This is a genomic window from uncultured Nocardioides sp. (assembly GCF_947488025.1).
In the GTDB taxonomy this organism is placed as follows: Bacteria; Actinomycetota; Actinomycetes; order Propionibacteriales; family Nocardioidaceae; genus Nocardioides.
Window position 1 is genome coordinate 1 of the sequence record NZ_CANKYS010000004.1, and the last position, 57,671, is coordinate 57,671.

Annotated in this window: 48 protein-coding genes (1 of these 48 running past the window's edge); 24 read left to right on the forward strand and 24 right to left on the reverse strand. The window is 73.1% G+C overall.

Translation table 11 applies throughout. The features are described 5' to 3' along the window. Nucleotides 1–248: 248 nt before the first annotated feature. On the reverse strand, nt 249–1,106 hold the full coding sequence (locus Q1B24_RS08770; protein WP_299926448.1) for a hypothetical protein: 858 nt from the start codon (nt 1,104–1,106) through the stop codon (nt 249–251). A gap of 168 nt (nt 1,107–1,274) precedes the next feature. On the opposite strand from Q1B24_RS08770, the gene Q1B24_RS08775 reads away from it, so the two are divergent. The 4 genes from Q1B24_RS08775 (at nt 1,275) to Q1B24_RS08790 (ending at nt 5,370) form a co-directional block, all read left to right on the forward strand. Beyond that, a complete protein-coding gene (locus Q1B24_RS08775) occupies nt 1,275–2,027 on the forward strand; it encodes a methyltransferase domain-containing protein (RefSeq protein WP_299926451.1) in 753 nt (250 codons plus the stop codon). A 50-nt stretch (nt 2,028–2,077) separates the two neighbouring features. After that, nucleotides 2,078–3,511 (forward strand): hypothetical protein, encoded by a 1,434-nt coding sequence (locus Q1B24_RS08780; RefSeq protein ID WP_299926454.1) that lies wholly within the window; start codon nt 2,078–2,080, stop codon nt 3,509–3,511. A 36-nt stretch (nt 3,512–3,547) separates the two neighbouring features. Continuing rightward, nucleotides 3,548–4,249 (forward strand): class I SAM-dependent methyltransferase, encoded by a 702-nt coding sequence (locus Q1B24_RS08785; protein WP_299926457.1) that lies wholly within the window; start codon nt 3,548–3,550, stop codon nt 4,247–4,249. Nucleotides 4,250–4,338: 89 nt separating this feature from the next. Continuing rightward, nucleotides 4,339–5,370, forward strand: coding sequence for a glycosyltransferase family 2 protein (locus tag Q1B24_RS08790; protein WP_299926460.1), 1,032 nt, complete (start codon nt 4,339–4,341; stop codon nt 5,368–5,370). A 45-nt stretch (nt 5,371–5,415) separates the two neighbouring features. On the opposite strand, the gene Q1B24_RS08795 is transcribed toward Q1B24_RS08790, so the two are convergent. The 3 genes from Q1B24_RS08795 to Q1B24_RS08805 all read right to left on the reverse strand — a co-directional run bounded on the left by Q1B24_RS08795 (nt 5,416) and on the right by Q1B24_RS08805 (nt 9,013). After that, entirely contained in the window at nt 5,416–7,593 is a 2,178-nt protein-coding gene (locus Q1B24_RS08795; protein ID WP_299926463.1) for a UvrD-helicase domain-containing protein, read from the reverse strand. A 127-nt stretch (nt 7,594–7,720) separates the two neighbouring features. Continuing rightward, nucleotides 7,721–8,149, reverse strand: coding sequence for a hypothetical protein (locus Q1B24_RS08800; protein WP_299926466.1), 429 nt, complete (start codon nt 8,147–8,149; stop codon nt 7,721–7,723). 93 nt (nt 8,150–8,242) lie between these two features. Beyond that, nucleotides 8,243–9,013, reverse strand: a complete 771-nt coding sequence (locus Q1B24_RS08805; RefSeq protein ID WP_299926469.1) for an enoyl-CoA hydratase-related protein — start codon at nt 9,011–9,013, stop codon at nt 8,243–8,245. A 108-nt stretch (nt 9,014–9,121) separates the two neighbouring features. On the opposite strand from Q1B24_RS08805, the gene Q1B24_RS08810 reads away from it, so the two are divergent. Together Q1B24_RS08810 and Q1B24_RS08815 are read left to right on the forward strand one after the other, a co-directional pair. Then, nucleotides 9,122–11,089, forward strand: a complete 1,968-nt coding sequence (locus Q1B24_RS08810) for a glycosyltransferase family 4 protein (protein ID WP_299926472.1) — start codon at nt 9,122–9,124, stop codon at nt 11,087–11,089. Continuing rightward, nucleotides 11,086–13,731: a glycosyltransferase gene (locus tag Q1B24_RS08815; RefSeq protein WP_299926475.1), complete on the forward strand. Its 2,646-nt coding sequence runs from the start codon at nt 11,086–11,088 to the stop codon at nt 13,729–13,731. The genes Q1B24_RS08810 and Q1B24_RS08815 overlap by 4 nt, the downstream gene beginning before the upstream one ends. Here the strand turns inward: Q1B24_RS08815 and Q1B24_RS08820 are convergent. After that, nucleotides 13,719–15,842: an acyltransferase family protein gene (locus Q1B24_RS08820; RefSeq protein WP_299926477.1), complete on the reverse strand. Its 2,124-nt coding sequence runs from the start codon at nt 15,840–15,842 to the stop codon at nt 13,719–13,721. The two genes, Q1B24_RS08815 and Q1B24_RS08820, sit on opposite strands and share 13 nt — an antisense overlap. A gap of 107 nt (nt 15,843–15,949) precedes the next feature. Here Q1B24_RS08820 and Q1B24_RS08825 point away from each other — a divergent pair, with 107 nt between their 5' ends. The 12 genes from Q1B24_RS08825 (at nt 15,950) to Q1B24_RS08880 (ending at nt 28,361) form a co-directional block, all read left to right on the forward strand. Continuing rightward, nucleotides 15,950–17,491: a molybdopterin-dependent oxidoreductase gene (locus tag Q1B24_RS08825; RefSeq protein WP_299926480.1), complete on the forward strand. Its 1,542-nt coding sequence runs from the start codon at nt 15,950–15,952 to the stop codon at nt 17,489–17,491. Between the two features lie 241 nt (nt 17,492–17,732). Beyond that, on the forward strand, nt 17,733–18,395 hold the full coding sequence (locus Q1B24_RS08830; protein ID WP_299926483.1) for a fasciclin domain-containing protein: 663 nt from the start codon (nt 17,733–17,735) through the stop codon (nt 18,393–18,395). A gap of 35 nt (nt 18,396–18,430) precedes the next feature. Beyond that, a complete protein-coding gene (sigK, locus tag Q1B24_RS08835; RefSeq protein ID WP_299926486.1) occupies nt 18,431–19,051 on the forward strand; it encodes an ECF RNA polymerase sigma factor SigK in 621 nt (206 codons plus the stop codon). Continuing rightward, complete coding sequence (locus Q1B24_RS08840; RefSeq protein WP_299926489.1) at nt 19,048–19,782, forward strand: anti-sigma factor; 735 nt, start codon at nt 19,048–19,050, stop codon at nt 19,780–19,782. Before sigK ends, Q1B24_RS08840 begins: the two co-directional genes overlap by 4 nt. Further along, complete coding sequence (locus Q1B24_RS08845) at nt 19,779–21,863, forward strand: FAD-dependent oxidoreductase (protein ID WP_299926492.1); 2,085 nt, start codon at nt 19,779–19,781, stop codon at nt 21,861–21,863. Before Q1B24_RS08840 ends, Q1B24_RS08845 begins: the two co-directional genes overlap by 4 nt. Further along, nucleotides 21,860–23,209 (forward strand): cyclopropane-fatty-acyl-phospholipid synthase family protein, encoded by a 1,350-nt coding sequence (locus Q1B24_RS08850; RefSeq protein ID WP_299926495.1) that lies wholly within the window; start codon nt 21,860–21,862, stop codon nt 23,207–23,209. The genes Q1B24_RS08845 and Q1B24_RS08850 overlap by 4 nt, the downstream gene beginning before the upstream one ends. Before the next feature lie 7 nt (nt 23,210–23,216). Further along, nucleotides 23,217–24,536, forward strand: coding sequence for a cyclopropane-fatty-acyl-phospholipid synthase family protein (locus Q1B24_RS08855; RefSeq protein WP_299926498.1), 1,320 nt, complete (start codon nt 23,217–23,219; stop codon nt 24,534–24,536). Continuing rightward, complete coding sequence (locus tag Q1B24_RS08860) at nt 24,530–25,306, forward strand: DUF1295 domain-containing protein (protein ID WP_299926501.1); 777 nt, start codon at nt 24,530–24,532, stop codon at nt 25,304–25,306. Before Q1B24_RS08855 ends, Q1B24_RS08860 begins: the two co-directional genes overlap by 7 nt. A 79-nt stretch (nt 25,307–25,385) precedes the next feature. Next, on the forward strand, nt 25,386–25,937 hold the full coding sequence (locus tag Q1B24_RS08865; RefSeq protein ID WP_299926504.1) for an RNA polymerase sigma factor: 552 nt from the start codon (nt 25,386–25,388) through the stop codon (nt 25,935–25,937). A 34-nt stretch (nt 25,938–25,971) separates the two neighbouring features. Next, nucleotides 25,972–27,084, forward strand: coding sequence for a hypothetical protein (locus Q1B24_RS08870; RefSeq protein ID WP_299926507.1), 1,113 nt, complete (start codon nt 25,972–25,974; stop codon nt 27,082–27,084). A gap of 235 nt (nt 27,085–27,319) precedes the next feature. Further along, the gene (locus Q1B24_RS08875) at nt 27,320–27,799 is read left to right on the forward strand and encodes a cupin domain-containing protein (protein ID WP_299926510.1); all 480 of its coding nucleotides are present in this window, start codon (nt 27,320–27,322) and stop codon (nt 27,797–27,799) included. Between the two features lie 10 nt (nt 27,800–27,809). Further along, nucleotides 27,810–28,361, forward strand: a complete 552-nt coding sequence (locus Q1B24_RS08880; protein WP_299926513.1) for a methyltransferase domain-containing protein — start codon at nt 27,810–27,812, stop codon at nt 28,359–28,361. On the opposite strand, the gene Q1B24_RS08885 is transcribed toward Q1B24_RS08880, so the two are convergent. The 3 genes from Q1B24_RS08885 to Q1B24_RS08895 form a co-directional block, all read right to left on the reverse strand. Then, nucleotides 28,337–29,473: a heparan-alpha-glucosaminide N-acetyltransferase domain-containing protein gene (locus Q1B24_RS08885; protein ID WP_299926516.1), complete on the reverse strand. Its 1,137-nt coding sequence runs from the start codon at nt 29,471–29,473 to the stop codon at nt 28,337–28,339. The genes Q1B24_RS08880 and Q1B24_RS08885 overlap by 25 nt on opposite strands. Nucleotides 29,474–29,524: 51 nt before the next feature. Then, a complete protein-coding gene (locus tag Q1B24_RS08890; protein ID WP_299926519.1) occupies nt 29,525–29,905 on the reverse strand; it encodes an MmcQ/YjbR family DNA-binding protein in 381 nt (126 codons plus the stop codon). A gap of 102 nt (nt 29,906–30,007) precedes the next feature. Next, entirely contained in the window at nt 30,008–30,697 is a 690-nt protein-coding gene (locus Q1B24_RS08895) for a helix-turn-helix domain-containing protein (RefSeq protein WP_299926522.1), read from the reverse strand. 317 nt (nt 30,698–31,014) lie between these two features. Between Q1B24_RS08895 and Q1B24_RS08900 the strand changes: the two genes are divergently transcribed. Beyond that, entirely contained in the window at nt 31,015–32,199 is a 1,185-nt protein-coding gene (locus Q1B24_RS08900) for an FAD-binding oxidoreductase (RefSeq protein WP_299926525.1), read from the forward strand. 81 nt (nt 32,200–32,280) lie between these two features. On the opposite strand, the gene Q1B24_RS08905 is transcribed toward Q1B24_RS08900, so the two are convergent. The 10 genes from Q1B24_RS08905 to Q1B24_RS08950 form a co-directional block, all read right to left on the reverse strand. Continuing rightward, a complete protein-coding gene (locus Q1B24_RS08905; protein ID WP_299926528.1) occupies nt 32,281–33,441 on the reverse strand; it encodes an acyl-CoA dehydrogenase family protein in 1,161 nt (386 codons plus the stop codon). Continuing rightward, nucleotides 33,438–35,441: a biotin carboxylase N-terminal domain-containing protein gene (locus Q1B24_RS08910; protein WP_299926531.1), complete on the reverse strand. Its 2,004-nt coding sequence runs from the start codon at nt 35,439–35,441 to the stop codon at nt 33,438–33,440. The genes Q1B24_RS08905 and Q1B24_RS08910 overlap by 4 nt, the downstream gene beginning before the upstream one ends. 118 nt (nt 35,442–35,559) lie before the next feature. Next, a complete protein-coding gene (locus tag Q1B24_RS08915; protein WP_299926534.1) occupies nt 35,560–37,206 on the reverse strand; it encodes an acyl-CoA carboxylase subunit beta in 1,647 nt (548 codons plus the stop codon). Next, on the reverse strand, nt 37,203–37,673 hold the full coding sequence (locus tag Q1B24_RS08920; RefSeq protein WP_299926537.1) for an SRPBCC family protein: 471 nt from the start codon (nt 37,671–37,673) through the stop codon (nt 37,203–37,205). Before Q1B24_RS08920 ends, Q1B24_RS08915 begins: the two co-directional genes overlap by 4 nt. 22 nt (nt 37,674–37,695) lie before the next feature. After that, nucleotides 37,696–38,877: an acyl-CoA dehydrogenase family protein gene (locus Q1B24_RS08925; RefSeq protein ID WP_299926540.1), complete on the reverse strand. Its 1,182-nt coding sequence runs from the start codon at nt 38,875–38,877 to the stop codon at nt 37,696–37,698. Beyond that, on the reverse strand, nt 38,874–40,598 hold the full coding sequence (locus Q1B24_RS08930) for an acyclic terpene utilization AtuA family protein (RefSeq protein WP_299926543.1): 1,725 nt from the start codon (nt 40,596–40,598) through the stop codon (nt 38,874–38,876). Before Q1B24_RS08930 ends, Q1B24_RS08925 begins: the two co-directional genes overlap by 4 nt. Continuing rightward, nucleotides 40,595–41,374 (reverse strand): TIGR03084 family metal-binding protein, encoded by a 780-nt coding sequence (locus tag Q1B24_RS08935; protein ID WP_299926545.1) that lies wholly within the window; start codon nt 41,372–41,374, stop codon nt 40,595–40,597. Before Q1B24_RS08935 ends, Q1B24_RS08930 begins: the two co-directional genes overlap by 4 nt. Then, complete coding sequence (locus tag Q1B24_RS08940) at nt 41,371–42,030, reverse strand: TetR/AcrR family transcriptional regulator (protein WP_366916454.1); 660 nt, start codon at nt 42,028–42,030, stop codon at nt 41,371–41,373. Before Q1B24_RS08940 ends, Q1B24_RS08935 begins: the two co-directional genes overlap by 4 nt. A gap of 46 nt (nt 42,031–42,076) precedes the next feature. Then, nucleotides 42,077–43,687, reverse strand: coding sequence for a hypothetical protein (locus Q1B24_RS08945; RefSeq protein WP_299926548.1), 1,611 nt, complete (start codon nt 43,685–43,687; stop codon nt 42,077–42,079). Between the two features lie 11 nt (nt 43,688–43,698). Next, nucleotides 43,699–45,300, reverse strand: coding sequence for a BTAD domain-containing putative transcriptional regulator (locus Q1B24_RS08950; RefSeq protein WP_299926551.1), 1,602 nt, complete (start codon nt 45,298–45,300; stop codon nt 43,699–43,701). Nucleotides 45,301–45,552: 252 nt separating this feature from the next. On the opposite strand from Q1B24_RS08950, the gene Q1B24_RS08955 reads away from it, so the two are divergent. From Q1B24_RS08955 to Q1B24_RS08970, 4 genes are all read left to right on the forward strand, one after another. After that, entirely contained in the window at nt 45,553–45,750 is a 198-nt protein-coding gene (locus tag Q1B24_RS08955; protein ID WP_299926553.1) for a hypothetical protein, read from the forward strand. Between the two features lie 103 nt (nt 45,751–45,853). Continuing rightward, nucleotides 45,854–46,072: a hypothetical protein gene (locus tag Q1B24_RS08960; protein WP_299926556.1), complete on the forward strand. Its 219-nt coding sequence runs from the start codon at nt 45,854–45,856 to the stop codon at nt 46,070–46,072. A 93-nt stretch (nt 46,073–46,165) separates the two neighbouring features. Further along, complete coding sequence (locus Q1B24_RS08965) at nt 46,166–48,445, forward strand: MinD/ParA family protein (RefSeq protein WP_299926559.1); 2,280 nt, start codon at nt 46,166–46,168, stop codon at nt 48,443–48,445. After that, on the forward strand, nt 48,442–49,137 hold the full coding sequence (locus Q1B24_RS08970) for a hypothetical protein (RefSeq protein ID WP_299926562.1): 696 nt from the start codon (nt 48,442–48,444) through the stop codon (nt 49,135–49,137). The genes Q1B24_RS08965 and Q1B24_RS08970 overlap by 4 nt, the downstream gene beginning before the upstream one ends. A 64-nt stretch (nt 49,138–49,201) precedes the next feature. On the opposite strand, the gene Q1B24_RS08975 is transcribed toward Q1B24_RS08970, so the two are convergent. The 3 genes from Q1B24_RS08975 to Q1B24_RS08985 are packed head-to-tail and all read right to left on the reverse strand — an operon-like array spanning nt 49,202 to nt 53,195. Further along, a complete protein-coding gene (locus Q1B24_RS08975) occupies nt 49,202–51,844 on the reverse strand; it encodes an ABC transporter permease (protein WP_299926565.1) in 2,643 nt (880 codons plus the stop codon). Then, complete coding sequence (locus Q1B24_RS08980; protein ID WP_299926568.1) at nt 51,841–52,563, reverse strand: ABC transporter ATP-binding protein; 723 nt, start codon at nt 52,561–52,563, stop codon at nt 51,841–51,843. The genes Q1B24_RS08975 and Q1B24_RS08980 overlap by 4 nt, the downstream gene beginning before the upstream one ends. Then, complete coding sequence (locus Q1B24_RS08985) at nt 52,560–53,195, reverse strand: PadR family transcriptional regulator (protein ID WP_299926571.1); 636 nt, start codon at nt 53,193–53,195, stop codon at nt 52,560–52,562. Before Q1B24_RS08985 ends, Q1B24_RS08980 begins: the two co-directional genes overlap by 4 nt. A gap of 152 nt (nt 53,196–53,347) precedes the next feature. On the opposite strand from Q1B24_RS08985, the gene Q1B24_RS08990 reads away from it, so the two are divergent. Continuing rightward, a complete protein-coding gene (locus Q1B24_RS08990) occupies nt 53,348–53,854 on the forward strand; it encodes a DUF4282 domain-containing protein (protein ID WP_299926574.1) in 507 nt (168 codons plus the stop codon). A 126-nt stretch (nt 53,855–53,980) separates the two neighbouring features. On the opposite strand, the gene Q1B24_RS08995 is transcribed toward Q1B24_RS08990, so the two are convergent. The 3 genes from Q1B24_RS08995 to Q1B24_RS09005 all read right to left on the reverse strand — a co-directional run. Next, nucleotides 53,981–55,531 carry a hypothetical protein gene (locus tag Q1B24_RS08995; protein ID WP_299926576.1) on the reverse strand — a complete coding sequence of 517 codons (1,551 nt, stop codon included), beginning with the start codon at nt 55,529–55,531 and terminating at the stop codon, nt 53,981–53,983. Next, nucleotides 55,515–56,213, reverse strand: a complete 699-nt coding sequence (locus Q1B24_RS09000; protein WP_299926580.1) for an ABC transporter ATP-binding protein — start codon at nt 56,211–56,213, stop codon at nt 55,515–55,517. Before Q1B24_RS09000 ends, Q1B24_RS08995 begins: the two co-directional genes overlap by 17 nt. A 187-nt stretch (nt 56,214–56,400) precedes the next feature. Continuing rightward, nucleotides 56,401–57,671: the 3' portion of a 3-hydroxyacyl-CoA dehydrogenase NAD-binding domain-containing protein gene (locus Q1B24_RS09005; protein WP_299926583.1), read on the reverse strand. It continues 949 nt past the right edge of the window; only the last 1,271 of its 2,220 coding nucleotides appear in the window; the start codon falls outside the window, past its right edge — the gene reads right to left on this strand; its stop codon occupies nt 56,401–56,403.

A 57,671-nucleotide genomic window follows, 5' to 3' on the forward strand; every position in this document is an offset into this window, starting at 1 on the left:
GCGCCGGATGACCGCCCACGCCCCGTACCCCTGGACCTGCTCCAGGAGGTCGCGGACGGCGGGGGGCTGGTTCATGGGCGAAGCCTTGCGCCGGATGACCGCCCACGCCCCGTACCCCTGGACCTGCTCCAGGAGGTCGCGGACGGCGGGGGGCTGGTTCATGGTCGAAACCCTACGGGCGGCTGCACCGGGACCGATCGGGCGTCTCAGTCCCGGCCCCGGGGTGCCCAACACCGCCGCGGACGAGGCTAGGGGTGGTCGACCTCGACCGTCACCCAGTCGACGAGCATGGTGGTGCGGGAGCCGCCGGGCACAGCGTGCTCCGGCTGGACGGGCTTGTTGGACAGTCGGAGGTGGAACGGCACCGCGTTGCCGGGCACACGGCGCACATCGGGTGTCGAGGTGATCTCGTAGGCGTTGCTGCCCTGGACGTCGCTCGCCGTGTAGCGCGTGACGTCACCGCCGATCGTGAACTCCGCCGCGTAGGCCCACCAGGTGTGCCACGGCTCGACCCCGGAGGAGAAGAAGGGGGTCACCGGGAAGAGCTCCGGCGCCCGACCGGTGGCCGCGCACGCGTTGACGGCGGTCTCCGGGGTGTCGTCGTAGCAGATGTGCGACCCGAGCTGCGCCCCCGCGGGCTTGAGGGGACCGTAGCTCTCGATGACGTCGATCTCGCGCGGATCGATGCCGTTGGGGTGCTGGACCCAGAATGCGGCGTAGCTGATGCCGGTGTCGGGCATGAGGATGCTGGCCGTGACGCGCACCTTTGCCCCGGCCGGGAGCGTCCAGCCGGCATTGGTGCGGATCTGGGAGAACCGGTCCACGCTGAGCCGGCCCTGCCCGTCGTGGAACGCGGCGTCCTGGCCGAACATCGTGTGCCACTGTGCGGGCACCGATCCCGCGGGGCCGTCGAAGTCGTCGCGGAAGACGGTCTCCCAGCCCGAGACCGGAGTGGCCTCGGGCGTGGCTTCCGGAGCCGACTCAGGGGTCGGGTCCAAGGCGTCGATGACCCGCGGGCCCCCGCCGAACCCGGCAGGCGCGTCGGCGACGACGATCAGCAGGAGCGCCGTCACGGCCGTGCCGAGGGCGCGAGCGAGCAGGGACATCACCCTCCTGGAAACGTGTGAGCTGGTGGGACCGCGACCTGAGCGGTCAAGGCTACGTGCCACCACCGACCGTCGGGATCTCCCGTCTCGACCGAGCAGGTGGTCGACCTCCTCCAGTCGCAATGCTGTTCAGAAGCGCGGCCAGCTGCTGTGGAACACTTGCCGACCATGGAGGACTTGGGGGACGGTCCGCTGGGACCCAGTCGAAGGTCGACCCACCGACCGCGCGCGGAGCAGTTCGTCGACGACTACTACGAGCGTCACTACGCCTCGGTGCACGGTGCGGGTTGTCTGGGCGGCGCCGCGTCGGTCATGCACAAGCGGCTCGAGCACGGCCGCGGACACCGCGACTTTCCGCTCACCCTGGAGGTCGGTGCCGGCCGGTTCGAGCACTACCCGTTCGTCACGCACGCTCGCAAGCGCTACATCGCCACTGACATCCGGGTACCGACGGAGAACCCCGTCTACCAGTCCGTGCTCGCGGGGAGCGGTCCCGCCGATCTGGAGTTCCGCCGGTCCGACGCGATGAGCCTCGACCTCGACGACGAGTCAGTGGACCGCGTGGTCGCAACGTGCCTGCTCATCCACCTCCCCGACCCCTTCGGCGCCATCCACGAGTGGCAGCGCGTGTGTCGCCCCGACGGCGTGATCGACATGCTCGTCCCCTGCGACCCCGGGCTCCTCGCGCGCGCCTTCCGCCGCGGTGTCTCGCAGCGGGTGGCCCGCAAGCACGGGGTGCCGGCGAAGGACTACGTCCTCGTCAACGCCATCGAGCACCTCAACCCCTTCAACCGCGTCCTAACGCTCGTGCGCGCCGCCGTGGAGCCTCGGCGACGCCTCACCGTCGACTACTTCCCGTTCGCGAAGGTCCCGTCGTGGAACATGAACGCGTTCGCGATCATGAGGATCGATCCGTCGTGACGAGCCGGCGTGCGAACCGGTCCGCCCTCCCGGACCAAGCACGCAGCTGGGTGACAGCGTCCCTCCTGACGTTCGCGGCGACCCTGGCCCTCACCCTCGTCATCTACTGGTCGGCGATCTTCGGCACCTACGGCAGGTCCGACGACTACATCTACGTCCACGACGTCCGCACCGACACGCTCGACTCGGGGCTGGGGGCGGTGTGGTTCAACGCCGGGCGCCCCGTACCCGCGTTCCTGTACCAGTGGGTGCTTCCCCGGGCCGAAGAAGTGGCTGACCTCGTCCTGCTCAGGCTCGTGTCGGCGCTCGTGGTGGCGGCCGGCGCCGCGCTGTGCGGCGTCCTCGCCATGGCCGTCGTCGGAAGCAGCGGATGGCTTGCACGCGTGCTTGCCGTCGGCGTCGCTGGTGTGGCCGTCACGACGACCGCCGCACCGTCCGCCGTCACCTGGGGCGTGATGGCGGGCCAGATGCCAGCCTTCGGCACAGCTGTCGCGGCAGGCATGTGCGCGACGTGGGGGCGTACGCCGTGGCGCTGGGCGGTCGTGGCCGCGCTGGTGCTCCTGTCGGCCTTCAGCTACCAGCACTTCGCCCCGATCGCCTTCTTCTCCAGCGCCTTGGGGACGGCGGCTCTCTGGGCTCGGCGCGAGGGGGCGCGCCTACGCGACCCCGTCCTGGTGGGGCTGATGGTCGTGGGGGCCATCGCCCTCAACCTGGTCTTCGTGACGTGGCGCAGCGGCGACGCCCTGGACCGCATCTCCGGCCCGACGGCCAGCGAGCGCTTCGCGTGGTTCACCGAGGAGTTCCTGCCGCGCACGGTCGACCTCTCCGTGCCATGGTCACCGACAACGGCCTATCAATCCGCCGCCGTCGTCATCGTGCTCCTCCTCCTCGCGCTCGTGCGGGGGCCGCGCCATCTCGCGCTGCCCGCGGTGGTCGTCGTCTGCTGGCTGTGCGCGGCTCTCGTCATCGTCCCCGGCGAGCTCTGGGCCAGCTACCGCCTCATCGCCGCGGCACAGCTCGTCCTGTGGGTAGGGGCCGGCTGCTGCGCCGCGGTTGGCATCAATGCCGCCTGGGAGCGGCGGGCCGTCCTGGGAGCACCCCTGCTCGTGGCCGCAGGTGTCGCGGTGGCGTCCGCCGGTGTGGCGTCCCACCATCGCGCCGTCGACTACTTCGCCGCACCCAACGAGGTCGACTGGGAGACCGCCCGGTGCGCCATGCGGCAGGCCGAGCCGGTGGCGGCAGGGACGCCCCTTCGGCAGAGCTACTTCGAGGACTCGACCAGCCCGCTCCTCAGCTATGACGAGTACGGCATCATCGGGACGTCCACTCCCTTCGCCATCCAGTACGAGGCTTGGCTGGCCCTCGACTCCGTGGACGGACCCGGCCAGCCCGGCCTCGACGCCACCGGGCTGCCGATCGTCCCGCCGACCGATGAACCCGGCGACGCCCTCGTGTTCACGCCGGACGCATGCGCCCGTGGCTAGGGTTCGGACTGATCAAGCCGCACGAGAGTGAGGATCATGGACGAGCTGTCGCCTGAGCTCCGCGCATTCATTGCGGAGTCACCAGTGGCCCGTGAGCCACACGTCGCATTCCTGCGCTCCGCCATCGCCGACCTGCCAGCTGGCTCGACCGTGCTGGACGTCGGCGCCGGGGAAGCCCCCTACCGCGAGCTGTTCGCCGCCCACGACTACCGCACCACCGACTGGAACGGCTCCTTCTACACGCCCGTGACGCCCGTGGACCACGTCGCTCCAGCGCACGACCTGCCGCTGGCAGACGGTTCCGTCGACGCGGTCGTGTGCACCCAGGTGCTCGAGCACCTCGCCGAGCCCGTGGCCGCACTCCACGAGTTCCGCCGCGTGCTCCGGCCCGCTGGATCCCTGGTCGTCACGGTCCCCCTGACCTGGTATCTCCACGAGGTCCCGCACGACTACTACCGCTACACCCCCTACGGATTGCGCCACGTGCTGGAGAAGGCCGGTTTCGAGGCGGTCGACATCGAGCCGATGAACGACTCCCCGAGCACCATTGCCGCGCTGCTGCACCATTTGCGATGGCTCCTGGGGAGTGCCGACGACGGTCGCGACGAGCGACGGATCGCTGCGGGAGACCTCATGGCCGAAGCGGCCAGGATGGTCCAGTCGATCGGTTGGCTCGACACCCAGTGGCTCCTGCCCGTGAGCTACGCCGCGACGGCGAGAGCCCCAGGAGGGGACTAGGACAGGCCTCCGACCGGCGACACGCCACGCCCACCGACCCCCTGCCGAGCCCACCCGGACGAGAAATCGGCCTGTGAGAGACTCCCGGGATGCAGGAGGCGACCACGACCTCGGGGCGGCCTAGCCCACATGCACCATCCAGGGCAGAGGGCGGGAAGGCGGACCGGGTCCCGGTCCACGTGCTGCTTCCTTGCTTCAACGAGGAGCAGTCGGTGCTGCCGATGGTCGAGGCGCTCGCTCAGGTCTTCGTCGACGAGACGCGCTGGGACGTCGTGGCTGTGTTCATCGACGACGGCAGCAACGACGGCACTTGGCGCGAGATCTCCCGGGCCAAGGAGTTCGACCTGCCGATCACGGTCGGGGGCATCCGCCTCGACCACAACCAGGGCAAGGCCGCGGCACAGGCCGTCGGGATCCGCGAGATGGGTCCGACCGACGGCGTGGTGATCCTGATGGACGCCGACGGCCAGCACGACCCGTCGTCGCTTCCGAAGATCCTGGCGGACTGCATGAAGACGGGTGTGCCCCAGATCGCCCGCCGCACTGGCTACCGCCGGAGCCGAACCACCACGGTAGGGACGGTCGGCCTCGGTGTGATCGCCGGGCTCACAGGAGTCCGGTTCGACCCGTCGCTCGGGGAGTACCTGGCGCTCCCCTCGCACACAGCGCGCAGGCTCGCCCGCAACCCACAGCTCGGCATCGTGCCCATCGTGCCACTGGTGCAGGGCATCTCGACGCGCTTGCAGACGTTCCCCTCACCGGTCCTCGACCGTGCCGACGGATCAGCGTCGACACGGTGGACGCGCTCGCAGCTCTGGCACAAGGCACTCCTGCTGCTCCTCGCCAACCCGTGGGGGCTGCTGCCGCGCATGGCCGTCGTCATAGCCGTGACCGTGGCGGCGCTCGGCTCCTACGGCATGGCCGTCGGCATCGCCTCGATCGTCCACGGCACGTTCCTGGGCGTGGGGTCCGTGCTGGTCGCCATGGTGATCATCTTCGGGGTCCTTGCCATGCTCCAGCTGGTCACGTTGGGACTGGTGGTGGTCCTCTTCCGGACCATCTCCCAGACTGCCGCGTCAGGCGGCACCGAGGTCGAGGTGCTCGACTGGCGCGACACCTGAAGGGACGCCGGCCCGGAGCCAGCGACCCGGCGGCAGCCGCCTGGCTCAGCCGACGGTAGTCAGCAGCTGCGTCGCGCGGGTGAGCACCACGTAGAGCGTCGCCCGGCCGGTGGCCGACTCGTCCTCGATCTCCTGAGGGGAGACGACCACGATCCCGTCGAACTCCAGGCCCTTGGTGTCGAGGCCGGTCAGTACGACGACCCGGTCCTCGCCGCTCGGCGTGACGCGCGAGTCCACAGCCGCGCGGGCGTTGGGCGCCGCGTCGGCCAGCTCGGGCCACGACGCCAGCCAGGCGTTGACCTCCGAGCGCCGGGCGACCGGCACGACGATGCCCACGGTGCCCTCGACGCGGTCGGCGGTCGTCGTCACCGCCTGCCGCACAGCGGCCTCGAGGTCGTCGACGGGTCCGACGACCTGCGGCTCCTCACCGGTGCGGCGTACGGCGTCGGGCAGGTCGGCGTCGAGCCCCACCCGGCGGGCGTAGTCGGCGGCGAACGCGTAGATCTCGGCCGAGTTGCGGTAGTTGGTGGAGAGGTGGAACTCGTGGAGCTCCTTGCCCTCCAGCGCCTCGGCGCGCGCGGCGGCGGCCTCGGGGGCGTCGGGCCAGGACGACTGGGCGGGATCCCCGACGATCGTCCAGCTCGCGGTGCGACCGCGGCGACCGACCATCCGCCACTGCATCGGGGTGAGGTCCTGCGCCTCGTCGATGAGGACGTGGGCGTAGCCGTCGTCCTCGATGCGGTGCGTGGGCGCCGACCAGGCCAGGCCGCCGGGGGCGTACTCCCGCTCGGAGATCGTGGTCAGCTCCTGCAGGTCGACCCCGCCCTCGAGCAGGCCCGTCTCGTCGAGGTCGCGCTCGTCGTCGCTGCGCTGCGGCACGTCGCCGATGGCGTAGCGCAGCTCGTCGACGAGCGGCACGTCCTCGATGGACAGGTCGTCGGCCGCCCACGACTTCGCGAGCAGCAGCTGCTCCTCGCGACTGATCACTCCCTCGCCGACGCGGGCGAGGAAGTCGGGGTCCCGCAGCCACCTGAAGACGGTCTGCGCGTCGAGCGGCGGCCACCAGGCGGAGGCGAACTCCACGAAGCCGGCGTGGCCGAGCATGTCGTCGTCAAAGGCCTCACGACCCCGCTCCTTGCCCCGCTCGCCGGCGACCTGGCGCCACATGGCGTCGAGCAGCGTCTTGGCCACCCGCGGCAGCTGGCGGTTGCGGCGGCCCTGCGACATGAGCTGGCGGCGCAGCCGCCCGAGCAGGCCGGGGTCGAGCACGATGGTCTCGTCGCGCCAGTAGATGCGGAAGCTGGTCGGTGCGCCGGGCGCGTGCTGGCGCGCGGTGCGGCGCAGCAGCTCGGCCATCCGGGTCGCGCCCTTGACGTCGGCGACGGCCGGCTCGTCGTGACGGGTGGCGCGGATGCCGCCGACGACCTCGCCGAGCGAGCGCAGCGCGACAGCGGTCTCGCCGAGGCTCGGCAGGACCCGCTCGATGTAGCGCATGAACACGCCGCTGGGGCCGACGACGAGCACGCCACCGCCCTCGTAGCGGCGGCGGTCGGAGTAGAGGAGGAAGGCCGCGCGGTGCAGCGCGACGACCGTCTTGCCTGTGCCGGGTCCGCCCGAGATCGACACCACGCCCTTGCCGGGCGCGCGGATCGCCTGGTCCTGCTCGGCCTGGATCGTGGCCACGATCGAGTGCATCGAGCGGTCGCGGGCGCGGGAGAGCTGCGCCATCAGGGCGCCCTCGCCGACGATCGGGAGGTCGGTCTCGGCCTCCTGGTCGAGCAGCTCGTCCTCCACGCCGATCACGGTGCGGTGCAGCGAGCGCAGCACGCGGCGTCGTACGACACCGGACGGGGTGGCGGCCGTGGCCTGGTAGAACACCCCGGCCGCCGGGGCGCGCCAGTCGATGAGCAGCACGTCACGGTCGGCGTTGCGCACGCCGATGCGCCCGATGTAGCGCGGCTGGGCGTCGATCGCCGGGTCGAGGTCGAGCCGGCCGAACACCAGCCCCTCGTGGGCGGCGTCGAGCTGGGCGATGCGCTTGGCGGCCTGGAAGACCATCGCGTCGCGCTCGACGAGGCCGCCCTCGTGCTCCAGCTTGCCGCGGTTGCGTCCCTCGGTCGCCAGCGCCCGTGCGTTCACCATGGACGCCTCGAGCTGCACGTAGACCTCGTCGACGTACTGCTGCTCCGCCGCGATCTCCCGCGCCTCGAGCTCCTCGCTCAACTCTTGCTCCTCATCCCCCGATGACCACTGTCCAACGGTCCCGGACAGACGGACAAGCGTACCGGCGAGCACCGACGACCACCGACTTCTCGCGGATCATGGACCGAGGGACCGTCACGTCAGCACCTCACGCCAGCAGCAGCACGGCGCCCAGCAGGCACACCACCGCGCCGACCGTGCGGATCAGGTCCACGCGCCCGAGGGCGCCGAGCAGCTCGGGGCGCTCCGCCGCCGCCACGGTCGCCAGCCGGCCGTGCATGGGAGCGGCGAGCACGGCGGTCGTGACCACCGACAGCGCCCCACCCGCCAGCGCGAGCCACGTGCCTCCCGCGTCCGGCTCGCTCGTGGCCGCCCAGGCCAGCGCGACGACCAGGGGCACGTAGAGCGCGCCCACCAGCGGCGCGATGCGTCGCGAGTGCCGCTCGTGCGCCCCGGCCCACGCGTCGTCCCCGACCTCGCGGAGGGCGGGGTACACCACGGCGGCGACGGTCAGCTGGAAGCCGAGGTGCGCGGCCGCGACGAGCAGCAGCCAGGTGGTGGGAGCGGTGGGGGTCACGGGAACCTCCCGGGGACGTCCATGGCGGCCTCCTGCGACGCGGGGTCTTCCTCACTTCTCCGCGCCGCGGCCGCCGTCGGATGCAGTCGCGCGCTACTTCTTGCGGGAGAGGAAGGCGGTCATCGCCTCGCGCGCCTCGTCGGAGGCGAACAACCGGGTGCTGGTCTCGGCCATCTCCTCGCCGAGCGCGTCGATCCGCGCCACCAGGTCACGGTTGAGGATGCGCTTGGACTCACGGAGCCCCTGGGCCGCCCCCGTCGCGAGGCTGGCGCACAGCGCGGCGACCTCGGCGTCGAGGTCGTCGGCGGGGACCGCCTTGGTCACCAGGCCGTACGCCGCTGCCTCGGCGCCGGTGAACACCTCACCGCCGAGCGTGGTGAGGGCCGCGGCCCGCGGGTTCATCCGGTGGTGGACGGTGAGGCTGATGATCGCCGCAGCCAGCCCGAGCTTGACCTCGGTGAGCGCGAAGGTGGCGTCGTCGGCGCTGACGGCGATGTCGGCCGCCGCGACGATGCCGATGCCGCCGGCGCGGACCGCGCCGAGGTTCTTGGTGACGACGGGCTTGTCGAGGGTGGCGATGAGCCGCTGCAGCTCCACGATGCGGCGGGTGCCGGCCGCCATGCCGTCGGTCGACGCCTCGGTGAGGTCGGCGCCGGAGCAGAAGACCTTGCCGGAGCTCTCGACCAGCACCACCCGCACGTCGCGGTCGGCGCCGGCCCGCTCGAGGTGGGCGTACAGCTCGGTCACCAGCTGTCGGCTCAGGGCGTTGCGGTTGGCCGGGCTGTCGAGGGTGATCGTGGCCACGGCGTCGGCCACGGCGTAGTGCACCAGCTCTGCGGGGGCGTGGTCGGTCGGCGCGGTCATGGCGTGCATCCTGCCGCACGACCCGCCGCGGGCCGCGACACGACGGGAGCACCCGACGCGTGCTGCAACAATGCGCAACGTGTCGACCGCGCAGAGAGCCCCGCAACGATGACCAGCGACCCCGCTCCCGGGGGCGGACCGGGGCCCAACCTGCGCCGCGGACTGCGCGGCTCCCTCGACCTCCCGATCGCGACCATCGAGCGCCCGGAGCGTGCCGTGGTGGGCGGGTGGGTCTTCCACCAGCGCTCGGAGGTCGCCCTGGTGGTGATCCTCGCCGACGGGCGGATCGTCGGGACGGCGAAGTGCGACCTCGAGCGCGAGGACGTCGCCACCGCCCACGACAGCGCTCCACTCAGGTCTGGCTGGTCCGCCGTGGTGGACCTCGGCAGGGTTGGCGACGAGGTGACGATCTCGGCACACGCCTTGGTCCGCAGGCCCACGCGGAAGGGTGAGGACCAAGGATCGGTCCTTCTTCCGTTCGACGAGCGCACGGTGGACGTCGCCCAGGGCGGGATCGTCCGCGGCGAGGTCACCCTGCCCGACGAGGTCGAGCCCGGCACGCTCCGAGTAACGGGAACTGTCGACGTGCTGCCCGCGCTGGCACGGGTCGAGGTGCAGCTCGACGACAACACCCCTGAGCGGGCCCGACACAGCCTGCCGAGCACCGCGGACCCGGACGCGCCGGCCGAGGAGCGAGCGCGCGGCTTCGCGGCCATGCTCGAGGTCCCGGCGGGTCAGCCCGAGGTGACGCTCCGGGTCACTGCCGTGGCGACCGACGGGACGGAGGTCGAGCTGTCCACCTCCCGGATCCCGGTCGCTCAGCACGTCGACTCCGATCGGAGCGAGCGCCTCCGCGACCTGAATCACGAGCGGCTGGCCAGCCACCTCGACGCCCTCCGGGGCGCGTTCCCGCCTGGACGCCGCGTTCTCGTCGCCGCGCACGACCTCGGCATCGGTGGCGCCCAGAACTACCTCGACGACGTCATGCGGGGACTGCACGAGCGCGGCGTGGAGATGTGCGTGGTGGCGGGCAGTGCCGGACCGCTGCTCGACCACGTCGAGACGACCTACGGCGCTCCCGTCCTCGTGGTCGGGCCGCCGCCGGAGACACCCGAGCTGCTCGAGACCCGCATCCGGCTCATCGCGGGTTTCGCCCTCGAGCACGGCGCCGCCGCCTGCCTGGCCAACACGCTCGTGAGCTACCCGGCCGTCCTCGCCGCCGCACGCCTCGGCATCCCCTCCGCATGGGCCCTCCACGAGAGCTTCGCGCCGGCCGTGTTCTGGCACGAGTACCTCAACCGCCCGGCTCACCCGGCCGTCCTCGCCGCCACGCGCGAGGCGCTCGCGAGCAGCGACGAGGTGCTCTTCGTCGCCGAGTCCACCCGGCAGCTCTACGCCGACCTCGTCCCCACTGCGGCCGCGGCACTCGTTCCCTACGGCCTCGACATCGCCGCGACCGATGCGCTGCTCGCGGCATCGCCGCGCGACCGCACGCGTGCAGATCTCGGCATCCCCCTCGACCGCCGCGTGCTGTTGTGCGTCGGATCGGTGGAGCCGCGCAAGGGTCAGCTCGCCCTCGCGCGCGCCTTCCGTCGGCTCGGGGCCGTCGCGGACCACGCCTCGCTCTACATGGTGGGAGCGACCGACACCGCCTACGCCCAGGCCGTCCGTGACTACGTTCGCGACGCCGGCCTCGAGCACGTCCACGTGATCGACTCCGACCCCGACGTGATGCGGTGGTATGCCGCAGCGGACGTGCTGGTGTCGGCTGCCGACGTCGAGTCGATGCCCCGCACCATGCTGGAGGCGATGCTCGCCGGTCGTCCCGTCGCCGCCGTGTCGGTCTTCGGCGTTCCGGAGCTCGTCGAGGACGGCGTCAGCGGGTGGCTGTGCGAGCCCGGCGACCTGGCCGCACTGACCGAGCTGGTGCGCCAAGCCGCGACCGTCGGAGCCAGCCAGCTGTCGTTGATGGGCACCGCCGCCCGGGCCCGCGTCGAGGAGCACCACTCGTCAGCCGGGTTCGTGGAGCACGTCGCGGCCCGGCTTCAGGGCTGGCTGGAGGCACCCGCGACGTGAACGACGCTGACCTGACCGTCATCCTCAACGCCCACCGCGAGGGGGCACTGGCACATCCCACGCTCCGCGCCCTGCACCGGGCGGTGGCCCACGCCGCCGCTGCCGGCCTGCACGTCGAGGTGCTGGCCGTCCTGGACAACGGCGACGACCCCACCCGGGCGATCCTCGACGAGGCAATCGGTCCGGAGGGTTACATCTCCGCGGTGGCGAGCACCGCCGTCCTCGAGGTGTCGGTGGCCGACCTGGGGCTGGCTCGCAACCTGGGCGTCGCCCGGGCCACTGCGCCGTTCATCACCGTGCTCGACGCCGACAACCTCCCCTCGGAGAACTGGCTGCTGGCGGGGCACCGCACGGCCGTGGCCCACGATGGTCCGTGCGTGGTGCACCCCGCGACACTCGTCATCTTCGAGGGACGTACGGCCGTGTGGCCGCAGTGGTCCACCGACGACGAGGCCTTCCGGGCCGAGAACTTCTTCGACCAGAACTACTGGGACGCGTGCTGCCTGGCGGCGCGCCAGGTCTTCGAGGAGCACCCCTACGCGCCCACCGGCCGCGACAGCGGCTTCGGTCCGGAGGACTGGCACTGGAACACGCTGGTGGTGCACGCGGGCGTCCCCCACCTCGCGGCGAAGGACACCGCGCTGTTCTACCGAGCCAAGCTGACGGGGTCGCTCATGGGCGCCCACCGCGCCGGAGGGAGCCTGATCCACCAGACCCCCCTGCTCACCGACCCGGACCTGGCCCGCTCCTTCCTGTCCGTGGGGGGCAGAGGCGGGCGCACGGTGCGGCGAATCCCGCTGCTGCGCAGACTCGCCCGCGAAGCGGTCGACGGCAGCCGACGGACCGACCCTCGACCGCCGGCCGCGCTCAGCCGACGCGGAGAGGCGTTGGCGCGGGTGCGCCCCGGCTTCGTCGAGCCGGCGCACTACCGCTACCTCTACGACCTCGGCGAGCTCTCCGACGCTGAGGCCATCGATCACTTCCGCTCGCACGCCGCGGAGCGGCCGCGCGGCTGGCTGACGGCCGAGGAGCTGGAGGCACTCCGACCCAAGCGCTTCCGCGCCGACCACTACCGGGCCCTCCACGCCGATGTCGTCGAGCTCCGCGAACGGTCCGCGGTCCGTCTGCACTGGCTGGACGAGGGACGCCGGGAGGGACGCCGGGCCCGGCTGACCCCCGACGAGCTGGCTGCGCTCGCCGAGCTCGACCTCGACGCCTACCGCGACCGGCACGCGGACCTCACCCACCACGATGACCAGCACCTGGTCCAGCACTACCTCGAGTGGGGAATCGATGAGGAACGACGTGCCACCTTCGACATCATTGAGCACACGTGGAACACGCCGGTCCATGTCGACGACGTGTTGGCGAACGAGTGGAGGGCGATGCACCGCCTCGAGCCGTGGATCCCCGTGCCAACGGACGAGGTGCTACGCGACTTCCACTACGTCGGACCACCCGCCGACGGTAGCCTCACCGCCGGCAGCTCGGCCTGGTGGCACGCGGTCGCCGCGCTCGAGGGGACCCGGCCCGACGTGGCCTTCTTCGCCCCTTGGGTCCGGCTCGGCGGCGGCGACCTCCTGCTCGCCCACTACGCGCGCGCCGTCCGGCAGCTGCGGCCCGACGCCGAGGTGGTCGTGGTCACCACCCATGGCCCGTCGGACCGGCTCGACCTGATCGACCCGTCCGTACGCGTGGTCGACCTCCCGTCGTACGAGGGCTACGGCACCCTCACGCCAGCGCAGCGTTGCCGCCTCGTCGCGATGCTCGTGACGCAGCTCCGCCCAGGCACCGTGCATGCGTTCAACTCACCCGAGGCCTTCGACGCCGTCCAGGTCTACAAGCGGTCCCTGGGCGCGCACAGCGCACTCTTCCTGTCGACGTTCACCATCGAGCTCGGGCCCGAGGGCGGCCTCAACAGCCACCTGCTGAGACGTCCGTCCGACTACCTCGACGCGGTGGACCGGGTGATCGTCGACAGCCGGGCGCTGGTCGACCAGTTCCACGAGATCTACCGGATGGACCCGGGCAAGTTCTTGCCACTGCGCCAGCCCGTGCACCTGCCGCCGCGCCGAGAGCGACCGGCCCGCGAGTCCGGCAGCCCGCTGCGCGTGCTGTGGGCCGCCCGCTTCGACCGGCAGAAGCGCCTTGACCTGCTGGCCGACGTAGCCGAGGCGGCGGCGGCCGCCGGCCTCGCCGTCGACTGGACCGTCTACGGCGAGCCGGTCACCGCGTCGCCTGCCGAGACCGCACGCTCCATCGCGCGCCTGGAAGCGCTCGGGGCGAGGTTCCATGCGGCCTACCGGTCGGTGGACGACCTGCCGCTGGTGGACATCGACCTCTTCCTCATGACGTCGGAGACCGAGGGCGTTCCCAACACGATGCTCGAGATGATGGCGCGAGAGGTGCCGTTCATGGGCCCGCTGGTCGGCGGGGTGCCCGAGGTGCTCGACGATCGGGTGGGCTGGCCGATCACGTCCTTCGATGACGTGGACGCCTACGTCGCTGCACTCCGACACGTGATCGCCTCGCCCGAGGAGGCGCGCCGACGGGCCGAGGCCGCGCGTGCGATCCTCGCCGAGGACTTCTCCTGGGAGGCGTTCCTCCGTCGGCTCGAGGACGTCCCCGGCTACCTGCCCTGACCGTCGCGGAGACCGGGCATCGTCGCGAGTCTCTCGGCGACCAGCGGTGCCAGGGTGCGAGCGAAGTACTGCAGCAGGTGGTTCTGGTCGCCGTAGACCGGGATGCCACCGACCACGGCGTGGCATCGTCGTCGGTCGCACATCACGTCGGTGAGGTCCACCAGGGTGACGCCGCGCTGCCCGCGCGCTGCCTTGACGAGCGGATCGGGCGTCAGCACATCCTGAGTCGGTGCTGTGCAGGGGTCCCGCGTCGTGGTGACAGCGAGGCAGTCCGGGAGTGACCCGAGTCCGAGCGCCGGCGGGTCTGCGATCACGACGACCTGCTTGCCGGCATCGACCCACCGCGCCCACAGGGCACGCAGGTGCCGGACCACGCCGCCGGCGGCGTCGCTGGCGTAGTCGCGCGAGATGCCGGACATCACGATGACGTCGAGGTCGGGATCGTCAGCCAACGCGGTGCCGACGACGTCGCCCCACTCGTTGCAGCTCGCGACCATCGGCTCACTGGCCCACGAGGCACGGAGATCGCCGCCCGCAGGGAGGCACGAGGACTTCACCTGCATCGTGACGTTCCAGCCACGCTCGCGGGCGATGACGTCGAGGGGCGCCGCCCAATGACCCGCGTGCGAGTCGCCGACGAGCGCGAGCCGGTGGCCGGCGTCCTCCGGCGGCACCCCGAACTGGCACGGCGCGGGTTCGGGGTCCTCGGGCTCGACCTGGCAGGTGGCGCCCCAGGCGGGGTAGTAGGGCGAGTTGACGATGGTCAGCAGCGACGCGTTGGCGATGGCGGGCGCGTGGGAGTCCGGGCACGTCGCCGATGCAGCGGCCGCTCCGACGCAGGGGCCTCCTGAGTCGACGAGCGCCTCCATCTGCTCCTGCACGGTCGCCAAGTCCTTCGCGATCGTCGTGGGCACGTACGCCGCGGCTCCGGCCACAGCGGCCATCGCCACGCCGGCCGCGACGAGGGACACAGCCGAGGAGCGCGCGACGAGCACCTTGGCCCGGCGCGCCGGATCCTCGACGAAGCGAGTGCTGAGGTGCGCCACCGCAAGGGTCGCGGCGAAGATCCCGACGGCCATCGCGGGCGTCATCGGCCTCTGGAGCGCGTAGGGCGCGAACACGATGAGGGGCCAGTGCCAGAGGTAGACCGAGTAGGAGATGTCCCCGATCCAGACAGGCGCGCGCAGCGCCGACGGAACGGCCTCACCCGCGGACGCACGGCCCGACCAGATCACCAGTGCGCACCCGGCGACGGGCAGGAGCGTGAGGGGGCCTGGGACGCCCGAGTCCTCGCCGAAGAGCCACACGCTGCCGGCCATGACGATCCAGCCGGGGACGGCCAGGAGCCGGCCGCGCCGACCCGGCGCAGGCGCCGTCGCGGCCAGCGCGGCGAGGGTGCCGCCTGCCGCGAACTCCCAGACGCGTCCCGGGGTCATGAAGTAGGCAGCGTCGGGGTGGGCGCCCACCGACCAGGCGGCGAAGCAGAGTGACGCGACGCCGAGGGCGGCGAGCACGATCGCGAGCGTACGTCGGCGTACGTGTCGGGAAGCGCCCAGCGACGCCGTGCGGGTGCGACGCGAGACCAGCCACCAGATGCCGAAGACGAGCAGCGGCCAGACGAGGTAGAACTGCTCCTCCACCGAGAGCGACCAGAAGTGGGTGACCGGCGAAGCGGTCTGCGCGGAGGTGAAGTAGTCCTGCGCCGAGGCGGCGAGCTCCCAGTTCTGGAAGTAGAGGGCGCTGGCCAGGATCTCGTCCATCACCTGGGTCCAGCGAGTCTGCGGGAGCCATACGACGGTGGCTGCGGCGCAGGCGGCCAGCACCAGCAGCGACGCCGGGAGGAGGCGACGGGCCCGTCGCGCCCAGAACCTGCCGAGCCGCACGCGGCCCTCCCGCTCGAGCTCTGACACGAGGTGGGAGGTGATCAGGAAGCCGGAGATCACGAAGAAGACGTCGACACCGAGGTAACCGCCGGTGAGCCGGTTCGGGGCCAGGTGGTTGACCACGACGGCCAGCACAGCGAAGGCGCGCAGAAGCTGGATGTCGGTGCGGACACCGGAGCGCCGTTCGTGGGTGGGATCGCGCCGATCGACGACTTCCGGTCCTAACACGTGCACAGGCTAGGGGCGGCGACGGACCGACCGCGAAACGTCAGTCATGGAGAGCACCCTCTCGCACCAAGGCCCATCCGCCTGCCCGGTCGCTCCGAACACGACCCATGCACTCCCTCGACCAGCGATCCCGGCCGCGCGCCCTGCGCCACGCGGCGTACGGCGTGCTCGCCACCGTCGTCGGTCTCGCAGCGGCCCACCTCGTCGCGGCGCTGACCGTCCCGGCGGCCTCACCCGTGCTCGCCGTCGGCTCGACGGTCATCGACCTGACGCCGACCCCGCTCAAGGCGTGGGCGATCCGCGAGTTCGGCAGCGCCGACAAGCTCATCCTCGTCGGTTCGGTGACCGTCGTCGTGCTGCTGCTGGCCGCGGTTGCCGGCGTGGTCACCGCGCGCCGGGAGACGCCGGGACTGCTCATCATCGTGGGCCTCGCCGGCGTCGCCGGCGTGCTCGCCGTCCTGCGCCCGGGCTCCGGGCCGCTGGACCTCCTTCCTGCCCTGGTCGCCGCCGCTGTCGGTGCCACCGCGCTGTGGTGGCTGCACCGCATCGACGGCCAGGGCACTGCGGACCCGTCGCCGGGGGTCGACGGTCCGTCACGACGCGGGGTCGTGCTGGCCTCCGGCGCACTCGCTGCGGCTGCAGTGGCCATGGGGGGCCTCGGTCGCTGGGTGACGTCCTACCGCCTCGGCGGGACCGACGTGGCCCTGCCGGTCGCCACCGACCCCGCGTCGTCCTTCCCCACCGGCCTGGAGGAGACGTACGACGGCATCACGCCGCTGCGGACGCCGACCGCGGACTTCTACCGCGTCGACACCCGCCTGACGCTCCCGACGGTCGACGTGGACTCGTGGACCCTGACCATCGACGGCGACGTCGAGAAGGAGGTCACGCTGACCTTCGACGACCTCGCCGCGATGGACACCGTGGAGCGCGACATCACGCTCACGTGCGTCTCCAACGAGGTCGGCGGCCCCTACGTCGGCGGCGCCCGCTGGCTCGGCGTACCCCTCGCCGCCGTGCTCGAGCGCGCCGGCATCGACGCCACGAAGGCCGACCAGATCCTGTCCACGGACGTGGACGGGATGACGATCTCGACGCCTCTCGACGTGGCGCTCGACGGTCGCGACGCGATGATCGCGATCGGGATGAACGGCGGACCGCTGCCGCGTGCCAACGGCTTCCCGGCCCGCATGGTCGTGCCCGGTCTCTACGGCTTCGTCAGCGCGTGCAAGTGGATCACCCGGATGACCCTGACGACGTACGACGCCGAGCAGGCGTACTGGACCGAGCGCGACTGGGCCGTCGACGCCCCCATCAAGCTCTCGAGCCGCATCGACACCCCCAAGCCGCTGTCGGAGACCGACGCGGGGAAGGTCGTCATCGGCGGCATCGCCTGGGCCCAGGGTGTGGGCATCGAGAAGGTCGACGTACGCGTCGACGGCGGCGCCTGGCAGCCCGCCGAGCTCGGCCCGCAGGTCACCGACGACTACTGGCGCCAGTGGTACTACGAGTGGGACGCCGAGCCCGGCCGGCACCTGATCGCCTGTCGCGCCACCAACAAGGACGGCGACGTGCAGACCGACGTCCGGATGCGGCCCTTCCCCGAGGGGTCGAGCGGGCTGCAGGAGATCTCGGTCCTCATCTCCTGAGCGCCCGCCAGCTCCGCCACCCTCCGCACCGCTCCCCCCCGATCGCCGGGCGGTGAGTGACGCAGGTTCCGCGCCTCCGGAACCTGCGTCACTCACCGCCCGGCGCTCGCACGCCGAGACGTGTCTAAGGATTGTCCAAAGTTTTTTGAAGAATCACCCATCCGCCCGCCACGCGGCCCCGAACACCTCCCGACAGCGGGCCCACGGGCCCACCGATTGGCTCCAACCGAAAGGCAGTGCCATGAACACCAAGCTCCGCACCCGCTCCATGGGCCTCGCCGCCCTCGCCCTGACCGCGTCGATGGGCCTGGCCGCCTGTGGCAACGAGAGCGACACCGAGAACGCCGCCGAGTCCACCACGTCCGAGGCCCCCATGGAGTCCGAGACCTCGGAGTCCGAGGAGCCCATGGAGTCCGAGGAGCCGATGGCCGCCGACGCTCCGTTCGGCCCCGGCTGCGCCGGCGTCCCCACCTCCGGTGAGGGTTCCGTCGAGGGCATGGCCGACGACCCGGTCGCCACCGCCGCCTCGAACAACCCGCTCCTCAAGACGCTGGTCGCCGCGGTCACCGAGGCCGACCTGGTCGACACGCTCAACTCGGCCGAGAACCTCACCGTGTTCGCGCCGACCGACGACGCGTTCGCCGCGATCCCGAAGAAGGACCTCAACGCCCTCCTCGCCGACAAGGAGATGCTGACCACCGTGCTCACGCACCACGTGGTCGGTGAGCGCCTCAGCCCGGAGGACGTCGCGGGCGAGCACGAGACCCTGGCCGGTGACATGCTCACCGTCGAGGGCGAGGGTGAGGACTTCACCATCGGCGACGCCAGCGTCGTCTGCGGCAACGTGCAGACCGCCAACGCCACCGTGTACGTCGTCGACCAGGTCCTGATGCCGGAGATGTGAGCGTCTCCTGACGATCACTAGGCAAGGATGACGACGTGGACCACGTGAGGCCCGTACCGGACGGGGCGCCCCAGGGCGCCCCGTCCGGGGGCGACGAGAAGAGAAGCGAAGCAGCCCGCCTCGCCGACCTGCTCCGGCAGGCGGCACTGGGCGACGAGGCCGCCTTCGCTGCGTTCTACGACGCGACGTCGGCCCGGGCGTACGGCCTGGCCCTCCGCGTGGTCCGCAACCCGGCGCACGCCGAGGAGGTCACCCAAGAGGCCTACCTCGACGCCTGGCACTCCAGCACGAGGTACGACGCCGCGCGCGGCAGCGCCGCCGGTTGGCTGATGACGATCGTGCACCGCAAGGCCGTCGACCGGGTCCGCTCGGTCGAGGCCGCCACGGCTCGCGACGAGACGTGGAACCGGGAGGCAGCACCGACCGACCACGACCAGACCGCGGAGGCCGTCCACGCCTCGCTCGACGCCGCTCGGGTGCGCGGCGCGGTCGCCACACTGACCGACGTGCAGCGCCAGGCCGTCGAGCTCACCTACTTCGGCGGCTACACGCACACCGAGGTCGCCACCTTGCTGGACGTCCCACTGGGGACGGCCAAGACCCGAATACGCGACGGACTGATCCGCCTGCGGGACCTGATGGGAGTTGCCTCATGAGCGAGATGGATGTCCACAAGCTCACAGGCGCCTACGCGATGGACGCGCTCGACGAGCTCGAGCGCGCCCGGTTCGAGCAGCACCTCGCCCAGTGCGAGGACTGCCGCGCCGAGGTCGCAGAGCTGCGCGAGACCGCGGCCCTGCTCGCCGAGACCACTGCCGTCACGCCTCCGGCGTCGCTGCGCGACTCGGTCCTCGCCGGCATCTCCCAGGTCCGCCCGCTCGCTCCGGAGGTGCCCGCCTCCCCCACGCACGCCGCTCGCCCGGCAGCTCGGGGGCGGGGTTGGGTGCCCTTTCTGGTCGCGGCGGCACTCGCGCTCATCGTCGGGGTCGGCGCCCTGGTGACGCAGCCGTGGGCCCCGTCCGACGACGCCGAGCGCCTGACCGCGGCCGAGCAGGTCCTGCAGGCTCCTGACGCCGAGGAGGTGTCCGTCGACCTCGGCGAGGCCGGCCGCGCGACCGTCGTCCGCTCGAAGGCCCAGGACCGTGCGGTCATCACCACCGAGGACATGGTCTCGGCGCCGTCGGGCAAGGACTACGAGCTGTGGTTCATCGAGGGTGACGAGTTCGTCTCCGCAGGGCTGATGCCGGACGCCGCCGACCAGACGGTCGTCCTCGACGGCTCCGCCGCAGCGGCCGCGGCCGTCGGCATCACCGTCGAACCCGACGGTGGCTCCGAGCAGCCCACGAGCGACCCGATCGCCGTCTTCGACCTGACCGAGTCGACGTGACCCCTGACGTGCCACGCCGGATCGCCGTCGTCGGCTCCGGCGTGGCGGGGCTCACCGCTGCCTGGATCGCGTCGCGCACCGCGCACGTGACCCTCTACGAGGCCGACGACCGGCTCGGCGGCCACGCCGACACCCACCGGGTGACCACCCCCGACGGGGAGCTCGCCATCGACACCGGCTTCATCGTGCACAACCGCCGGACCTACCCCACGCTGCTGCGCCTCTTCGGCGAGCTCGGCGTGGCCACCCAGCCGTCGGAGATGTCGCTGTCGGTCAGCGACGCCGGCACGGGCGTGGAGTACGCCGGCGCGCTCGGGCCGCGCGGCCTCTTCGCCCAGCGCTCGTCCCTCCGCTCGCGCGAGCACTGGCGGATGCTGCTGGAGATCCCGCGCTTCCACCGCCGCGCGAAGGCCCTCCTCGCCGACGGCGCGGCGAGCAACTCCGCCGGTACGCGGGGTAGTTCGGGACGATCTGGGGGCAAATCGGCCGATTCGGCCACCATTTCGTCCCTAGATACCCCGACGAGCGGGGAGGACCAGACGCTGCGCGACTTCCTGCGCGAGGGCGGCTTCTCCGCCGGCTTCGTCCGGCACTTCATGGAGCCGCTGGTCGCGGCCGTCTGGTCGTGCGACCCGGCGACCTCGCTCGACTACCCCGCCCGCTACCTCTTCACCTTCCTCGAGCACCACGGGATGCTCGGCGTCTTCGACTCGCCGGAGTGGCGCACCGTCACGGGCGGCTCGGCGACGTACGTCGCTGCGGTCGCCGCCGGCCTGCAGGAGGTGCGCCTGGAGACCAAGGTGACGTCGGTGCGCGAGCTCGCGGACGGCGTCGAGGTCACCGACGGCAGCGGCGCGACCACCCGCGTCGACGCGGTCGTCGTCGCCACCCACCCGGCCCACGCCCTCGGCATGCTCGAGTCGCCGACCGACCTCCAGCGCGAGGTCCTGTCGGCCCTGCCCTACAGCAGCAACACCGCGCTCCTCCACACCGACGCCTCCCTCCTTCCCGACGCACCGGGGGCTCGCGCCAGCTGGAACTTCCACCGCCCGGCGGGCGGTTCCGGGGGCGTCACGGTCACCTACGACCTCACCCGGCTCCAGCGCCTGCCCACCGACACCCACTACCTGGTCACCCTGGGCGGCGAGGACCTCGTCGACCCGGCGAGCGTGATCGACCGGATGGAGTACGAGCACCCGCTCTACACGCCGGAGTCCGTCGCGGCCTCGCGCCGGCTGCCCGAGATCGACACCGCGCGGATCGCCTTCGCCGGGGCCTACCACGGCTGGGGGTTCCACGAGGACGGCGCGCGCTCTGGCCTCGCCGCGGCGACCCACCTCGGCCTCCCCTGGGTGCGGCCCGCGCGTGCGCTGCCCCGGCCGGGCCGCTTCGAGACCACCATCCGCCACACCCGGCGTACCCCGTGGCGGCGCAGCTTCGAGCACCGCTCCACCTTCTGGCTGGTCGACCTCGACGACCTGCCCGACCACGGCGTGCTGGCGCGGTTCGAGGCGCGTGACCACCTCGGCTCGCCCGAGCGCAGCCTGCGGCACAACGTCGAGTCGTTCCTCGCCGACAACGGCGTCTCGCTGGGCGACGGCGCGCGTCCCGGCACGATCCTGATGGCCGCGCACCCGCGCTCGCTCGGGCACTGCTTCAACCCGATCAGCGTCTTCTGGTGCTTCGACGACCAGGGGCGCCAGGCGGGCGTCGTCGTCGAGGTGCACAACACCTACGGCGACCGCCACGCCTACCTCGTCCACCCCGACGAGCAGGGGCGGGCCCGCACCGACAAGGCGATGTACGTCTCGCCCTTCCACGGCGTCGACGGCTGGTACGACGTCGCCGTCCCGATCCCGACCGACCGCCTCGACATCGCGGTCACGCTGCGCGGCCACGACGGCGGCGCGGCGTCGTTCAGCGCCGGTCTCACCGGCACCCGCAGCGACGTACCCCTGCGCCGGACCCTCGGCGCCACGCTGCGCGGCAGCGCACTGATCCGTGCGCACGGCATCTGGCTGTGGACCCGCCGGCTGCCGATCCGTCCCCGACCGACCCACCGACAGGAGGGCGTCCGATGACCCTCGAGAAGAACCGTCCCGACGACACCCGCACCCAGGGCATGCCTGCCCTCGAGCAGCTCCCGTCCGGACCCCGCACCGCTGTCTCGGCCGCCGTCGCGCGCCGCCTCTTCCGCGCCGCCGTCGCCCGTCTCGACGTGACGGTGGTGGAGGAGCCGACCGGACGCACCTACGGGCAGGGCGGGCCCGTCATGCGCCTGCACCGGCCCGAGGAGTTCTACGCCCGCGTGGGCCGCGACGGCCTCATCGGCTTCGGCGAGGCCTACCTCACCGGCGCCTGGGACGCCGACGACCTGGCCGGCTTCCTCACGGTGCCGGCGGCCCGGATGGCCACCCTGGTCCCGGAGCCGCTGCAGCGGCTCCGCGCCCTCGTCATGCCCCGGCTGCCCCACCACCAGCGCAGCACCGAGGCCAACAGCCAGGCCAACATCTCGCACCACTACGACCTGTCCAACGACCTCTTCGCGCTCTTCCTCGACGAGACGCTGAGCTATTCGTCCGCGCTCTTCGACACCTCCTTCGTCCCCGCCGGGAAGGGCCCCGGATCCGTCGGTGACCACCTGGTCGCCACTCCACCAGAGCCCACCGACACCGCCGACCCGACGCAGCACCACCCCGACCTCGCCGACGCCCAGGGCCGCAAGATCGAGCGCCTGCTCGACGAGGCCGGCGTGGGCGCGGGCACCCGGGTGCTCGAGATCGGCACCGGCTGGGGCGAGCTCGCCATCCGTGCCGCCCGCCGCGGCGCGACCGTCCACTCGATCACGCTGTCGGTGGAGCAGCTCGAGCTCGCCGAGAAGCGCATCGCCGCCGCCGGCTGCACCGACCGCGTCCACGTCGAGCTGATGGACTACCGCGCGCTCGCCGCCACCGGGGCGACGTACGACGCCGTGGTGTCGGTGGAGATGATCGAGGCCGTCGGCCACGAGTTCTGGGGCACCTACTTCAGCACCATCGACCGCGTGCTCGCACCCGGCGGCCGGGTCGCCATCCAGGCGATCACCATGCCGCACGACCGGATGCTCGCCACGCGTGACGGCCACACCTGGATCAACAAGTACATCTTCCCCGGCGGCTTCCTGCCCAGCGTCGAGGTCATCGACCAGGTCACTCGCTCCGAGACCTCGCTCCGCCTGACCGGCCAGCTCGCGATGGGCAGCCACTACGCCGAGACGCTCCGCCGCTGGGACCGTCGGTTCCTCGGTCAGCGCGAGGCCGTGCTGTCGCTCGGCTTCGACGACATGTTCATGCGGGCGTGGCACTTCTACCTCGCCTACTCGCAGGCCGGTTTCGCCAGTGGCTACCTCGACGTCTCGCAGCTCACGTTCACCCGAGAGGACCGGTGACGACTCCGTGACCCAGACCGCGCCGCCCGCCGACGCCACGCTCACCTCCGCCGGGGTCGCCGACCGCCTCGCCGCGGCCGTACGACCCTTCATCGGCGGCGACCTGCCGGTGCGCCTGCAGGCGTGGGACGGCTCCGTCGCCGGCCCCGCCGGCGCACCCCTGGTGTTGCTCCGCTCCCCCGACGCGCTGCGCCGACTGCTGTGGCACCCGGGCGAGCTCGGAGCAGCCCAGGCCTACGTCACCGGTGAGCTCGACGTGCCCGAGCAGGACGGCTGGGACCTCGGCTCCGCCCTCACCCACGCCTTCGCGGTGGGCGCCGAGCGCGGGCTGTCCGGCGTACGCCTCTCCCCGCGCGCCATGGTCGACGCGGTCCGCACCGCCGCCGGCCTCGGCGCGCTGGGCAGGCCCCCGGCCGCGCCCGCGTCGCAGGCCCGCATCAGGGGTCGCCTCCACAGCCTGGCCCGGGACCGGTCGTCGATCAGCCACCACTACGACCTCTCCAACGAGTTCTACTCGTTGATCCTCGAGCCGCAGATGGCCTACAGCTGCGGCTACCACGCGACGCCCGACACCCCGCTCGAGGAGGCGCAGCGCGCCAAGCTCGACCTGGTCTGCACCAAGCTCGGGCTGGAGCGAGGCATGCGGATGCTCGACGTCGGCTGCGGGTGGGGCTCGCTGTCGCTCCACGCTGCCGAGCACTTCGGCGCGCAGGTCACCGGCGTGACGATCTCGGCCGAGCAGAAGAAGCTCATCGACGCCCGGATCGCCGAGCGGGGGCTGGGCGACCGTGTCGAGATCCGGCTCCAGGACTACCGCCAGGTCCCCGAGCGCGACCACTTCGACGCCGTCGGCTCGCTCGAGATGGGCGAGCACGTCGGCGCGACCAACTACCCGACCTACGTCGAGGTGCTGCGCCGCGCGGTGAAGCCGGGCGGGCGGGTGCTGGTCCAGCAGATGTCGCGCCAGGGCGCCGGCGGCGGCAAGCACCCCGGGGGTGGGCCCTTCATCGAGTCGTTCATCGCGCCCGACATGACCATGCGGCCGGTCGGCGAGACCGTCGACCTCATCGAGTCCGGCGGGCTCGAGGTGCGTGACGTCCACGCGATGCGCGAGCACTACGTCCACACGGTCAACGGCTGGATCGACAACTTCGAGGCCAACCTCCCGCGGCTGACCGAGCTCGTGGGCGAGGAGGTCGTCCGCGTCTGGCGGCTCTACCTCGTCGGCGGCGCGCTCGCCTTCCGCGACGGCAGGATGGGCGTCGACCAGATCCTGTCCGTCCGTCCCGGTGCGGCCCACACCCTGCCGGCGGTCCGTACGTGGTGAGTGCCGCGCTGGTCGCGCTGCTCGCCGCCGCCGTCGTCATGGGGGCGACGGCGGCGGTGAGCCGTCGGGTCGACCGGGTCGCGGTGATCGACGTGGCCTGGGGACTGGCCTTCGTCGCGATCGCACTGGTTCTGGCCGTGCTGTGGCCCGACGCCCACTCGTGGCTCCTCGCCGCGCTGGTCGTCGGGTGGGGCGGTCGCCTGGCGTGGCACATCGGTCGCCGCTCGCGCGGCCACGGCGAGGACCCCCGCTACGAGAAGATGCTCGGTGGGCCCGGCTGGTCCGCAGGCGCCGGTCGCGTGCTCACTAAAGTGTTCCTGACCCAGGCCGTCGTCGCCTTCCTCATCTCCGCCCCGCTCCAGGTCGCGGCGGCGTACGACGTCCGCTGGTGGCCCGTCGTGGGGGTCGGCGTCGTGGTCTGGGCGGTGGGCGTGTTCTTCGAGGTCGTCGGCGACGCCCAGCTCGAGGCCTACAAGGCGAAGCCGCGGGAGTCGCGGCCGAAGATCCTCGACACCGGCCTGTGGGGCTGGACCCGGCACCCGAACTACTTCGGCGACGCCTGCGTGTGGTGGGGCCTCTGGATCGCCGGGGCGCTGGCCCTGGGCTGGCTGCCGGGCCTCCTCACCGTGTGGGCGCCCGCCGCGATGACCTACTTCGTGCGCAACGTCACCGGGGCCAAGCTCCTCGAGCGGACGATGTCGCAGCGCGAGGGATGGGACGCGTACGCCGCCCGCGTGCCGCTGTTCGTCCCGCGTCCGCCCCGCGGTTGAGGCGCGCTCGGCGATCCCGGAGCACCCGGCTGGGGGGTTCTGCACGTCCGCCGGCCGCCCTCGGGTGACAATGCGCCATGTGGGTGAGCAGGAGGGGCTCGACTGCGCCGTCGAGGCGATGCAGGCGGGAGACGAGGCGGCGTTCCGCGTCGTCTACCGCCACGTCCAGCCACCCCTCCTGCGCTACCTGACCGTCCTCGTCGGTCCCGCCGAGGCCGAGGACGTCGCCAGCGAGGCGTGGGCGCAGGCCTTCCGCGACCTCGACCGGTTCAGTGGCGACGCCGACGGCTTCCGCGGCTGGATCACGACCATCGGCCGCAACCGGGCCCTCGACCACATCCGCCACGCCCGGCGCCGTCCGGTCGCCGACGAGCCGGTGGACGACCTCGTGGACCTGCCCGACGACATCGACCTCGAGGCCGACGCCATCGGCCGGATCAACTCCGAGGCCGTCGTCCGGCTGATCGGCACCCTGCCCCGCGACCAGGCCGAGGCCATCATGCTGCGCACGGTGCTCGGCTTCGACGCCCCGACCGCAGCCCGCATCCTCGGCAAGCGCCCGGGCGCCGTGCGGGCCGCGGCCCACCGCGGCCTCAAGCAGCTGGCCAAGCGAATCTCCGAGGAGCCGTAACACCTGTGGACGCCGTGACGCTGAAGGGAGTGAGATGAGCACCCCGGACCCCCGCCTCTCCCGCCGCGATGCCGAGCGCCTGCTCGACGCTCCGGCGGAGCACGACGACGTCCTCGGCTGGGCCCTCACCGGCGCCAGCGCGCCGGCACGCCCCGAGGAGCTCCGCGGGGAGGACGCGGCGGTCGCCGCCTTCCAGGCAGCACGCCTCTCACCGCCCCCGTCGTCCCGCGCCGGCTACGTCTCGCCCGCGAGACTCGGCGGCCGGGCGGCCACCCGGGCCGTCATCGCGACCGGTGCGGTCGTCGCGCTGACGTCGGGCGGCTTCGCCCTCGCCAGCTCCACCGGCCTGCCGGGCATCCCCGGTCTGCCGGACCTGCCCACCCTCCCGGGCCAGGCGGCCGACCGGGCGACCGAGTCCGTCGCCGAGGCGCCGCGGGGCGCTGCCGGATCGGCCACCTCGGGTGGCGACGCGACCACTGGCGGGCCGTCGGAGTCCGCCGCCGGCACCGGCTCGTCCGGTCCCTCCGGCTCGACGAGCCCGTCCGGCTCGACCGGCTCGACCAGCCCGTCCGCCACGTCCCCGTCCTCCGACACCCCTGCCGGGACCCCCACCCAGACCCAGTCGCCGACCCAGACGCCGCGCCCCGACCTCGAGGGCCTCTGCCGGGCGTTCCAGGCCACCGACCGCTCCGACGCCGGCAGCTCCCTCGGCAGCGCCGCGTTCCTCGCCCTCGCGGCTGAGGCCGGCGGCGCCGACCGGGTCGCGACCTACTGCGTCGACCTCATCGGCCCGCCGAAGGAGACCGGCAGGTCCACCGACCAGCCGACCCCCTCGCCGGGGAAGCCCACCGACCAGCCGACCCCCTCGCCGGGCAAGCCCACCGACCAGCCCTCGAACGGCAACCAGGGCAACAGCTCGAACCAGGGCAACGGCCAGGGCAACGGCTCCGGCTCGAACCAGGGCAACGGCAACCAGGGCGCCTCGAACAGCCCCGGCACCGCCAACGGCAACGGCAACGGCAACGGCAACGGCGCGAACCCGCCGAGCCCGGCCGTTCCCTCCGGCCCACCCACTCCCACCAGCTCCGCCGACCCCGGGACCTCGGAACATCCCGGCAAGGGAGGCGGACACCAGACACCCGGGTGACCGGGCGGCGGCCGCGTTCCGCAGGACCGGACCTCGCACCCCGTACGTCGACCTCCCGCCGGCGTACGGGATCCCCCCAGAAGCGCGAGATCCACGTCCTACCAACGCACAGACAACGGCATGGCCCTCCCCCGGGGCCATGCCGTTGTCGCGTCCCGGCCCGCCCTCGCCCACCTCGTGCCGGACCTCCGCTGTCACCGGCAGGGGCTAGGTTCCTCAGCAGGGAGGGTCACCGATGAGCTATCCACCACCGATCTACCACGGCGAGTCCGGCGAGGTGTCGGCCCGCGTCGTGCCGGCCGACCTCGAGCCGGCCGTGGTCTACCCCAACGGCAACAAGGTCTTCTACCTCGCGCAGGGCGCGGCGACCCAGGGCACGTTCGGCCTCTACCGGTGGGAGTTCGCGGGTCCCGAGAGCGGTCCCGGGGCCCATTTCCACCGCACCATCACCGAGTCGTTCTACGTCCTCGAGGGCACGGTCACGATCTACGACGGCACCCACTGGGTGCCGTGCCACGCCGGCGACTTCGCCCACGTCCCCGCGGGCGGCATCCACGGCTTCCGCAACTCCGACGGCCCGGCCAAGATGCTGCTCCACTTCGCGCCGGGTGCGCCGCGCGAGGCGTACTTCGAGGGGCTCGCCGCGGGCATGGGCCGGCTCGACGGCGACGCCTACGACCGCTTCATGCGCGAGCACGACAACACCTGGGTCTGAGGAGGCCTGCATGGACCCGGTCAGCGCCGCGTTCGACGCCACCCCACGCCGCGACTTCCTCCCGCGCGCCGGCCGGCGGCGAGCGTCGTACGACGGCCCGCTGGGGATCGCGGCGGGCCAGACCAACTCCCAGCCGCGCACCGTCGACGACATACTGCGGCTGCTCGACGTCCACCCCGGCCAGCGGGTGCTCGACGTCGGATCGGGGTCCGGCTGGACGACCGCGCTGCTGGCGCACCTGGTCGGTCCCGCCGGATCGGTGCTCGGCGTCGAGCTCGAGCCGGAGCTGGTGGCGTTCGGTTCCGCCAACCTGGCGCGCACCGCTCGCCCGTGGGCGACGATCCGACAGGCCTCCCCCGACGTGCTCGGCGACCCCGCCGGGGCGCCGTACGACCGGATCCTGGTCTCCGCGATGGCCGACTCGCTGCCGCGGGTGCTGGTCGACCAGCTCGGGGACGACGGCGTCCTGGTGGTGCCGGTGGACGGGACCATGCTGCGGGTGGGCAACCCCGGCGCGGTCGTCACCGAGCACGGGCACTACCGGTTCGTGCCGCTGCGCTGAGGTTCCCCGGCAGGCGTGACGGACCGGCGGGCGAGCCGGACCGGGAGGCCCGCCACCGTCTCGAGCGGACCGCGGCGCCGCAGCAGCCGCAGCGTCGCGCCGAGGGCCAGGAGCACGACGACGTGGAGGACGTACGTCGACGGCTCCTCCGTCGGCCAGACCGCATCGGTTCGCATCACGACGTGGAGGGAGTAGAGCGTGAGCGTCGCGGCGCCGGCCCCGAACAGGACGGCGAGGACAGCGTTCGCCGGACGGGGCAGCAGCCGCTCGGCGAGCAGGCAGAGCGCGATGACGAGGACGGCGCTGCCGATGGTCTGGGCGAGGTCGAACGGCGTCGCGGAGTGCGGGGCGACGAGCAGCAGCCAGCTCCAGTCACCGTCGGGGGGCGTCACGCCGTACATCCCGGTCGCGTTCTCCGCCGCCACCGCCGGGTCCGCGAAGGTGCGCGACACCTGGGTGGCCAGCAGCGCCACCGAGAACCCGCCGAGCGCCAGGCCGCCGAGCAGCGCGGGGTCGCGCAGGTCGAGGCGGCCGAGCACGAGGCCGGCGAGCAGGTAGGCCAGCCACGGGACGACCGGGTAGTAGCCGGTGAGCAGCAGCTCGCTCACCAGCTGCCCCGGGTCGGCCAGCTGCGCGAAGGCCGGGCTGTCGAAGCCGCGAGGGGGCAGGTGCGGCCGCACCAGGTGGGACACGACCGGCGCCAGGGCGACCCACGCGACCGTGAGCGGCAGGAGGACCCGGACCCCCAGGAACGTGAACGGCAGGCCCAGCACGAACAGGACGGCGTAGTAGGTGAGGATGACCGCGATGCCGGTGTCCAGGCCGCCGAGCAGCAGGCCCAGCAGCCCGATGAGCAGCGCGCGGGCGGCGATCCCGGCGGTGCGGGCCGCGAGCGGCCGACCGCGCAACGGCTCGCGCGTCATCAGCGCGAGGCTCACACCGGCCAGGACTGCGAAGAGCGCCGACGCCCGTCCGCCGGCCAGCCACTGGGCGGTGGTGAGGTCGCCGCCGGCCGTGCGCTCGTCGAGCACGTGGGTGGCGACCATGCCGAGCAGGGCGAGGCACCGGGCGACGTCCAGCCCGATGAGGCGGCCGCGCGACGTCCCGGTCATGGCCCCATCCTGCCGGGCCGGACCCGACGACGAGCCCGACCGACGACCTGGTCAGGTGCCCGGGCGGGCCACCTGCTCGGCCAGGTGGGCGGGGGCCTGGATGCAGTAGGAGTCGGTGAGCAGCTCGGCCAGCTCGTCCCAGTCGATGGCGTCCTCGTCGAGGATCATGCCGATGGCGTTGCCGCCCCAACCGGAGCGGAAGTAGGGGGCGCCCATGTGCTCGAAGGCCGCCACCTCGTCCGGCTCGCCGCGGAAGGTGATCCGGAAGAGCTGGTCCTCCCCGCCGAAGACGTGGGCCACGGTCGCGCTGCCCACGCGCCACCTGGTGCCGGTCCAGGCAGGCTCCTGCCGGCACCGCGGGAGCGCGCCGAGCACCGCGTCGATGCGCAGCACCCACTCCTCGGGCACGAGGGGACGGTCGGCGAGGGCCACGGTCGGGATCCTGCCACCGCGGTCCGACACCCGATACCTGAGGACGTAGTGGACGAGATCGGGGGTCCGATCCGTGCGTGACGTCCTCAGATGTCGGTCAGCTCAGGACGCCGCGGGAGCCGCGTCCTCGGGCAGCGGCACCGGGGCGAAGGGGCTGCGGGTGAACCACGTCGGCAGCGCGCGCACCAGGGGACGCGGGCCGGCGACGGCGAGGTCGCCCGCCTTCACCGCGCCCATCAGGTCGCGTCGTCCCATCCAGTAGTCGATCATCGTCTCGACGTGGCCGGCCACCTGCACGTCGACGTCGTGCCCCGGATCGGTCAGGCAGAGGTCCACCGTCGGCGAGTCCAGCACCAGCCAGAAGTGGCTCTTGCGGTCGCTCGACCCCTGCAGGTGGAAGTGCACGACCACGCGGTGCTCGGGCAGCGCCGAGAGGTCGACGTTGCGATGGATGTCCCACATGAGCAGCGAGGCGTCGTAGTGCTTGGCGATCACGTCGCCCCGCGCCCAGCGCTGCCCCCAGACGCCCATCGACTCGATCACCGGCCACAGCTCCTTGCCGGCCGCGGTCAGGTGGTACTCCCCGCCGACGTGGTCGACGACGCCGACGCGCTCGAGCGTCTTGAGGCGCTTGGACAGCAGCGCGGGCGACATGAGCGGCACCCCGCGTCGGAGGTCGTTGAAGCGCGTGCTGCCGCACAGCAGCTCGCGCACCACCAACGGCGTCCACCTCTCGGTGAGCACCTCCGAGGCCATCGCGACGGGGCAGAACTGACCGTAGGTGGAAGCCATCCTCCACGGTAGGACCGCTATGGGTTCTGTACCAGTACAGGATCGATACTCGCGGGCCGAGCCCCTGCGGTCGCACTGTGGACAGGTACCGCCACCGACGAGGGAGCCCACCATGACCGTGCTCGACATGCCCACCACCGAGGCCCTCGCCGGCGACTTCGCCGGCGACCTGATCACTCCAGCCCACCCGGCGTACGACGACCAGCGCCGCATCTGGAACGGGGAGATCGACCGCCGCCCGGCCCTCGTCGCCCGGTGCCAGGGCGCCAGCGACGTGGCTCCTGCGTTGGGCCCGCGACCACGGCCTCCCGGTCTCGGTGCGCGGCGGCGGCCACGGCATCGCCGGGCACTCGCTCGTCGACGACGGTGTCGTGCTGGACCTGTCGGGGATGCGCGGCACCGTGGTCGACCCGACGACCCGTACCGTCTCGGCACAGGGTGGGGCGCTCAACGCCCACGTCGACCGGGAGAGCCAGGCCTTCGGGCTCGCGATGACCAGCGGCTACATCAGCCACACCGGCATCGCCGGGCTGACGCTGGGCGGCGGGATCGGCCACCTGATGCGCAAGACGGGGCTGGCGATCGACGCGCTCAGGTCCTGCCAGGTCGTCACCGCCGACGGGGCGATCGTGCGCGCCTCCGAGGCCGAGAACCCCGACCTGTTCTGGGGCTTGCGCGGGGGCGGCGGCAACTTCGGGGTCGTCACCGACTTCACGTTCGAGCTCCAGCCGTTGGGCCCGACCGTCCTCGCGGGCCTGGTCGCGTGGCCGGCTGACGAGGCGCCGACGGTGCTCGCCTTCCTGCGCGACTTCATGGCCGACGCCCCCGACGAGGTGGGCCTGATGGCGAACCTCCGCCTCGCCCCGGCACTGCCGCTGTTCCCCGAGAGCCTGCACGGCAAGCCGATCATCGGCCTGGTGGCGACGTACGCCGGTCCGGTCGAGGAGGGCGAGCGGGTGCTGGCGCCGGTCCGGGCGCTCGGCCACCCGGTGCTCGACACCGTCGCACCCAAGCCGTACGTCGCGCACCAGAAGTTCCTCGACCCGGCGGTGCCGCACGGGCGGCACTACTACTGGAAGTCGCACCGTCTGGGGCCGCTCACCGACGGGGTCATCGACACGATCTGCGAGCACCTGGCGACGATCAGCAGCCCGCTGTCGACGGTGCCCATCTTCAGCTTCGGTGGCGCGATGAGCCGGGTGCCCGAGGACGCCACCGCCTTCCCGCACCGCGACGCCAGCCACGACATCAACATCGTGGCGTCCTGGCTGCCCGAGCAGGCCGGCGACGCCGACCGGCATCGTGCCTGGGTGCGCGGATTCTTCGACGCGCTCGCCCCGCACAGCCGCGGCGTCTACGTGAACTTCACGAGCGACGACGCCCAGACCCGCGTGCAGGAGGCCTACAGCCCCGTCCAGTGGGAGCGGCTGCGGACGCTCAAGACCGCGTGGGACCCGGACAACGTGTTCCGCGGCAACGCCAACATCCCGCCGCTCGCCTGACGGCGCCCGCGGCCGATATCTGAGGACGTGATGAACGGAATCGGGGGTCCAAGACGTCCACCACGTCCTCAGATAACCCGTTCAGTAGGACTTCGGCAGCCCCAGGCTGTGCATCGCGACGAAGTTGAGGATCATCTCCCGGCTGACCGGGGCGATCCGGCCGGCGCGGGCAGCGACGAGCAGCCCGGCCATGCCGTACTCCTGCGTGATGCCGTTGCCGCCGTGGGTCTGCACCGCGGCGTCGACGGCGTGCACGGCGGCCTCGGCGGCGGCGTACTTCGCCATGTTGGCCGCCTCGCCGGCCGCCATGTCGTCGCCGGCGTCGACCAGCGCGGACGCCTTCTGCGTCATCAGCCGGGCGAGCTCGTTCTCGATGTGCGCCATCGCGAGCGGGTGGGCGATCGCCTGGTGGGAGCCGATCGGCGCCTTGAACACCGTCCGCTCCTTCGCGTACGCCGACGCCCTGGCGAGGGCGTGGCGGGCGAGGCCGGTCGAGAAGGAGGCCGCCATGATCCGCTCGGGGTTGAGGCCCGCGAACAGCTGCACCAGGCCGCCGTCCTCGTCGCCGACCAGCGCCTCGCGCGGCAGCCGGACGTCGTCGATGAAGACCTGGAACTGCTTCTCCGGGCTGACGATCTCCATCGGGATCGCGGTGAACTCGAAGCCGGTCGCGTCGGTCGGCACGACGAAGAGGCAGGGCTTGAGCTTGCCGGTCTCAGCATCCTCCGCCCGCGCCACCACGAGCACGTTGGCGGCCTCGTCGACGCCGGAGATGTAGACCTTCTGGCCCTTCAGCACCCACTCGTCGCCGTCGCGGCGGGCGGTGGTGGTGATGTTGTGGGAGTTGGTGCCGGCGTCGGGCTCGGTGATCGCGAAGGCCATGGTGGCGGTGCCGTCGCAGATGCCGGGCAGCCACTGCTGCTTCTGCGCTGGCGTGCCGTAGCGGGCGATGACCGTGCCGCAGATGGCCGGGCTGACGACCATCATCAGCAGCGGACAGCCCTGCGCGGCGAGCTCCTCGCAGACGGCAGCCACGTCGCCGATGCCCCCGCCCCCGCCGCCGTACTCCTCCGGGATGTTGATGCCGAGGTAGCCAGCCTTGGCGATCTCCAGCCACAGCTCGGTCGTCTTCTCCCCGGAGCGGGCGCGCTCGACGAACCAGTCACGGCCGTAGCCGCTGGCCAGCCTGGCCACCTGGCGGCGGAGCTCCTGACGTTCCTCGGACTCGGTGAAGCTGGTCATGAGTGTTCCTCCACTACTGCCAGGACCTCCCCGGACGCGACCTGCGACCCGGGCTCGACGTTGATCTCGGTGACGGTGCCGTCGTGCGGCGCGGTCACGGTGTGCTGCATCTTCATGGCCTCGAGCACGAGGACGACGTCCCCCGCGGCCACCTCGGCGCCGGTCTCGGCCTTGACCGCCACGACCGTGCCGGGCATCGGCGCGAGCAGGGAGCCGCTCGCCACCGCGTCCGCGGGGTCGGTGAAGCGCGGCACCTCGCGCAGTCGTACGGACCGAACGCTGCCGTCCACGTGGACCTCCCGCGTGCCGGTCCGGCGATCCGCGACGATGAGTCCGTCCCACCGCCCGGTCACGCCGTCGACCTCCAGCCGGGCGTGTGTCGGGGAGACCTCCAGCACGGTGACGCCGTCGACGACGAAGCCGTCGCGCGTGCCCCACCACTCGACCGGCTCGTGACCCTCGAACGTGGTCCGCTGGGGCTGGCTGACGACGTTGCGCCAGGCGGCCGGGACGCCTTGCTGGACCGTACGCCGGGCGGCGTCGTCGGCGGCCAGCATCAGCGCGCCGGCCACGAGCGCCGGGCGGTCACTGGACGCTGAGTCGCTGGGAGACTCAGCGGGAATCGGACGCGACTCCAGCCACGTCGTCGTCATCTCGCCGGCCGCGAAGACCGGGTCGGTGAGGATGCCGACGAGCTGGTCGCGGTTGGTCGTCACGCCGTGGATGCGCGCCCGGCGCAGGGCCGCGACGAGCATTCGGATCGCCTGCTCGCGGGTCGGCGCCCACGCCATCACCTTGGCCAACATCGCGTCGTAGAACGTCGACACCTCGTCTCCCGCCGCGAACCCGCTGTCCACGCGGATGCCGGACGACGCGAGCAGCCCGAAGGCACCGTCGGCGGGCAGGTCGAAGGTGACCAGACGCCCGCTCTGGGGGACGTACGACGCGTCCTCGGCGTAGAGCCGGACCTCGATCGCGTGCCCCCCATCCCCCGCATATCTAGGGACGTTCTGGTGGGCATCGGCGCCGTCAGCCGTCCATTTCGTCCCTAGATACCCCGAGCCGAGACCGAGACCCCGGCCCTCGGCCACAGCGAGCTGGAGCTCGACGAGGTCGGTGCCGGTCACCAGCTCGGTGACCGGGTGCTCCACCTGGAGCCGGGTGTTCATCTCGAGGAAGAAGAAGCGGTCGGTGGCGGGGTCGTGGAGGAACTCGACCGTGCCCGCGCCGCGGTAGCCGATGCCCTCGGCCAGGCTCTCCGCGGCCGCGCACATGGCCTGCTCCGTCGCGGCGGGCAGGCCGGGGGCCGGTGCCTCCTCGACGACCTTCTGGTGCCGACGCTGCACCGAGCAGTCGCGGGTGCCGAGCGCCCGGGCACCCGAGGCGTCCGCCATCACCTGCACCTCGACGTGGCGCCCGGCCTCGACGTAGGGCTCGACGAAGACCGTCCCGTCGCCGAAGGCGGACTCGGCCTCCGCGCGGGCCGCCTCGATCTCGGCGTCGAGCCGGTCGAGGGTGCGTACGACGCGCATGCCGCGCCCGCCGCCACCGGCCGACGCCTTCACCATCAGCGGCAGGTCGGCCTCTGTCGCGGCGTCCGGCGCCGACAGCACCGGTACGCCGGCCGCGGCCGCGATCTCCTTGGCGCGGACCTTGTCGCCCATCGCCTCGATGGCCTCGGGCGGGGGGCCGACCCACGTGAGGCCGGCGTCGGTGACGGCGCGGGCGAAGGCAGCGTTCTCGGAGAGGAAGCCGTAGCCGGGATGGACCGCGTCGGCAGCGGACCTCAGCGCCGCCTCGACGACCAGGTCGATGCGGAGGTAGGTCTCCGACGGCGCGTTGCCGGGGAGGCGGACGGCGCGGTCGGCCTCGGCGACGAACGGCAGGCCCGCGTCGGCGTCGGAATGCACCGCCACGGTCTCGATGCCGAGCCGGCGGCAGGTGGCGAACACGCGCCGGGCGATCTCGCCGCGGTTGGCGACCAACAACCTTCGGATCATCGCTGGCCTCCCGGGTTTCGACGCGCCCGTCGCGACCTCGTGCCTCGGTCGCGGGACTTGTTCAACCTCGTCTCGCCGACGCGACGGGCTCGTTCCTCGCACGCCGCTGCTCGCTTGATCACGGCCGGAACACCCCGAATCCCTCGGCACCCTTGAACGGTGCGTTCTCGATGACGCTGAGGCAGATGGCGAGCACGGTGCGGGTGTCGCGCGGTTCGATGACGCCGTCGTCGTAGAGCATCCCGGACAGCGCGTAGGGCAGCGACTGCTCCTCGACCATCTGCTCGACCATCGCGCGCATGCCGGCGTCGCCCTCGTCGTCGTACGCCTGGCCCTTGGCCTCGGCGGCCGCGCGGGCGACGATCGAGAGCACGCCGGCGAGCTGGGCCGGGCCCATCACGGCGGACTTGGCGCTCGGCCAGGTGAAGAGGAAGCGCGGGTCGAACGCGCGGCCGTTCATGCCGTAGTTGCCGGCTCCGTAGGACGCGCCCATGATCACGCTGAGGTGCGGGACGGTGCTGTTGGAGACCGCGTTGATCATCATCGCGCCGTGCTTGATGATCCCGCCCTGCTCGTAGTCCTTGCCGACCATGTAGCCGGTGGTGTTGTGCAGGAAGAGCAGCGGGGTGTCGGCCTGGTTGGCGAGCTGGATGAACTGCGTCGCCTTCTGCGCCTCCTCGGAGAACAGCACGCCCTGAGCGTTGGCGAGGATGCCGATCGGGCGTCCGTGCAGCTGCGCCCAGCCGGTGACCAGCGACGTGCCGTAGAGCGGCTTGAACTCGTCGAACGGCCGGCCGTTGTGCTCGCTGGTCCCGTCGACGATCCGGACGATGACCTCGCGCGGGTCGAACGGCTCCTTGAGGTCGGTCGGGACGAGGTCGAGCAGGCCGTCGGGGTCGGCGTCGGGCTCGGCGAAGGTGGACCTGGTGGGGAAGTCCGACACTTCGAGGCCGTTGCAACCCCCTCGAAGTGGCGGAGTCCCCGCATGAGCGGGGAGTCTGCGGACGGGGTCGGGCTTGCGGCGGTTCAGCCGGGCCACGATCCGGCGCCCGATCCGGATCGCGTCGTGCTCGTCCTCGGCGAGGTAGTCGGCGAGGCCGGAGACCCGGGCGTGCATCTCCGCACCGCCGAGCGACTCGTCGTCGGACTCCTCGCCGGTCGCCATCTTCACCAGCGGCGGACCGCCGAGGAAGACCTTCGCGCCGCCGCGGACGAAGACGGTGTAGTCGCTCATGCCCGGGACGTACGCCCCGCCGGCGGTCGAGTTGCCGAAGACCAGCGCGATGGTGGGCTGGCGTCGTGCGGACGCCCGCGTCAGGTCGCGGAAGAGCTTGCCGCCGGGGATGAAGATCTCCTTCTGCGTCGGCAGGTCCGCACCGCCCGACTCGACGAGCGAGATCGTCGGCAGGTTGTTCTCCTCGGCGATCTGGGAGGCGCGGAAGATCTTCTTCACCGTCCAGGGGTTGGAGGCGCCGCCCTTGACGGTCGGGTCGTTGGCGCTGATCAGGCACTCCACCCCCTCGACGACGCCGATGCCGGTGACGACGGACGCGCCGACCGTGAAGTCCGAGCCCCAGCCCGCCAGCGGCGACAGCTCGAGGAAGGCCGACCCCGGGTCGAGGAGCAGCTCGATCCGCTCCCGCGCGGTCAGCTTGCCGCGGGCGTGGTGGCGGTCGACGTACTTCTCGCCGCCGCCGGCCACCGCGACCGCGTGCTGCGCGTCGAGGTCGGCGAGCTTCTCCAGCATCGCCTCGCGGTTGCTCATGACTCCACGACCGCCTTCATCCGCTCCAGCGTCGTACGCATCCCGCGACGGTTGGTGCGCCTCCGGAGCGGGCCGAGCACCAGCCAGTAGAGGCGGGTCGGCAGGTTGGGGTCCATGCGGAAGTACTCCGTCACGAGCGTCCCGCCGTCCTTCGGCTCGAGCCGGTAGCCCCAGTTGTTGACCGTGATCGCGTCGGTGCCGACGGAGAACTCGAAGACCTGCTCCGGCTCGCAGGCGGTGACCCGGCACGGTGACCAGTACGTCGGCCCGACGCCGTTGCGCTTCACGTGGCCGGCGAAGTAGGCGCCCACCTCGGGCCCGGTCGAGCCGCGGGTCCACTTCGCCTCGAACGTCTCGGGGCTGAACTCCCCGATCCGGGTGACGTCACTGACGAGGTCCCAGACCTCGGCCGGCGGGGCGTCCATCCAGACCGAGACCTCGTCCCCCAGGGACGGCAGCTTGATCATCGAGATTCCTTCTCTGTCGTGGTCACGAGGCGTAACCCATGAGCTTCGCCGTCAGGTCGCGCAGCACCTCGTCGGCGCCGCCCCCGATCGGCAGGAGCCGGGCGTCGCGGTAGTGCCGCTCCACCTCGGTCCCGTGCATGTAGCCGGTGCCGCCGAAGAGCTGCACGGCCCGGTCGCAGACGTACGCCGCGCAGTCGACGGCGGTCTGCTTGGCCAGGCAGGCCTCGGCGACGACGAACTCGCCCGCGACGTGCCGGGCGGCGACCGACCGCGTGTAGGTGCGCGCGACCTCGACCTGTCGGCGCATCTCGACGAGCGTGTGCTGGACGGTCTGGTTCTCGATCAGCGGCCGGCCGAAGGTCTGGCGCTCGCGGGCGTGAGCCGCCGCAAGGTCGAGCGAGCGGGCCGCGATGCCGTAGCCGTGGACGGCGAGCGCGATCCGCTCGACGACGAACTGCTCGGCGATCTGGCCGAAGCCCGAGCCCTCCTCGCCGACGAGGTTGCGCGCCGGCACGCGGCAGTCGACGAACGACAGCTCGGCGGTGTCGGAGCAGTGCCAGCCCATCTTCTGGAGCGACCGGCTGACGGCGAAGCCGGGCGTGCCCTTCTCGATGACCAGCAACGAGATGCCGCCGTGGCCCGGGCCGCCGGTGCGGACGGCCGTGGTGACGAAGTCCGCGCGGACCCCGGAGGTGATGAAGGTCTTCGACCCGTTGACGACGTAGTGGTCGCCGTCGCGTTCGGCGCGGGTGGTGATCCGCGCGACGTCGGACCCGCCGCCGGGCTCGGTGATCGCGAGGGACCCGATGGTCTCGCCGGCCAGGGTGGGCCGGACGAACCGGTCGACGAGGTCGGGATCACGGCTCGCCGAGATGTGGGGCAGCGCGATGCCGGCGGTGAACAGGCCTGCCATCAGCCCGCTCGACGCGCCCGCCTCGAACATCGCCTCCTGCAGCACGACGGTGTCGACCAGGTCGCCGCCACCGCCGCCGACCTCCTCGGGGAAGGAGACACCGATCAGGCCCAGCCCGCCGGCGGTCCGGTGGAGCGCGCGCGGGATCTCACCGGCGTCCTCCCACTCCTGCAGGTGCGGCACCACCTCGCGGCGCACGAACTCGGCGCCGGTGGCGCGCAGCGCCTCGCGCTCTGGGGAGCCCGCTGGTTGAGCAGCGAGCGAAGCGAGCGTGTCGAAACCCGGGCTCATGTCAGGCTCTCCTCGATCGAGACCAGCCGCGAGCGCATCCACTCACCGAGCGCCTTGGCCTGCGGGTCGAACCGGGTGGATGCGGCCACCCCCTGACCGAGGAGGCCGTGCACGACGAGGTTGACCGCCCCGAGGTTCGGCAGGAGCCAGACGTCGACGTCGAGGTCGGCGGCCTCCGGCAGGAGGATGGGGATGCCGCGCGGCGACATCAGCTTGAACAGCCACTGCACGCGGGCGTCGTACGTCGCCGGGTCGACGCCGTCGTGCGCGACCCAGAGGCCGATGTTGGCGTCGCCGCCCTTGTCGCCCGAGCGCGCGTGGACGAACGTGCCCAGCGGCATCCGGCGCGTCAGCGTGTCGTGCTCGGCCGGGTACGGCGACGGGCGGCGGCCGGGGGCCTCGGTCGCGGGGGTGTACGTCGTCGGGTCGGCGACGACCTCCCGGCGGCCGTCGGCGTGGACGACGGTGTGCACGACGTCGGCGCGGTCGACGTACTCCGCGCGGTAGACGCCGAACGGCGTGGCCGGCGCGGGCGCCGCCGTCATCGTGAAGCCGGGGTAGGACCCCAGCGCGAGCTCCACGGCGGCGGCGGTGAAGGCGCGGCCGACCGGGTCGGGCGACGGGTCCTTGACGGTGCAACGCAGCAGGCTGGACGCGGCCTCCTCGGAGTCCGCGTCGGGGGTCGGCAGGTCGACGGCCGACCAGGTGACCTCGGCCGCCGTGAGGCGAGCCGAGAGCTGCTCGCGCACCCAGGCCGCCTTGGCCTCGACGTCCAGGCCGGTCAGGACGAGCTCGACCTGGTTGCGCCAGCCGCCGAGCTCGTTGACGCAGACCTTGAGCCGCTCGGGTGGCGCCTCGCCGACGACGCCGCGGATCGCGACCCGGTCGTCGCCCTCCTGCTCGAGGCGCACCGAGTCGAGGTGGACGGTGACGTCGGGCCCGAGGTAGCGGGTGGACTGGATCTCGTAGACGAGCTGGGCGGTGACGGTGTCGACGGTGACCGCGCCGCCGGTGCCGGCGTGCTTGGTGATGACGCTCGACCCGTCGGCGGCGACCTCGGCGACCGGGAAGCCCAGCGGCCGGTCGCGGTGGGGCAGGTCGAGGAAGCCGCTGAAGTTGCCGCCCGTCGCCTGGGTGCCGCACTCGACGACGTGGCCCGCGACGACCGCGCCCGCCAGCTCGTCGTACGACGTCGTGGTCCAGCCGTGGTGCGCGACCGCGGGCCCCACGACGACGGAGGCGTCGGTGACCCGGCCGGTGACGACCACGTCGGCGCCCGCGGTGAGGGCGGCCGCGATGCCGAACCCGCCGAGGTAGGCGTTGGCGGTCAGGGCGTTCGGGAAGGAGAGGTGGCGTACGTCGTCGCCCTCGACGTGCGCGACCTGCGGGTCGAGACCCAGCCCCCGGGCGACCTCGCGGACCCTGTCGGCCAGCCCCGCCGGGTTGAGCCCGCCGGCGTTGGCGACGATCTTCACGCCGTGCTCGAGGGCCAGGCCGAGGCAGTCCTCGAGCTGGCGGACGAAGGTGCGCGCGTAGCCCAGGGAGGGGTCCTTGAGCTGGTCCTTGCCGAGGATGAGCATGGTCAGCTCAGCGAGGTAGTCGCCGGTGAGGACGTCGAGGCTCTGCCCGTCCTCGTTGGCTCCCTCCAGCATCTCGCGCATGGCGCTGAGCCGGTCGCCGTAGAAGCCCGAGCAGTTGCCGATCCGCACCACGCCGCTCACCTCGCGGCCCTCCCCTCGCCCGGCTGGCCGGCGAAGGCCTGGGCGATGTCGAGCCACCGGTCGACGTCGGCGCCGGTGGCGACGAGGTCGGTGTCGGCGCGGTGGACCCGCTGGGTGACCAGCCGGCAGAAGTGGCCGGCGCTGCCGCTGAGCGTCTGCGCCGCGTCGTCCGGCCCCCACGACCACACGTCACCCGACGGCGCGACCAGGTCGATGCGGAACTCCTCGGCCGGTGCGTCGAGGCCATGGACGGAGAAGGCGAAGTTGCGGGTGCGTACGCCGAGGTGGGCGACGTGGCGGATCCGGTCGGTGTCCTCCACCGGCGCGCCGAGGCCCTCGTGGACGTCGAGGCCGTGCGCCCAGGTCTCCATGAGCCGCGCGGTCGCCATCGACGTGGCCGACATCGGCAGGCCGAACCACGGCATCTTCTCCCCCTGCGGCATCGCGACCAGCGTCGCCCGCAGGTCGGCCCGCGCCCGGCGCCAGCGCCCGAGGAGGTCCGGCTCCTTGGCGATGGCGTGCGCCTCCGCGTCGACGTAGCCGTCCGGGTCGGCGATGGCCCCGAGGACGACCGCGTCCCAGGCCTCCTTGTCGGTCGCCGCCTTGACCGCGACCTCGTCGGTCCACGCGAGGTGGGCGACCTGGGTCGCGACGTCCCAGCCGGGGGCGGGGGTCGCCGCGTGCCAGCCGTCCTCGTCGAGCCCGGCCACCAGCTGCTCGAGCCGGTCGCCCTCTGCCTCGAGGTCGGCGAGCACCTGTGTCAGTACGTCGGTCATGTCGTCCCCTGCTCCTGTCGGTCCAGCTCCCGGTCCAGCACGTCGGCCCACTCCCGCAGGATCCGGCGACGGCGCGCCGAGTCGTCGGTGAACGTGGAGGCCAGGCCCAGGCCGCGCACGAGGTCGAGGGTGGCCTGCACCAGCTCGCGCACGCCCGGCCGCGACTCGTCGACGCCGAGCGCGGCGACGGTCAGCCGGTGCGCCTCGCGACCGACCCGCTGCTCCAGCGGACCGACCGCCGCGAGGAGGGCCTCGTCGGTGCGGGCGGCCACCCACAGCTCCAGCGCCGCGGCGAAGACCGGCGAGGCGAAGTGGTCGCCGAGCATCTCGACCACCGTGCGGAGTCGAGTGCGCCGCCCCGCGGCGGAGGCGACCGGCTCAGCACTCAACGCGGCGAAGGCGGCCGAGAGCTCGGCCCCGCGCCGTTCGGTGAGGTGCTCGACGGCAGCCACGACGAGGTCGTTCTTGGTCGGGAAGTGGTGCAGCTGCGCGCCGCGGCTGACGCCGGCGCGCTCGGAGACGAGGGTCGTCGAGGTCCCCGCGAAGCCGCGCTCCACCAGGAGCTCCACCGTCGCCTCCAGCAGGCGCGCCCGCATCGCCCGGGTCCGGTCGGCCTGCGGCACGCGAGGCACGGCGGCCGGCAGGGGGGAGGTCACGGCGCCCAGCCTGCCGTCGTACAAACAAACAGTCAAGCCTGACTTTTTATGGGACTTGGGTCAGCGTCCCCACCGCGCCGCAGGGCGAGGTCGACCCGAGCCACAGGTCGCCCTCGGGGATCGAGGCCCGCCACGCGTACCAGCCCTGCTGCTCCAGCTGGAAGCTGATGGACGTGAACGTGCCGTTGCCCGGTCGGCGCTGCACGACGTCGCGATGGTTGCCCGTGCACGCCTCGGACGCCGTCGGGTAGGGGCCGTAGAGCGAGGTCGTGACGTCGATCGGTCCTCCGAAGGGCAGCCCGGCGACGGTGACCTGCGCCGCGAGGACGTCGTACGGTGCCGCGGTGGCCGGGGCCGACAGCGTCACCGACGCCCGCGAGCGCACCCGCACCGGCGCGCCGCACGAGGTCACCGGCACGCTGGCGTCGGTCCCGTCGACCGTGACCTGCCAGACGTGGTAGCCACCGGCGGACGGCGCGATCGCGGGTGAGGCGTAGGCGCCGTCGGCGCCGACCGGCAGGGAGACCGTCCCCACTGCCGGACCGCCGCAGTGCGCTGCCGCCGCCGAGGCGAACGGTCCGTGCAGCGACGCCGTGGCCGTGCGACTGGCACCGTCGCCGTCGATCGTCGCCACCACCCTCGCCGGGGAGCCGGCCACGAGCACGGTCGGGTCCGCCGTGAGGGACAGCGACTGCGGGCCGCGGACCGCGACCCGGGCGCTGGCCACGATGGTGCGACGTACGCCGCCCTCCGCCGCCGACGCCTGCCGCTCACGGTCGGCGCCGCGGACCCGCAGCCAGTGCAGCGGCACCTGGCCGACCTCCGCGACGACCGTGCGCCAGCCGGCGACGGGCGCGGCCAGTCGCACCAGCGCCCGCCCGTCGTCACCGGTCACCGTGTCGATCGGTCCGGCGGCCGGCTGGGACACTCCGCCGTCGGGCGAGGTCACGCTCACCGGCAGCCCGGCGACCGGTCCTCCGTGACCGTCGGTCACGCGCACGGTCACGGCCGTCACCCCGCCGACGTCGGCGGTGGTGGGCTGGACGGCGACCTGGTGGGGACCGGCGCTCGCCCGGGAGCCGCGCAGCATGAGGCGGGCGTAGCGGCGGACCGTGGCCGGGTCGCCGGAGGCCCGGACCCGGGCGGCACCGCGGCGGGCGCCGAGCCGCCAGGCGCGGCCGGCGAGGAGGTGGAGCACCGCTGCGTCGACCGCCGCGGCCTGGACGGCGTCCTTGTGGCCGCCGTACTTGGACAGGATCCAGGCGGCTCGCTCGGTCGCGGCACCGGACGGACCCTTGGCGCCCCGGAGGTCGGAGGTGGCGTCGACGGCCCGGAAGCCGGCCCGGTTGGGCCGACGCCCGGGCGTGAACACGAAGACGGGTGTGTCGTTGAGCATGTAGCCACCGATCCAGCCGCCGTCGGCGCGGCCGGTCGGGGGGATGCGGAAGCCGGCCCAGCGCTCGGCGCGGTCGTCCGAGCCGGCAGCCAGCGGCGCCGGCATCGCCACGAGGGTCGTCAGGGCGAGCACGGTGGCGAGGACCGCGGCGAGGAGGGTGGCGAGCAGCGAGGCGAGCGGGCGCGCGTGGGCCGGGCGTGCGGTCGTGACCGGCGCGTCGTCGGCGGGGGTGTGCTCGGATTCGGTGGTGGTGGTCGGCATCGCGCTGCTCCTCACCCCACCGGGCCCGGGTCCTGCGTGCCGGGGTCGGTGGGTTCGCCGGGCGGACTCGGGTGCCGCGTCGGGCTGGGCTGGGGGGTCTGGCTCGGGGACGGGCTGGGCTGCTGGGTCTGCTGGACCGGGGTCGTGCTCGGCGTGGGGGTGGGGGTGGGGGTCGGGGTCGGGGTGGGGGTCGGGGTCGGGGTGGGGGTGGCAGTCGGTGAGGACGTGGTGGGCGTCGGCGTGGGGCTCGGCGCGGGCGGCGGGGACGGGTCCCGCTGTGGTGCGGCGGCCGCGGCGAGCGCAGGCGCCTCGGCCTCCTGGACGCGGACCTCGCCGACGACGGGCGCGGCGGTCGGGGACGTCGCCGACCACTCGTAGGTGCCGCCGTCGAGCCCGCCCAGCACCAGCCGCTGCCCGTCGCGGCTGCGGACCACGACGCTGCGCACGAGGCTCCTGCCGGACGGCCCCGCGACCTCGAGCCGGACCCGGGCCGGTCGCTGGGTGGCGCGGACGACGAAGACCGCGGCTCCCTCGGTCGAGCCGACGGGACGCACCAGCACCTCGCGGGCGTACGCCGGACCGGTGGCGGCGCCAGGACCCGGCCGGGCGGGCGGCGCGTCCGGGAGGCGGTCGCCGGAGGACACCGGGTCGGTGGGCCGCGCGCGGTCGGGGCCGAGGTTGGCGACGGACACCGAGACTGCCAGGACGAGGGCCGCCCCCACCGCCAGCCGCGCAGCGGTCGCCCGCCGGGACAGGCCGGCCGGCCCTGTGGGGGACAGGGGGTCCGGTGGGGGCGGCGGTCCGGCGGGGGGTGGTCCGGGCGGGGCGACCTGCCGCAGGACCGATGCGGCCCTCTCCCTGGCGGGTGTCCGACGCCGGACGGGGACGACGACCGGGGCGGCGGGGGGCGCGGAGGCCTCCACGAGGGCGCCGAGACCGGGCGACGGCACGACCCCGAGCTCGGTGCGTACGACGTCGCGGTAGCGCTCGAGCTCCCGCACGGCGCCGGCCCGGTCCCCCCGGCCGAGGAGGGCGCGGATCAGCAGCTCGCTGGCCGACTCCCGCAGGGGCTCGATGCGCGCCACCGCGCGCGCGGCCTCCTCGGCGAGCGTGGTGTCGCCCCGCTCGAGGGCCGCCCGGGCCAGCCGCTCGAGGGCGCCGACCCGCTGGTGCTCCAGGTCGTCGCGGTGCGCCTCGACCCACTCGTCGTACCAGCCGGGGAGCAGCTGCTCCCCCGCCAGCGTGACCAGCAGCGACGGGTCCGCCCCCGCGTCCGGGCCGGCGGCCGCCGACACGGCCGCCCGCAGGACGTCGACGTCGACCACGACGTCCGCCGCGAGCGCGACGCTCGTCCGGTCGGCCGTGAGCAGGCCGGGGCACCGCTGGTGGGTCTGGGACACGGCGCGCCGGAGGCTGGCGAGGGCACGGGCGTCGGTGCTCTCGGGCCACAGCATGCCGGCGACCTGCGCGCGGGCGCGCGGGCCGGTGAGGGCGAGCAGGGCACACAGGCGCTGCTCGCGGCCGCCGAGCGCGACGACGTCGCCGTCCACGACGAGCTGCCACCCGCCGAGGAGGCTCAGGCCACGACTAGTGGCACGCCTGGTCTCCCGCATGGTCGATCACCGAGAAGTCCCTCTCCCGTTCCCGCTCCTCGATGTCGAGCAGCGGGCATCCCTGGGGCAGCAGCCTCCTCGCCGCCCACCCCTACGGACGGGCGCGCGAATGGTTATCCCCACGATTGGGGTCGACGTCTGGACCACTTTCGGCTTGCGGTCCGGGTGGCGCGGCTCGATCACGCAGGAGTCACGCAGGGTCCGGTCCGATGTGCCGCACGACCGACCGCACAGAGGGAGGAGGTGAACATCATGCGGGAACTCTCATTCGCCGAGCTCGACACCGAGCGCACCGAGCTTCTTCCGACCCGGGAGACGCTGACCTACGGCGGCAACTTCAACTGGGCCAACATCGTGGCGACCAACTCGTCCATGGCCCTCAACGCTGCGTCCCTGTACGCCGTGGCGAACAGCGCTGCGCAGCAGACGATCCTGGTCAGCCAGGGCTGACGACCTCGCGTGGCCTCCCTGCGGAGGGGGAGGCCACGCATGGTCACGGTCCTCCGCCCCGACCACGTCGGGACCCGACCAGCACAGAAGGAGGTGAACCCGCATGGTCCGACGACCCGAGCTCGTCATGGCCGACCTCGACGCCGAGACAGCCACGCCGTTGCCACGTCGGGAGACGTTGAGCTGCCAGTTCGCATGCGTCAACGTCACCAACGTCGTGGGCGTCAACCTCGCCCTCGCCGTCAACGCGGCCACGATCGGCTCCCAGGCCAATGCACTGGCGCTGCAGTACCTCGCCTCGGTGCAGATGCACATGCCGTGAGACCCGGCGGCGGGGGCGTTTGCTCTGGCGCACCCGCCGCCGTCACGCGATCCACCCGCCGGAGCAGCCAGAGCAGACAGAGCACCCAGAGCGATGAACCTGACGACCGCAGACCACCTGACCACCGAGCCACCGCCCGCCACCGAGCAGCGGTGGCGCCAGACGCGCGGCCTGGAGTTCCTGGGCCCCGTCCAGGGCTCCGGCCTCAAGGACCCGGCGTTCCTGGTGCGACGCGTCGACGACCAGGTGGTGCAGCTGTCCGAGCTGCTCCACCTCGTCGTGCGCGCGGTCGAGCCGCCACGGCCGGCCGAGCAGGTGGCCGCCGACGTCAGCGAGGCGTACGGCCGGACCCTGAGCGCCGAGGGCCTGGCCCACCTGGTGACCACCCGGCTCGAGCCGCTCGGGCTGGTGGTGCCGGACGAGTCAGCGGAGCCGACGCGGTCAGTGCGGGCGCGGCCCTTGCTGGCGCTCATCGCCAAGGGCACGCTGGTGCCCGCCCGCGTGGTCGGCCACCTGGCCGGCGTGCTGACGCCGTTCTTCTGGCCACCGCTGGTGGCGGTGGCGCTCGCAGCCCTGGTCGCCGCTGACGTCGCCCTGGTGACGCGCGGCGACCTCTGGTCGGCGATCGGCGAGGTGTTCGCCACCCCGACGATCGCCCTGCTGATCTACGCGATCCTCACCGCCGCGGCCCTCGTCCACGAGCTCGGCCACGCTGCTGCGTGCCGCTACGGCGGCGCACGCCCCGGCGAGATCGGCTTCGGGCTCTACCTCGTCTTCCCCGCGTTCTACACCGACGTGACCGACTCCTACCGGCTCGGCCGGGCCGGGCGGGTGCGCACCGACCTCGGTGGGCTCTACTTCAACGCCCTCACCGTGCTGGTGCTCGCAGCGGGCTACCTGGCGACGGGCAGTGGCGTCCTGCTCCTGACTGCGTTCGCCCTGCAGGTCCAGATGCTCCAGCAGCTCATCCCGGTGGTCCGTTTCGACGGCTACTTCGTCCTCTCCGACCTGGCCGGCGTGCCCGACCTGTTCGCCCGGGTCGGTCCGGTGCTGCGCAGCCTGCGCCCCGGTCACCCCACCGACCCGCGCGTGAGCGAGCTCCGGCCGCGCTCGCGCCAGTTCGTGACCGGCTGGGTGGTGGTCGTCGTACCACTGCTGGTCGCGGCGCTGGGCTGGGCGATCTGGTACCTCCCCGAGTTCCTCGAGCGCGGGCGCGAGGGGGTCCGTCTCCAGCAGCTGGTCTTCGACGTCGCGTGGGAGGCACGCGACTGGGCGGCCATGGCCCTCGCGGTGGTCTCGATCGCCCTCCTGCTGCTGCCGCTCCTCGGCGCGGCGCTCGCGCTGTGGCGGGTGGCGGGGTCGCTGGTCCTGTTCGCGCGGACGAGGTTCGCGACGCGGGAGCCGGCGGCGTACGGGCTGACCGCGCCGCCCGACCCGCCACGGGTCGTCTCGGCGGCCGACTTCACCGACGAGGTGATGTACGCCGCCCCGGCGCCGGTCCCGACGCAGGGCTGGCGCGGCACGGTCTACCGCGGCAGCGGCCACCTGCTCAACCCCGGACCGAGCCTGCCCGAGCAGCGACGGCGCGAGCTCGAGCGCCGCCTGCGCACCCCCATCGACGGCTCGCGGCGCGTGGTGGTGATGAGCCGCAAGGGCGGTGTCGGCAAGACGACGATCACGCTGGCGCTGGGCAGCACCTTCGCGCTGCTGCGCGGTGACCGGGTGATCGCGGTGGACGCCAACCCCGACGCCGGCAACCTCGCCCACCGGGTCGCGCCGCCGCACGACCGCACCGTGACCGACGTGCTGCGCGACCTGGACCAGATCACGACGTACGCCGCCCTGCGCCGCTACACCTCGCAGGGCATCGAGTCGCGGCTCGAGGTGCTCGCCTCCGACGACGACCCCGGCATCGGGCTGGCCCTGGCGCGCGACGACTACCACCGGCTGATCGGCCTGCTCGACCGCTTCTACAACCTGATCCTGCTCGACACCGGCACCGGCATCCTCGACAGCGCCAACCAGGGGCTGCTCACCGAGGCCGACCAGGTGGTGCTGGTGGTGCGGGCCGGTCTCGACGGCGGCCGGGCCGGGGCGCTGACGCTGGACTGGATGGACCAGCACGGGTTCGACGACCTCGTCGCACGGACGGTGGTGGTGGTCAACGCGGAGCGACGCGGCAGCGAGCCACCGGAGCCGATGCGACGGCACTTCGAGAAGAGGTGCGCGCGCGTCGTGACGGTCCCGTGGGACGACGCGCTCGAGCCGGGTGCGCTGACCGACATGTCCGCGCTGCACCGGCGTACCCGGGACGCGCTCGTCGACATCGCGGCGGCGGTGGCCGACAACTTCGTCGTCGGGGATGAGTCATGACCGCGCGCGGCGTGGTCGCGCACGCGCTCGTGGCGACCCTGCTGCTGGCCGGCGCCGCGGACGCGACCTCGCGAGGGGCGGCCGACGAGCGGCGCGACCTGGACCTCGTGGCCAGCGCGCAGCCGAGCGACCAGCGGCGCGAGGACAGCGACCGGGTCGTCGGCGAGGTGATGGTCCGCGAGGACTCGGTGAAGGCGGACGCCGTCGCGACCACCGTGACCGCCTGTCACGGGTGCCGCGGGGACAGCACGGCGCTGCAGGTGCTCTACGTGCCGGGGCCGTCGTCGGCCCGCTTCGACAACGTCGCCTCCGCCTGGACCCAGGACTGCTGGGACTGCAGCGCGACCGCTCTGGCCGTGCAGGTGGTGGTCATCGGACCGGGCACCCGCGCGCGGCCGACCAACCGGGCCCTGGCGGTCGGCGGGTCGTGCGCCACCTGCGTCACGGCGACCGCGGCCTTCCAGGTCGTCGTGCAGGTCGATGCGGTCGGGCGCCTGCCCGACCCGGTCCTCGCCGAGATCATGGCCTGGGTCGGGGCGGAGGCAGCCGCGCTCCGGGCCGTCGCGGCGACCCCGGTCGCGCCACGACGCGCGGAGCGGTCCGCGGCCCGGTCGCTCGGCGAGCTGCGCCGGGTCGTCGTACGCGCCCTCGACGCCCGCACCCGCTCCGCCCGGGTCGCCGTCACCCGCTGACCGGTATCTGAGGACGTGGTGGTCGGCGAGAAGGCCGATTCCCGTTCATCACGTCCTCAGATAGTCAGTCGAGGCGGGCCACCAACGGCAGGCGCGAGCGGGCGGTCAGCCCGACGACGGCCGCGGTGAAGAGCGGCAGCGCGACCACGACGGCGACGATCAGCAGCCACGGGATGGCGAGAAAGGGGCCGTGCTCGCCCGTGCCCCAGTTCGCCGACGTGAGCGGCCGCGAGATGGCGACGCCCGGGATGAAGCCCACCGCCGCCCCGAGCAGGGCGCCGACGGACCCGACGACCAGGGCGTACGCCGCTGCGACACCGCGCCGGGTCCGCGGAGCCGCGCCCACGGCCGACAGGGTGGCCAGGTCGGGTCGGGCGTCGGACAGGGCGAGGAAGGTGGCGGTGAGGGTGCCGCTGAGCATCAGCACGCCGCCCAGCACGCCGAGGACGAGCAGGATGATCGTGGCCTCGACGGGGCGCTGGTAGCCGCGCTCGACGTACACCCAGCTCTCCGGCGCCACGGCGGCGACGGCCTCCTCGATGCGGGTCTGGGTGGGCTCGTCGATGTCGCCGGTGAGGCGCAGCTCGTAGGGCACGACCGGGAGGTCGAGCTCCTCCACCACGCTGGTGGGGGCGATCGCGACGGCGGGCGCGACCGGTTGCTCCCACGTCACGTAGGCCGCCGGCAGCCGGTGGGTGCTGACGTCGTCGGGCTGCTCGGCGTAGCCGCTCTCCCAGCGCTCCTCGCGCACCTCGACGGTCGTCGCGTCGACGTCGTCGGCGCCGGTGAGCACCACCAGGCTGCCCGCCGCGAGCGCCTCGTCGACGGCCCCCGCCTCCGAACCGGTGATGCCCGCCTCGGTCGCGGTGTCGGCCACCAGCAGCTGGGGGCCGGAGTAGGCGAGGGAGCTGTCCTGGTCGTCCCACGTGGTCTCGTCCGTCACGACGCTGACCGAGGTGAAGCCGTCGACGGCGTAGGGCTCCTCGACGCTGACGACCCGGCGGGTCACGACGTCGGGCGCGGTGTCGTGGACGACCTGCTCCACCCGGTCGTAGAGCGGCCCCGGGTCCGGCACGTCCTCGCCGAGCAGGATGGTCCCGGAGCCGACGCTGACGCGGCCCTCGCCCATCGCGAGCTCGGGGGTGTAGGTGCGCTGGTTCTCGAGCTCGTCGCTGGCGTTGGCGATGCCGAGCGCGACGACACCGGCCACGGTGGCGGCGACCGCCGCCACGGCCGGCACCGTCCGGGTGCGGTGGCGCGCGGCGTCGCGGGCGGCGTAGCGCACGGGCAGCGGCAGGCGCCCGGCCAGCCGGCCCACGAGCGCCACGACGACGGGGACCACCAGGATCATCCCGAGCACCGACACCACGGCCGAGGCGGCCATCCAGATGGCACCGTTGCCGCTGTCGGAGGTGACCGCGCCGTAGGACGACCCGGCGATGCCCGCGCCGAGCAGCGCCAGGCCCAGGACGGGGGTGGCGGCGCGCGGTGTGCGGTCGCCGCGCCGACCGGCGAGGACGGCGACGACGTCCTGGCGGCTTGCCAGCCACGCCGGCACGACCGAGGCGAGGAGGGCCGAGGCCAGGCCGAAGAGCGTGATCGCGGCCAGCCAGCCCAGCGGCACCTCGAACGGGCCGAACCACGAGCCGTCGAAGCGCTGCACCAGCGGCAGCAGCGCCCACCCCGTCACGACGCCGAGCACCAGCCCGACCCCGGACGCGACGGCGCCCAGGACGATGCCGCTGGCCAGGATCACGCGGCGCGACTGGGCGGGGGTGCCGCCGCAGGCAGCCATCAGCGCCAGCGACCGGGCGTGCCGGCGCGCGCCGACCGCGAAGGCCGGCCCGGCGAGGAGGACGACCTCGAGCAGCGCCATCACCACGATGAGCGCGGCGACGGCGTACATCTCGTCCTGCCCGGTGTCGTAGCCCATCTGCTCGGCCACGTCACCGACGTCGGGCGGGTCGGAGAGGACGGCGCGCGAGGCCACGATGCCGCCGACGGCGTTGAGGGCGCGGACCTCGGACCAGGTGACCGGGTCCGGCCCGACCAGCCACTCGGCGCGCGGCCCCTGGTCCTCGCCGAGCGCCGAGCCGATCGGCCCGACGACGCTGGGCACCATGCGGTTCTGGGCGTGCCGGCCGACACCGACCACCGTGGCCGTGCGCGCGCCGAGGTCGAGCTCGTCGCCGAGGGCCACGCCCTTGTCGAGCAGCGCCTGGTTGGCGACGACCTCGTCGGCGGTGCGCGGGAGCCGGCCGGAGGTCAGCTCGAAGAACCCGTCCGCCATCGGGTCGCCCAGGTCGACCTCGGTGACGTCGAGGTCGACGACGCGCTCGCCGATCCGTACGCCGCCCCACCCCTGGCGGATGGGGAGCAGCCGGGTGTCCGGTCCGAGGACCCCGGTGACGACCGCCGCGTCGAGCGGCTCCGCCTGCTCCTCCGCACCGTCGGCCGTGTAGCCCTGCTGGGGGTCGGGTGCCTGGAGGACCGGTCCGGTGCCCTCGGTCCACACGCGGGCCGCGGCCGCACCCATCCGACGGTCGACGCCCTCGGCGCCGCTGAGCTGGGACGTCTTGATCACGACCGCCGCGGCGCTGACGGCCAGCACGGGCAGCGCGACCATGACGAGCACCAGGATGCTGCGCCCCCGGTGCCGCAGCGCGTCGCGCCGGGCGATCCGGAGCGCGGTCCGCCAGCCCCTCACCGTGCGGACTCGTCGACGAGCAGCGTCTCCGGCTCGTCGGCACCGGTCTCGTCCACCACGACACCGTCGCGGAGGAAGACCACGCGGTCCGCCCACGCGGCGTGCCGGGCCTCGTGGGTGACCATGACGCCCGCGGCGCCGGCGTCGCACCGGGCACGGAGCAGCCGCAGGATCTCCTCGCCGGTGTCGGTGTCGAGGGCGCCGGTGGGCTCGTCGGCCAGGATCAGCCTCCGGTCGCCGACGATCGCGCGGGCGATCGCGACGCGCTGCTGCTGGCCCCCGGACATCTCGTCGGGGAAGCGGTCGGCGAGGTCGACGATGCCGACCTCCTCCAGCGCGGCCAGCGCCAGGCGGCGGGCGACCTTGCCCTTCTCGCCGTCGAGCTCGCGCGGGAGGGCGACGTTCTCGGCGGCGGTGAGCGCGGGGATCAGGTTGAAGTCCTGGAAGACGTAGCCCACCGACGTACGCCGGATCCGGGCGCGGCCGGCCTGGTCGAGCGAGGCGAGATCGGTGCCCTCGATCCACACCGAGCCGCCGGTCGGCTGGTCGAGGCCGCCGGCGAGCGTGAGCAGCGTCGACTTGCCCGAGCCGGAGGGGCCCATGACGGCGACGAGCTCGCCCGGGCGGGCGCGGAAGGTGACGCCGCGCAGGGCGTGGACCTCGGTGGCCCCCTCCCCGTGGACGCGGGTGACGGCGGCGAGGTGGAGGACGGCGTTCATCGGGTCGCCCCCTCGTTGCTCGTCGCGGCCGGGGCGTCGCGGCGTACGACCTCGCGCTCGAGCGCCGCGCGCCGCAACCTGGCCTCGCAGTGGTCGAGCCAGCGGACCTCGGCCTCGGCGTCGAAGACGAGCGAGTCGAGGACCAGGCTCCAGGCGAGGTCGGCCGGCTCCGCGGGCCTGGCCGCGCGGCCGGTGCGCTTGAGCCGGGTGTAGTCCTGGAGCGAGGCCATGGTGGCGCTGCGCTGGCGCTGGATGATCGTGCCGACGTCGACGCCGGGCAGCGTGACGGCGATCGCGAGCTTGATCGCGAGCTCGTCGCGCGCGGGCTGGGTGCGAGGCACCGGGGTGGCGAACCACTCCGACACCTCGCCCCGGCCCGCGTCGGTGGCGCGGTAGCTGACGTGCTGCCGGTCGCTGCCGGCCTGGTGGGCGTCCTCGTCGGTCTCGTCGGCACCCCCGTGTCCGACGACCTCGACCAGTCCGTCCCGCTCGAGCCGGGTCAGGGTCGTGTAGACCTGCCCGATGTTGAGCGGCCAGGTCTCCCCCGTCCGCTGCTCGAACTCCGCCCGGAGCTGGTAGCCGTACATCGGCCCCTGCTCCAGGATCGCCAGCATCGCCTGCCGGATCGACATCCGCGCCTCCGTGTCATCCGTCCACCGCCCCCCGACGGGGATGGATACCGGGTATGTATACCACGTATGCACCCGGCTGCGCGCGTCTCCGCGGTTTGGCGCCGGCCCTCCGGGGCAGGAGGTGGGCGCACCCACCCACCACAGGAGGACCCATGTCCCAGCCCGACGGCACGCCCGCGCAGGACCCCTACGGCGACCAGCCCACCGCCCCCTACGGCCAGACCCCCTCCTCGCCCCCGCCAAGCAGCGGGTCCTACGGCGGGGGTTCCTACCCCGGCGGCGGGTCCTACGGCGGCGGTGGTTCGTACGGCGGTGGCGGTGGCTACGGCGGCGGTGGCTACGGCGGCGGGCCGCTCGCCGGGCAGCCGAGCGGCAAGGGGTTCTTCGGCGCACTGTTCGACATGAGCTTCTCGACGTTCGTGACGCCGATGATCATCAAGGCCGTCTACATCATCGGGTTGGTCGCGATCGGCCTCGGGACGCTCTTCTTCGCCGTCAGCGGCTTCTTCGGTGACAACCCGGGGCTCGGCATCGTCACGCTCATCGTCAGCCCGCTGGTCGGTCTGCTCTACCTGTGCTTCTTCCGGATGATGTGCGAGTTCTACGTCGCCATCACGCGGATGAGCGAGGACATCAACCGCCGCCTCCCGCAGTCCTGAGGTCGCTCGCTCGCGACCTGGAGGGGAAGTCCGTCACTTCGAGGGGGTTGTTTGCCCCTTCAGGTGACGGACTCCCCGCTCGAGCGGGGACTCTGCGGGCGAGGGCCTGCCGGAAGTCGCCCAGCCTCAGACGGCGGCGACCGTCAGCACCACCCGCGCGCGCTCGTCGCCGGTCGACCACCGGCGGCGGACGCGGAGCAGGCGGGCCGTGGACCAGGCGAGGAAGGGGAGCGCCACCACGGCCGGGACCCACGCCCACGGGAGCGCGGCGAGGCCGGTGAAGAGCATCGCGGTCAGCGTCGTGACCAGCGAGAGCCGCCCGGCGTACCCGGCCATCGCGGCGTGCGGGGCAGGCGTGGCCCGCGGCGAGGAGAGGTCGACCGAGTAGGGCGACCGGATCGACCAGGTCATCACGATCGCCAGCACCTGCACGACCACGACCAGCCAGCACGACGCCACCGCCACGCCCACCGCGAGCGGCGGCAGGCCGTTGCGCAGCAGCGCCAGCACGACGGTCACGCCCGACACGACGGCCATGCACTCCGCGACCACCAGGGCGCGTACGTCGAACACGTCGGCCGCGGACACCGGCAGCGTCTCGCGCCAGACCATCCCCTTGCCGTCGAGGCACCAGGCGTTGACGCCGAAGAGCAGCGCCGCGCCGCTCGCGGTCAGGCCGGGCAGCAGCAGCACCGTGCCCCACTCGAGGCCGGCGACGAGCGCGACCAGCCCGGGGCCGATCCCGAGAACCATCAGTCCGCGGCGCATGCCGACCGAGCGCCACACCGACCCGCGGTCCAGACGGCGCAGCAGGGCGCGGTCGGCGGATCCCCAGCGGGGCTCGGGCACGGGCCGCGCCTCGTGCACGCCGGACTGCACGCGCAGCTCCTCGCGCGGCGGCAGCCCGAGCGCCCAGCCGGCCGGGCGGGCGCCGACCACGACGGCCGCCACGGCGAGCAGCAGCAGCGCCCCGGCCGCCAGGGGCCAGCGGCCGGTCTGCGCGGTGTCGGCGACCCAGGTGGTCGGGAGGGCGCGGGCCAGGGGCGCGAGCGCTCCCGCGAGGTGGAGCCCAGCGAGGAGGACGACGACGGCTCCGGCGGTGAGGCGTACGACGAGCACGCCGCGCGCGGTGCGGCGTACGCCCTCGACGGCCCAGCCGGCGGCCTGCCCGAGCGCGGTCGCGGCGAGGACCCACGCCAGGACGACGAGCTGGGCGCCGAGGAGGCGCTCGGGCGGCGCGACCAGCGCGGTGATCGCGAGCAGCCCCCAGCCCTGGACCAGCCAGGCGAGGTTGACCGGGGCGAGGACCAGGGCGCCGAGGTGCTCGGTGACGGGACTGATCGGGTGGACGGACGCCTCGCTGCGCGACAGCAGCTCGCGGCCCCCGCCGCTGCCCATCGCGGCGCCGATCGCCAGCAGCAGGAAGCCGGCGAAGGCGGCGCCGAGGTTGCTCTCGAGGGCCGCGAGCGCGCGCTCGAGCGGCGCCGACTCCACGGCGTGCAGGTCGACCCGCGTCGGCGCGACGGCGAAGACCGCTGTCAGCACGACCACGACGGCGAGGCCGAGGAGAGCCGCGCCGCGACGGCGTACGGTCCCCGCGCGGAACCTCATCAGGTGGCGGGTGTCGCGGGCCGCCTCGAGCCAGGTGCTGGAGAAGGTGTCAGTCGAGGAGGGCACGGTAGGCCTCGCCGGTGAGGTCGCCGGCCTGCATCGCGGCGACGCGGTTGCCGCCGCGCAGCACGACCGCCTCGCCGCAGGCCTCGAGCGCGAGGTCGCGCAGGTGGGTGGAGAGCAGGACGCAGGCGCCGCGGGCGCGCGCGTCGGCGACGACCTCGAGGGTCGCCTCGACGCCGAGCGGGTCGACGCCGTCGAACGGCTCGTCGAGCAGCAGCACGGCCGGCTCGTGGAGCGCGGCGAGGACGACGCTGAGGCGGCGGCTCATGCCGTGGCTGAAGCCGCCGACCACGCGGTGGGCGACGTCGCCGAGCTCGAAGCGCTCGAGCAGGTCGCGGCCGCGCTCCTCCCAGTCGTCCATCCGGCGCAGGCGTGCGCTGAGCTGGAGGTGCTCCCACGGCGTCGCGCGCGGGACGAGGCCGCCGACGTCGGGGCAGTAGCCGACGGCGCGCTTCACGCCGAGGGCGTCGGTGGCGGCGTCGTGACCGGCGACGGTCACCGCGCCGGAGGTGGGCGGCACGACCCCGGCGAGGACCTTCATCGTCGTCGACTTGCCGGCGCCGTTGCGTCCGAGCAGGGCCGTCGCGCGCCCGCTGTCGGCGGTCAGGTCGACACCCGCGACGGCCTCGACGTCGCCGAAGCGGACGTGCAGGTCGCGGACGACGACGGCGGGGGTCTGGCTCACCGCACGATTCTCGCCGAGTCGGCGCATCTCCACAGGCGAATCGACCGGGCGCTTCCTGCCCGTCCCAGACGCCGACCGGGCGCTTCCTGCCCGTCCCGGACGCCGACCGGGCACCTCCTGCCCGTGTTGCGGCAGGAAGCGCCCGGTCGGTGAGGCTGACGGGCAGGAAGCGCCCGGTCACGTGTGGTCAGGCGGGGAAGGACTCGCCCTTCGCCGCGAGGTCGCGGAGGTACGCCGTCGGGCGGAAGCGGTCGCCGTACGCCTCGGCGAGCTCGTCGGCACGGGCCAGGAAGGCGTCGAGGCCGATCGGGCCGACGCCGTGGCCGGTCTCGTCGAGCGCCTGCCAGCCGGTCATGAACTGGGCGGCGCCGCCGGTGAGCGCCGGGAAGCCGATGCCCATGATCGAGCCGATGTTGGCCGCCGCGGCCGAGGTGATCACGCCCTCCTCGAAGCACTTCGCGGTCTCGAGGGCCTCGATGAAGAGCATCCGGTCGCGCACGTCGCGGATCGGGACCTGCTGCTCCGCGACGGGGAAGTGCTCGGCGAGCCCGGGCCACAGCGTCGTACGCCGCCCGTTGTCGTCGTAGTCGTAGAAGCCCGCACCCTTGAGCCGCGAGGGCCGGCCGAGGCCGATCATCGTCTCGATCACCGCACCTGCCGGATAGTCGCCAAGGTCGATGCCCTCGCGCTCGGCGGCGTCCTCGGTGGCCTTGCGGATCTTGGCCATCAGCTCCATGTTGAGCTCGTCGCTGATCTGCAGCGGCCCGACCGGGAAGCCTGCCGAGGTCGCGGCCCGCTCCAGCGAGACCGGGTGCACGCCCTCGGCGAGCATGGCGAGGCCCTCGTTGATCTGGGTGCCGATGACGCGCGAGGTGTAGAAGCCGCGCGAGTCGTTGACGACGATCGGCGTCTTGCGGATCTGCTGCACGACGTCGTACGCCTTGGCGAGCGCGGCGTCCGAGGTCTCCGCTCCGCGGATGATCTCCACCAGCGGCATCTTGTCGACAGGGCTGAAGAAGTGCAGCCCGATGAAGTCCGCGGGGCGGTCGACACCGGTCGCCAGCTCGGTGATCGGCAGGGTGGAGGTGTTCGAGCACAGCAGCGCGTCCGCGTGGACGTGCGGCGCCACCTCGGCGAACACCTTGGCCTTGAGCGACGGGTCCTCGAAGACGGCCTCGATGACGAGGTCGCAGCCGGCGAGGTCGGCGGCGTCGGCGGTCGGCGTGATGCGACCGAGCAGCTCGTCGGCCTTGTCCTGCGTGATCTTGCCGCGCTCGACGCCCTTGGCGTTGAGCTTGGCGGTGTACGCCTTGCCCTTCTCCGCGGCCTCGAGCGAGACGTCCTTGAGCACGACCTGCATGCCGGCGCGGGCGCACGAGTAGGCGATGCCGGCGCCCATCATCCCGGCGCCGAGGACGGCCACCTTCGTCGCCTGCCAGCGCTCGATGCCCTGGGGGC

Bases quoted from the DNA above. Each gene is read 5' to 3' on its own strand.
- Q1B24_RS08770 (WP_299926448.1), bottom strand. From the start codon at position 1,106: ATGTCCCTGCTCGCTCGCGCCCTCGGCACGGCCGTGACGGCGCTCCTG.
- Q1B24_RS08775 (WP_299926451.1), top strand. From the start codon at position 1,275: ATGGAGGACTTGGGGGACGGTCCGCTGGGACCCAGTCGAAGGTCGACC.
- Q1B24_RS08785 (WP_299926457.1), top strand. From the start codon at position 3,548: ATGGACGAGCTGTCGCCTGAGCTCCGCGCATTCATTGCGGAGTCACCA.
- Q1B24_RS08790 (WP_299926460.1), top strand. From the start codon at position 4,339: ATGCAGGAGGCGACCACGACCTCGGGGCGGCCTAGCCCACATGCACCA.
- Q1B24_RS08805 (WP_299926469.1), bottom strand. From the start codon at position 9,013: ATGACCGCGCCGACCGACCACGCCCCCGCAGAGCTGGTGCACTACGCC.
- Q1B24_RS08810 (WP_299926472.1), top strand. From the start codon at position 9,122: ATGACCAGCGACCCCGCTCCCGGGGGCGGACCGGGGCCCAACCTGCGC.
- Q1B24_RS08825 (WP_299926480.1), top strand. From the start codon at position 15,950: ATGCACTCCCTCGACCAGCGATCCCGGCCGCGCGCCCTGCGCCACGCG.
- Q1B24_RS08830 (WP_299926483.1), top strand. From the start codon at position 17,733: ATGAACACCAAGCTCCGCACCCGCTCCATGGGCCTCGCCGCCCTCGCC.
- Q1B24_RS08840 (WP_299926489.1), top strand. From the start codon at position 19,048: ATGAGCGAGATGGATGTCCACAAGCTCACAGGCGCCTACGCGATGGAC.
- Q1B24_RS08850 (WP_299926495.1), top strand. From the start codon at position 21,860: ATGACCCTCGAGAAGAACCGTCCCGACGACACCCGCACCCAGGGCATG.
- Q1B24_RS08870 (WP_299926507.1), top strand. From the start codon at position 25,972: ATGAGCACCCCGGACCCCCGCCTCTCCCGCCGCGATGCCGAGCGCCTG.
- Q1B24_RS08875 (WP_299926510.1), top strand. From the start codon at position 27,320: ATGAGCTATCCACCACCGATCTACCACGGCGAGTCCGGCGAGGTGTCG.
- Q1B24_RS08880 (WP_299926513.1), top strand. From the start codon at position 27,810: ATGGACCCGGTCAGCGCCGCGTTCGACGCCACCCCACGCCGCGACTTC.
- Q1B24_RS08885 (WP_299926516.1), bottom strand. From the start codon at position 29,473: ATGACCGGGACGTCGCGCGGCCGCCTCATCGGGCTGGACGTCGCCCGG.
- Q1B24_RS08895 (WP_299926522.1), bottom strand. From the start codon at position 30,697: ATGGCTTCCACCTACGGTCAGTTCTGCCCCGTCGCGATGGCCTCGGAG.
- Q1B24_RS08905 (WP_299926528.1), bottom strand. From the start codon at position 33,441: ATGACCAGCTTCACCGAGTCCGAGGAACGTCAGGAGCTCCGCCGCCAG.
- Q1B24_RS08910 (WP_299926531.1), bottom strand. From the start codon at position 35,441: ATGATCCGAAGGTTGTTGGTCGCCAACCGCGGCGAGATCGCCCGGCGC.
- Q1B24_RS08915 (WP_299926534.1), bottom strand. From the start codon at position 37,206: ATGAGCAACCGCGAGGCGATGCTGGAGAAGCTCGCCGACCTCGACGCG.
- Q1B24_RS08920 (WP_299926537.1), bottom strand. From the start codon at position 37,673: ATGATCAAGCTGCCGTCCCTGGGGGACGAGGTCTCGGTCTGGATGGAC.
- Q1B24_RS08925 (WP_299926540.1), bottom strand. From the start codon at position 38,877: ATGAGCCCGGGTTTCGACACGCTCGCTTCGCTCGCTGCTCAACCAGCG.
- Q1B24_RS08935 (WP_299926545.1), bottom strand. From the start codon at position 41,374: ATGACCGACGTACTGACACAGGTGCTCGCCGACCTCGAGGCAGAGGGC.
- Q1B24_RS08945 (WP_299926548.1), bottom strand. From the start codon at position 43,687: ATGCCGACCACCACCACCGAATCCGAGCACACCCCCGCCGACGACGCG.
- Q1B24_RS08950 (WP_299926551.1), bottom strand. From the start codon at position 45,300: ATGCGGGAGACCAGGCGTGCCACTAGTCGTGGCCTGAGCCTCCTCGGC.
- Q1B24_RS08955 (WP_299926553.1), top strand. From the start codon at position 45,553: ATGCGGGAACTCTCATTCGCCGAGCTCGACACCGAGCGCACCGAGCTT.
- Q1B24_RS08960 (WP_299926556.1), top strand. From the start codon at position 45,854: ATGGTCCGACGACCCGAGCTCGTCATGGCCGACCTCGACGCCGAGACA.
- Q1B24_RS08965 (WP_299926559.1), top strand. From the start codon at position 46,166: ATGAACCTGACGACCGCAGACCACCTGACCACCGAGCCACCGCCCGCC.
- Q1B24_RS08970 (WP_299926562.1), top strand. From the start codon at position 48,442: ATGACCGCGCGCGGCGTGGTCGCGCACGCGCTCGTGGCGACCCTGCTG.
- Q1B24_RS08980 (WP_299926568.1), bottom strand. From the start codon at position 52,563: ATGAACGCCGTCCTCCACCTCGCCGCCGTCACCCGCGTCCACGGGGAG.
- Q1B24_RS08985 (WP_299926571.1), bottom strand. From the start codon at position 53,195: ATGTCGATCCGGCAGGCGATGCTGGCGATCCTGGAGCAGGGGCCGATG.
- Q1B24_RS08990 (WP_299926574.1), top strand. From the start codon at position 53,348: ATGTCCCAGCCCGACGGCACGCCCGCGCAGGACCCCTACGGCGACCAG.